Genomic DNA, 55,906 nt, shown 5'->3' with positions numbered 1-55,906 from the left:
GGTCGAGGCGGGCGACATTCTCGATCAGCGAGAGTTCGATGGCGTCGGCATCGTCGCCGCTGTCGAGGATCGCGCAGGGCAGCATGTCGTCCTGGGCCTCGCCCTCCGCGCCCTCTGCGCGGCGTTCGGCGGCGGCGATGCCCGCCGCCGTGAAGCGCCGCGCGCCCGCGACGATCTCATAGCCGCCGTCCGGTTCCTTGGGGGGCACGCAATTGGGGCGCACCACCAGCGGGACGATGACGCCGCGCTTGCGGATGGTCGGCAGGATGTCGGCGACATCGGGCGGGCGCTTGCCGTAGCGCATATTGGTCTTGCTGACGGTGAGCTTGTCGAGCGGGATGAAATCGAGTCTCATGGGTGTGCTCCTTCAAGAGCACCGGTCCCGTCGCTCCTTCCACGATGGACGGGACCGGCTGGGCTGCGGCGGGAACGCGCCGCGCGTCAGCCGTCCAGCGGGTTGCCGGGCGGAAGCGGATCGGGATCGGGTGCACTTGCCGCACCGTCCCCATGGGGCGATGGCCGGGCCGAACGCGCCGCCGCCTCGATGGCGCGGACCACGGCTTGCGCGGCGAGGATCGAGCCGGCACCGCGCGCGGCTTCGGCCCAGACCGACAGCGGCGCGGTGGTCGCAAAGCCGATGTCGCGTTCGATGCCAAGCCCGAAGGGCAGGCGCAGCGCGGCGATCTCGGACAGGCTGAAATAGCCGAGTTCGGGGCAGCCGAATCCGAGATCGGCGAGCCCGAACAGCGTGTCGCCATCAGCGTCGAGTTCGGTCGCGAGCCAAGTCGCTGGCCCCATGGGATTGAAGAATTTGACGACCGGCACGGGATCGTGCGCGCGCTCGTTTCCCTGTCCCGAACGTTCGGCGTGCGCGGCGGCATTGACCTGCAAGGCCGTGCGCAAAGCGGAGGTCAGCAGCTTCATGGCCGCATCCCCGCCCCAGCGGTGCCGGTGATGATGGAATACATGGGTCAGCCTCCAACCCCGCCCAAAAACCCAATGGCCTCCCCCGGAAGCGGGGGTGGGCGGCAGGAGCGACCGGAGAGGCCCGCCTCGAGCGGACCAGGCATCCCGAAGGGACCGGAACATCAGTGGAGGAGCCGGGCGTCAGCCCGGCTTGCCGGGGACGCGAGCGGGCCTAGCAGGGCGCGCCGCCCACTCCCGCGCCACCGGGAGAGGCTACAAGCAACGCCGCCGCGCGAGCGGCGCCCGCTTCACCGTCGGCGCCCGCCGCCGACCCGGACAAAGGATGGGCTCTCGTGCGGCGCGGCCGGATCAGCGGCGCAGGGTCGGGCTTCGCGCCCAAAGGCGGCAATTGTCGCCGGGCGCGAAACCGGGCGCGCCGCCCGGCTGCGGAGCGCGCGTGCCCGCGGGGCCGCGATCAGGCGCCGCACCCTGCGGCTGCGCAGCAGTCCGGCAGTGTGCGTCATCGCCCCGCTCCGCCAGGGTCAGCGGCGCGCTGGCCCATGCCACCGATCGGCACCGCCGGACCCAGACCCGCAGAAGCTCGGCGACGGTAAGGCCACGCCATAGCGCGGGATCACGCGGGCCCACCGCGAAAGGGCGTTCCCTGCATTCCATCTCGACAGATGCTTCCCGTCCTTGCAGCAAGGGCAACAACGATGACCCGCCTGCTCTATCTCGATCAGAATGCCTGGGTGGCACTGGCGCGCGGCGCCTGGGACAAGGCCAGCTTCCCGAAGGAGCATGTAGCGCTGTCGAAGGTGATAGAGGGCATCCGGTCGCAGGCGATCATGGTGCCGCTGTCCTTCGCCAACATCTACGAGACCGCCAAGATCAACGATCCGGCGCGGCGGGCGAACATGGCGCACACCCAGGCCGTGATCAGTGGTGGCCGGGTGTTTCGAAGCCGGCGCCGCATATTCGGGGAGACGCTGGCCGCCTATCTCGCGCGTCGCCACGGCATTTCGCACCCCGAGCCGGAAGCGCACTGGTTCCTGTCCGATCTCTGGTTCGAGTCCGCAGCCGACTATTCTCCGCAAACCTATGGCTTCGAAATCTCACAGCCAGTGCTCGATTTCCTCCGCCAGGACCCTGTCCGCGCGCTGTTCGACTATCTGATGGCCGGCGAGGAGGACGTCCGCCTTGAGGCGGTCCGGCGCTACAGCGCAAGTTCGGCCGAGCTCATCGGCGGCATCGAATCGCGGCGCGCGATCGCCGCCGGCGAGACGCTGGCACTCCGGAAGCGCGCCTATGGCGCAAGGCTGATCATCGACGAGCTCGACTTCATCCTCGCGACCGGCAGGCAGCTGGGACTGGACTGGCGGACCGTCAGCGACATCGGCTCGTCGCTGGTGCGGCGCATCGCCGCCGAGATCCCGATCCTCAATATCGAGCGCGAACTGGCTGTTCGCCTCGAGGACCAGGCGCGCGGGATCAACGAGAATGATCTTCGCGACATGGCGGCGTTCACGACCGTAGTGCCCTTCGCCGACCTGGTCGTCGCCGAGAAGCAGTTCGTCAATCTGGCGCGGCAGGCCAGCCTCGACAAAGACCATAAGACGACGCTGATGACCTCGATATTCGACCTGTGAGCCGCCTTCACCTGAGGGGTGAGGCCGCCCCTTTCGTTCCCTAGAACAGCCACGAATAGGGAAAGGGCTGGACCCGGCGGCAGCGGACGCACCGGTAGGCGTCTGCGAGCACGAGCCGGGCTGCATTGTGCGGCGTCAGCGAGAACGGATGCTCGCACACCGCGCAGCGATATCCGCGCACATTGTCCATCTGGGCAAGGGCATAGCCCTCATTCTCGCCGCCCTCGACGAAGTAGAGGCCGAGTATCGAACGGACCTCGAACGCCCGGTGCGCCCCGGCATCCATGGCCCGCATCCGATCGAAAAGGCCGACAATGACATGCGACAGGTACAGCATCAGCTGCGGAAGCACCGCATAGAGCAGCTCGTACAGGTCGTCGTCGTTATGGTTCTTGAAGATGAAGTTGAAATTCTCCGGCTCGGTCCGCAATTCGGCATGCTTCGCGGTGACGAGATGGACCGCGTGCTGGAACAGTCCGTACAGGCCGTATGGGTTGTTCCGCTTGAACAGGGCTTCGTGCACGAATGACGCGGTCAGCACATTCGCGATCGGGAGCGTCGCGAGCGTCGTTTCCAGGATGGCCAGGCGCTGGCTCGCCATCGCGCGCGATATGACCGCATCGCCGTCCTCCGCCGTAAATGCCGCGTAGAAGGCGTCCTCATCGCCAAGCATCCAGGACAGGTACATCAGATTGTCGGTAAGCGGCTTGCGCAGGAGATTGTGGGCCACGACGACCTTGCGCTTCTCCATGCAGCGCAGCGCCTCGTAGAGGTGGTGCAGGCAGTCCGACACCATCGCCATGGTGACGGTGTTGAGGATCACCCGGCGTGCCTCGTCGGGATAGCCGGTAGCGCGCATGGCCTCGATCGGGCTCGTCCTGGCGATCTTCGTGAAGTTCCGGTTCTCGACCTTGCTGCGGAATTTGACGGTGACGATGTGCGCCCGGGCCGCCTCGTACTCCGCGAGCAACCGCACGCATTCGTCATGGAGGAAGAAGCAATATTCATGCGCGAGCCGCAGATCCCGTGGGATCCAGCGCAAGCGGTTGCGCGGTACTTTGTGGATGCTGGAAGCCATGATGCTCAGCCGGCTGCGCCCGAGGGCTCCACGGGCACCCGGATCGGCGCGGCATAGGCATAGGGAAGATCCCAGCGTTCGAGCATGCGCGCGAAGGCGACGCAGCGTCGGGTCTTCGCTTGCTCCATCGCGTCGTCGGCGAGCAGCACCATCCGGTCGAGCACATCCTCTTCGTGCGCCCTGGGAAAAACATGGAACACCGCGACGGCGTTCCCGCAGGCGCCCCGTGCGACCAGCGCACCCGGACGGTCCGGATCGGGACCGATGTCGCTGACCTGCTCGGCCAGTTCCTCAAGCGCCTCCTCGACGCATTCATCCGAGCCCGGGGGTATCGCGTCGAGCAGCGCAAGACCCATCGTCGTCCAGCTCGGTGTGCCGCGCGAGCGCAGGCGGTCAAGGATGGCAGCGATATAGGGCTCCACCGCCGGGCGCGGCTTCGGGCCGTCCCGGCCAATGCCGCGCCCCACATAGTAGCGATCGATCGCCTGCGACATCCCGCTGAATATGCCCTTGTGCGTCCCGGCCTCGATCTCGGGCAGTTCCAGTCCGCACACCAGATAGGTACCGAGATAGTCCAGCTCATCACCGAAGATCGGCACCTTGCCCTGGAACCGCTCCCGCTTCGCGAGATAGTGGAGGAAGTATAGCGGGTCATCGAGGATATGCGCGCACGTGCAGAGGTCGGCGATCCCCATGGTCGGAGGAAGCTCGACATCGTCCGGAACCAGCCCGGTCCGCTTGAGCTCGGACTGGGCAGACGCCAGTGCCGAGAAATCGTCCAAGGTGGCCGAGACGCGGATAATCGTGTCGATCCGGGCAGGCGGGAGTCCGAGGCCCAGTCCGTCCGCGACCGCGAGCGCTTCCGGCTGCCCGTCCCTGGCCGCCAGGAGGATGTCCCGCAAGCGTGCCGACTGCACCGCCGGATCGACGATCAGCTTCTGCACATGCTTGCGCACGGAATCCGGCGCACCGCGCAAACCGCTAGGCGTCAGTGCGCCGGACTTGGCTTCGGCGATGAGCACCACCCGGTCGATCACGGCGATCAGATCCGTCTCGTAGCGAACACCTTCCCAATACCATTCCGCATTGGGCAACAGCGTCGCCGAAGGAAGAACCTCCTCGATGACCCGCTTCATCTCCTCCTCGAGATACAGGGTTCGCCGCTTCTCCAGCGCCTTGGTGATTCCGGCCTCGGCGATGAGGGTGCGCAAGATCGCCGGCAGAAAGCTGACAAGCGATTGCGGCGCGAAGAAGAGGAAGTCGTCATCGACCCGGACGGCAGGCTTCAGCCACACCGGGTTCGAAAGGAAAAGATGCTCCTTGTCGTGTTCGCGCAACGCGCCGGGACACAGGCCGAGCGCCGCGAACACCCTGGTGACCAGCGTCACCGGTTTGTCGAGCCGCTCCGCGATCACGCCCGGCTCGACACGCATCTCCATGACCAGCCAGCGATCGGCATGGCTCAGCAGCATCGTCCTCAGGTGACGAAGCGGCATCCGCTTCGGGAGCGAGGCAAGGAAGGCGTCCGGATCGCCCCGGACGCCCTCGTAGCGCGCGAAGAAATCATGGACGATCGCCTTGCGGGTGCGCCCGCGGAAGATGTCCTTCAGGAGCACGAACCGCCCACCGAGCCGCTCCTGATGGAGGGCGACGAGCGCTTCGGCGATATCGACGAGATCGCTGGCGCTATATCCATGATGCGCTGCGAAAGCGGCGTCCAACGGCGCGTGCAGCGCCCGGACAATTCGCACCATGTCGTCGTAATAGCCCCAGTTGCGCACCATCTGGGTGTGATCGCGCATCCGCTCCTGCAACCCTATGCTGACCAGGCGGTCGAGATCGTCGCCCAGATCTTCGAGCTGGATCATCCGTCGCCGATGGAAGGCCGTCGCAAGCGCACTGACTGCGTCGATCGCTGCCTGGATTTGCCGATTGCTCGCCGGCTCGCGACCCCATTCCCAGCGTTCAAGGGTGAGCAGCAGCGCCTGGAGCAGTTCGATATGATGCTGTTCGATTCCCTCGATGAGCCCCTTGGTCGAAATCATGTCCGGACCGGCCGGCTGGCTCATCCCCCAGCACGCGATCGTGGCGATGACATGGGGTGGATAGGCTTCGCGGAAGACGGCAAGGATGGCCTCGATGTGCCCGGGGAATGCCGCCGCCGCCTTCCTGGCCTCATCGAGCGAGAGAGCCCGGTGCGCATCGCGATCAATGTCGGAACCCTTGACCTCCCGAACCACCATGCCGGGCCGGTCCGAGTACATCTCGCCCAAATTACCCGCGGCCGATCCCTTCAATTCCGGTCTCCGATTGCTCGGAACGAAGATAGAACATCTCGCGGTGTCAGGCTAGCTCCGTTCCTCACCCCAACGGTCAGGGTTCGATCGCGCGACCACGATCAACGGAATACACCGTCCCAGTCCCACCAGCCGATCGTCACCGCCAGGCCGAGACCCGCAAGGCGGGGCTCGGTGGCCGGCCGCAGGCGGCCATAGAGCGGCGGTCGCACGGCAGGCCGTGCGAGGCGCCACCCCTTAATCGCGCCGCATCAGCGAGCGATAGCCGCCCCCGGCCAGCCGCCGCGCGTCCGCAGCCAGGCGCCGCACTCGGGACCGGATCGAATCGGAGCGCCGATCCCCATCGCCGCGCCCCGCCGCATCGCCGAACAATATGCGGGCAATCTCGCGCTGGTTCGCCCCGGCCTGGACCGCATCATGGACGCGCAGCGCGAGAATCCAGCGCGCCACCCGCCGGTCGGGCGGATAGAGCGAGCGGGAAAAGCGGCGATTGCGGCACAGATCGATCAGCCGCCGCAGCGGCAGGATCCGGGCTCCGGCGGACGCAACGCCCTTCAGCCGATATTCGAGCAGCACGGGGTCACCGCCGGCCAGGCTGCCCTGCTCGATGTCGAGCCGGATGCGATGCCAGCCGTCCGAGAGCACCGCATGCTCGCCGTGCGGGTCGCGCACGAGCGTCAGCCACGGTGCCAGCAACGCCGGATCGATCGCGTCGGGATCGCCGCGCCCGATCGGGCTGGCGATGACGCGCAGCGTGCCCGGATCGAAATCGGCATGCCAGATGATCCGCGCGTCCGGGGCTTCGACCTCCGGGCGCTCGGCGAAAGTGAATCCCCCAGGAGAGGGGATCATCCCCCGACCCGAGGCCCGGCACGTCCGTGCCGCGCGTCGCGCTGCTCGCGCGGGTGTACCAGGCGATATAGCCGGGATCGCGGCGCAGCCATTCCCACATCAGCCCGGCCCGATCGACGCCGCGCAGCCGCGCATAGTCACGCGCATCGCGCCAGTCCCGCGCCACCCGCTCAGCCCGATTTCGTCATGTGGAGAAACAATGAAGCTGGCGCGAAATCCGATCGCTCCGAAATGGAGGATCGAACCGCACCAGACCATGCCGAATATATCGACAATATAAACTTGACTCGCTTGCCCTCCAAGTCTCTGTAGATGCGCTGATTTGTCTGCCTGTTGCCTCGCGACGGTGTGAGAAGCCGCCGCCCGGCCCGAAAGAGCATGAAAGGTCGATCAGAGGATCGACGGCAGCTTGAGATGCCGCCGCTGGTCGATTGGACGCCCGATGGGCATGCACGATATGGGGCCGTTCCTCCGGGAGCTCGAAGCCGCGACGAGCCCGGACGACCTGGCGCTCGCGATGGTCGAGATCTGCGCGATACTCGGGTTCGAGTATTTCGCGCTGACCCATCATGTCGACATCCCGAGCGCGACCGGTACCGACATCCGGCTGCACAACTACCCCGCACGCTGGGCGGACTATTATGACGCGCAGGCGCTCGGCGTGTCCGATCCCGTGCACCGGGCAAGCCATGTGACCAGCCGCGGCTTCCCATGGTCGCGGATGCACGACATGATCACGCTGACGCCGGGCGACCGGCGGGTGCTCATGCTCGGCGCGGAGCAGGGGATCGGCGACGGGTTCACGGTGCCGGCCAATGTACCCGGCGAGACCCTCGGTTCCTGCTCCTTCGCCAATGGCGCCGGCCGGCCCTTGCCCGAGGCGATGCTGCCGCTGGCACAGCTTGCGGGCCTGTTCGCGTTCGAGGGCGCACGGCGACTGTGGTCGACGCGCAAGATCGACGAGGCGGCGGCGCCGGTGCTGACCGACCGGCAACGCGACTGCATCCTGTGGGCGGCGCGCGGCAAGGGCGACTGGGAGATCAGCCGCATCCTTGGAGTCAGCGAGGAGACCGTAGCGCGCCATATCAAGCAGGCGTGCGAACGATACGGCGTACACAAACGGACATTGGTGGCGATCCGGGCGCTGTTCGACGGAACGCTCACCTTCACCGATATCTTCAAACGCTGACTATACCCCTTTTCCGGCATATCCCGCCGGCCGGCTAATCGCGACCCTTGGTCTCCCGACGATCAAGGAGCCACGACCATGTTGCACGCGATGGGAGCTGCAAACCGCCCGGTGTCGGACAAGGTGATGCGCGGGATGTTCGCGGCGCGGAAGCAGGTGTTCGTCGATCTCCTGAAATGGGACGTCCCCGTCCTCGGCGGCGCCTATGAGATCGACCAGTTCGACGACGCGCACGCGCATTATCTGGTGCTCGCCGACCGCGACGGCGGTCATCTCGGATCGGCGCGGCTGCTGCCGACGACGCGGCCGCATATCCTCGACAGCTTCTATCCCGAGCTGTGCGAAGCGGCGCCGCCGAGCGGCCCCGACATCTTCGAAGTGACCCGGTTCTGCCTCGACCGGAGCCTGAGCGCGCGCGAGCGCCGCGGCGTGCGCGACACGCTGGTGACGGCGCTGGCCGATCATGCGCTCGCCCATGGCATCGCCCGCTATAGCGCCATCGCCGAGATGGGGTGGCTGCAGCAGATTCTCGCCTTTGGCTGGCGGTGCTGTCCGCTCGGCCTGCCGGTGACGATCGGCGGCAAGATGCTCGGCGCGCTCGCCATCGAGATCGAGCCCGATACGCCGCGCAAGCTCGCCGCGGCGGGCATTGTCCCGCTCCCGGCGCTGCTGGGCGGCGACACGCTCGCCGCGGCCTGAGACGCGCAAGGAGACCCGCTATGGACCGCAACCCGATGCTGGCGGCCGCGATCGACCAGACCCGCGCCAGGCTCGCGCGCGACGGCTGGTGTGTCCTGCGCGCCGCGCTGCCGCCCGAGACGATCGCGGCGCTCGATGCCGACCTCGCCCCGGCGTTCGCGCAGACACCCTTCTGCCAGGGTAGTTTCTATGGCGAGACGACGAAGCGGTTCGGGCGCCTGCTGGCGCGCTCGGAGCGCATGGCGGCGCTGGTCCAGCACGCGGTGGTGCAGGGTGTGGTCGAAGCGATCCTCGCGCCGTGGTGCGACTGCATCCAGCTCAATGTCGCCCAGGCGATCGCGATCCATCCCGAGGCGCCCGCGCAAATACCGCATCGCGACCAGGATATGTGGCGGGGGCCGGTCGGCGAGATCGAATATCTCGTCAACGTGATCTGGCCGCTGACGCCGTTCCGGGCCGAGAATGGCGCGACGCTGGTCTGGTCGAACACGCACGGCGCCGCCGCGCTCGATCCGCCGCCGACCTCAGCGGGGATCGCTGCCGAGATGGAGCCCGGCGACGCGCTGCTGTTTCTCGGCTCGGCCTTGCATGGGGCCGGCGCCAACCGCACCACCGGGGTCCGGCGCGGGCTGGTGGTCGGCTATTCGCTGGGCTGGCTCAAGCCCTATGAGAGCCAGATGCTCGCCTATCCGCCCGATGTCGCGCGCGCATTCCCGCCCGGGCTGGCCGCTTTAGCCGGCTATCGCCAGCACCGGCCCAATCTCGGCAATTATGAAGGCCAGTGCCCGTCGGTCCTGCTCGCCGGCACGGCGGACACGCCACGCGCCGCCATCGATGCGCTGCGCCCCGACCAGCGCGACCAGGTCGAGGCGTTCCGCCGCAGCCAGACCGAACCATGAATTCGGGCCAGACTTCGGAGCGCGTCTATGAGACGCTCAAGGGCCAGCTGCTGCGCGGCGTGTTCCATCCAGGCGAGCGGCTCGATCCGGCGATGCTGTCGGTTGCGCTCAGCAGCAGCGTCACGCCGGTCCGCGATGCGCTCAACCAGTTGACCGGCGAGGGGCTGGTCGAGACGCGTACCGGCGAAGGCTTCCACCGGCCGCACCTCACGGCACCGGACCTGCAGGATCTCTATCGCTGGGCGGAACAGGTCATGACGCTTGCCGTGCGCGGATGGCCGCGGGATAGCGCGCGCGGGGACGTCGACGCGCCGCCCGGTCTCGACGGCGCGGAGCGGGCGGCGGCACTCTTCCTCGAGATCGGGCGGCGTTCCGGCAATCTCGAACATGGGCGCGCGATCGCCGCGATCAATGATCGCCTGCATGCGGTGCGCATGGTGGAAGCGCTGGCGCTGGGCGACGACGCCACCGAGATGGACGCGATCGCGGCGTGCCTCGAGAGCGATCGACGCATGTTGCTGCGCCTTGTGGGCGGCTATTTCCGCCGGCGTGCCCGGCTGGCGCACGAGATCGTGCGCGCCGCCTATCGCGAGGCCTGAAGGCGCACATCCCGCAAAGGCGCGGGGCATGCCGAAAACAATCGGCATATATTCTCAGTATAAAATTCGGATAGCGAACCCCCGCACCTAGCCTGTCTCGCGCTGCATCATGCGCAGCGCTCAAGGAGACGTGTCATGGAACGCAACCACGAGACCCCGTCCGACCTGATCGATCTCGGCGCCGCCAGCGTCGAGACCAAGGGCCCCAAGGGGGACTTCCCCGATGTCGGCGACGGCCGCATCCTCGCCGGCCTGACCGACGAATGATCGACAGGCGCGCGGCCCCCGGCCGCGCGCCATTCGTCATGGCCTATACGCTCAAGCCCGGCATCAGCTTCTGCCATGTGGCAGGCCGGACGATCTTCCTCGACCTGCGGGCCGACCGCTATTTCTGCCTCGCGAACGATGCCGAGCGCAGCTTTGATCGGCTAGCCGCCGCATCGTCCGGGCCTGAGGATATGCGGATCCTCGAGGGTCTGGCGCACCAGGGCATTTTGCGCGCCAGCGACACCGGATCCATCCTCCAGCCCTGTCCGGCGGTGACCGAGGCGCGCGCCAGTCTGCTCGACGCGGCGCCGACCCCGGTGCGCCCGCTCCAGACCCTGTTGGCCGGGACGGCACTACTTCACGCGCCGCTGCGCTTGCGGCTGTTCGGCCTGCATGCGGCGGTCGCCCGGCTCCAGGCCCGCAAGGCGCGTCTCAAGACCATACGATCGGAACGGGAGACGCTGGCGCGCGGCGCGGCGGCCTTCGCGCAGCTGCGCGCGATCGCGACGACGCATGACCAATGTCTGCCCCGGTCGCTGGCAGTGACCGATCGGCTGCTTGCTGCGGGCGTGCGGGCCGAGCTGGTGCTGGCGGTGAAGCTGCAGCCATTTGCGGCCCATGCCTGGGTGCAGTGGCAAGACCTGGTGGTCAACGACCGGGTGGATGCGGTCCGCGACTTCACGCCGATCCTGGTGGTGTGATGGGTAACCGGTATTTCGCGGCGATCGGTGGCGATGCCGCACGGGCCGATGCGGTCCGGCATGCGGCGCTTGCCGACCCAGGTTGGCGGATCGCGCTCGACCGGCCGGGGTGCCTCGTGGTCGCCGAGCGCGATGCGATGCTCGTGCCGATTGCGGACGATGGTCTTGTGATCGGTCCGCTGTTCGCCCTCGGCCGGTCCCATCGTCTCGACGCATTTTCCGCGTCCTCAGCCGCGACGCTTCGGGCGAATGGCGCGGCCGGGCTCGTCCGTGGCCATTGGGGCGGCTATGTCGCGATTGTCGCGGACACGGACCAAAATTCGGTCGCGCTGGTGCGCGCGCCATTCGGTGAACTGCCCTGTTTCCATGCGCCGTCCGCCCAGGGCTATGCGGTCGCGTCGGACGTGGCGCTGCTCGAGCGCTTCGGCGGCTTCCGTCCGCGCCTCGACTGGCCTGCGCTCGGCGACTTCCTCTGCGCCCCGCGCGTCCGAAGCGCTGCGACCTGCCTGTCCGGGCTCGGCGAATTGCGGGGCGGCGAGCAGATCCGCTTCGGCGAAGCCGGACCCTGCGTGACGACCCTCTGGTCGCCCTGGACCTTCGCCGACCCTGCACGCGCACTCGCGGACGGCAGGGAAGCCGTAAAGCGGCTCCATGGCGAGATCCTCGCGGCGGTCGGTGCGCGCGGATCCACCCTGACGCGCAGCGTGCTGATGCTGTCCGGGGGCCTCGATTCCTCGATCATCGCCGCGAGCGCTGCGGCGCGCGGGCTCGATCTGCGCTGCGCCAATATCAGCACCGATGATCCCGCCGGCGACGAGCGCCGCTATGCCCGCGCGGTCTGCGATCGGCTCGGCGTTCCGCTCGCCGAACGCCTGTTCCAGCTGGACGGCGTCGATCTCGAAACCTCTGCCGCGGCCGGATTGCCCCGGCCGGCATCGCGGGCCTTCGAATATGAAGCCCGGCGCCAGGCGCATCTCGTCGCCGGCAAGGAAGGCGCCGATGCCGTGCTGAGTGGCGGCGGGGGCGACAATATCTTCTGTTCGCTGCAATCGGTGCTGCCGCTGCTCGACTGCCGTGCCGGACTGGCGGACGGCCCTATGTATCGCCGGCTGGCGCGCGAGATCGCCGCGCTTTGCGACACCAGCGTGTGGACCGTCCGGCGCAAGGCATGGCTGCGGTCGTGGCAGCATCGGCCGCCGCCGCTGGACATCGACACCGGCTTTCTGTCGGCCGGAACCGCCGCGCGGGCGCGGGCGGCGTCGCGGCATCCCTGGCTGGAGCCTCCGGCGACGGTGCTGCCGGGCAAGGCCGCGCATGTCGCCTTGCTGCTCGGGCCGCAATATCTGACGGAGGACAGCGATCCCTGTGCGGCGCGCCGTTTCCTCTACCCGCTGCTCGCCCAACCGGTGGTCGAGCTCTGCCTGCGCATCCCGACCTGGCTGTGGTTCGAGCGCGGTTGCAATCGCGCCGTCGCGCGCCGCGCCTTCGAGGCGACGCTGCCCGAACAGGTCGCTTGGCGCAGGTCGAAGGGCTCGCCCGATGCCTTCCTCGTCGCGCTCTTTGAGAGCCGGCGCCAACAGATCCGCAGGCTGCTGCTCGACGGCAATCTCGCCGGACACGGGTTGCTCGACTGCGATGCGCTGGCGGCATATCTCGACGACCCGCGTCCGGTCCGCGGCTCCGGCCATGTCCGCATCCTGCGGCTGGTCGATGCTGAGGCGTGGAGCCGGTGCTGGCCCGGCTAGCGCCGCGCCGGCACTGCGGGCAGGTTCGGACGTGCGTCCCGCAGCGCGCGCCAGCGCGTATATTGCGCGTGCTTGGCGGGATCGGGATCCTCGCGCCCCTGCAGCCAGAAGCCGAACCAGTCGACATCGCGTTGATATTCGGCGAGCCGGTGCAACGGCTGGGTCCGGGTATGATATTCGCCCGGCGCGACATGCATCTCGACCGGCTTGCGCTTCTCGCGCAGCGCGGTGAACGCCTCGAGCGCGAGCAGATACTCGCTGTCGGCGAGCTGCATGAGGAGCGGCGTCTCGATCCGGTCGGCATTGAGCGACAGCGCCATCGGCTTCCAGAAGGCGGTGCCGTCCTCGCTCGCCAGCGGATAGCGGCGGACCGCGCGATTCCAGTCGGCCCAGGCGGTTCCGCCATAGGTCATCACCGTCTTGGGATCCTCGCAGCAGGTGCTGACCACGGCGGCAGCAAAGCGGTCGGAATTGATCAGCGCGTAGTTCACGGTCGAGGCGCCGTCGCTGAGGCCGGTGATCCCGATGCGCGCGGGGTCCGCGACGCCCAGCGCGATCGTGCGATCGACCCCGGCGAGCAGCGAGGCCAGCACGCTTCTGCGTTCCCCCCAGTCTTTGGTCATGGCGGCGATGATCGCGTCGATCGTCTTCAGCCCGGGATAGGCGGTGCTCTCGACCGCCGGCCGTTCGAAGCTCAGCACCGCGAAACCATGGGCGGCGAGCAGGAAGATCGGGTGCGCATCGCCGGTCCCCCCGCGCAGGAAGCCGTCGCTATGATATTGGACGATCACCAACGGCAGTTTCTCGCCCGGTACCGCATCCGGCGGCAGGACGAGATCGCCCCAGGCGGGCATGCCGGGTTCGCTTTGCCAGGTCAGCCGCTGGACCTTGCCGAGCCGCAGCCGCGCGAAACCCGGATTGGGGTCGAACAGCAGGGATTGCCGGCCACTGGCCGGATCGATCGCTACCACCCGGCGCGGCGTCACCGAATCCTCTGCGACACAATAGAGCTGTGCGTCGCGCCAGGTGCAGCCGGTGAGCCAGGCCGGACTGGCGAGAAGGCGCCGGACGGTGTGGCTGCCCGGGCGCCAGCGGTAGAGTGCCATACGCCCCTTGGCCCAGCCCTCGCGGCGCAGGAACAGCAACGACCCGTCCGCCTGCCACCAGAGATTGACGATGCCGTCGCGGCAGGCCACCGCTGCACAGGGTTGCTTGCGGCCGGTGCGATCGGCCACCCAGATGCGCAACGGGCTGAGCGGCCCCGCATCCTCGCGTTCGGTCCAGGCACGTTGGCCGTCGCGCGACATGGCGACGGCTTCGGCTTGGGATCCGCCGGGCGGGTCGGGCGGTAGTGCCGCTGCCTCCCCGGCGGTCGCCGCGCGGGTCTCGCCACGCTCGGGATCAACCAGGAACACGATTTGCGGCACGTCCGCTTCGCGCAGCTGCGGACGGGGGCCGGGGTTCGGCCGGACCCGCGCATCGTAGAGATAGCCCGACATAGCTTCGCGATCGAGCGCACGGCGCGCCTCGGCGATGCCGGGCCGGCTGGCATAGAGCAGATCGCGGCCATTCGGTGCCCAGGCCCAGCGCTCGACATCCACCGCCGACCGGGTGACCGCAGCGGACCCGCCGCCATCGGCGCGCGCGCGCCACAGCTGGGTGACGCCGTCGATCCGCTTGAGATAGGCGATCCATCGACCATCGGGCGACCAGGCAGGTACCACCAGGTCGGGAAAGCCGGTGTTGACGAACAGCCCGCGCTTGACGTCGATGGCAGTGATCATCTCACCACCCCGATCGACGACGCGCGGGGCCGCCGCGCCGCGCGCGGCGATCACCACCAGCGCCCGGCAATAGCCATTTGTGGCCAGATCGCCCCGGCTGAGCACCAGCGCGATCGACCTGCCGTCCGGTGACACGGCGAGCGGGCTCGGCAGGAAGAAATAGGACGGATCGGGCATGCCGATATCGCGCAGCTCGATCAGGTCGCTGGCTTCGAGCAGGCGCTGCGGCGCGCGCGCTTCGGCGGCGTTCGGCAGCATGTCGGCACAATCAGCCCATGCCGGAGGCGTCGTCACCAGCAGCATGCCGGCGAGCAGCTTGTACCTGCTCACCATTTCCTGGTCACCGACAGGCTGACGAAGCGTCCGAGCGGGGAATAGTTGGTCGAGTCATAGGGGGTGTCGTAGAAGAGCGACGTCGCGATCGGGGACGGTTTGGCGTTGAACAGGTTCTGGACCGACGCGATCAGGTCGAAGCCGCGCAGCGGTCCGCTATCCGCCCGGTAGCGCAGGGTGAGATCGATCGGGGTCATCCCGGCGATGCGGGCCGCGGGCGCCGTCCGGTTGTCGACGACCGGGCCGATATGGGTGACATTGCCGGTGATCGTCACCCCGCCGATCGACCAACCAAGATCGCCGCGCAAGCGCAGGTGCGGCGGGTTGAAGATCGTGCCTGCCAGCTGAGTGATCGGGAGCGCCGGCCCGATCTGCTGCTCGCTGTCGAGCCAGGCGGCATTGGCCGAGGCGGAGAGTCTTCCCCCGCCAAGATCGCCGGAATAGCGCAGCAAGGCATCGATACCGTGCACCGACTGCCGGCCGGCATTGACGCTGGTGTTGCGCACCAAGGCCACGACGTTCGCCGGGTCGTACGCGGCGCCCCCGGTCAGGTTGGTGAATGTGCTGGCGCCGGCGATGGTCGCCGCCTGCTCGGCGGTCGAGGGGTTGAGCGTGACGAAGCTGGCATAGCCCGCGTCGCGCAGCGCCGTCGCAAAGGACGGGATCGGCGTGACGATGCGGTCGCGGTACCGCACCGAGAAATAGGTCAGCTCGAGGCGCACGCCGTCGAGGAAGCGCGGGCGCAGTTCCAGCGTTGCCGACCAGTTGGTCGATCGCTCCGGCGCGAGGCCGGGATTGCCGCCGAGCAGCAGCAATGCCGTTGCCGTGGCGGGATAGCCTTGCCCTCCCACGGTTGCGGTGCGCGTCAGGTACAAGGTCTGGGGCTGGTATTGCTGGTAGAGCGTCGGCGCCCGGAAGCTCTTCCCCCAGCTCGCCTTGAGGGTGATATCGGGATGCGGCGCGAAGATCAGGCCGAATTTGGGCGTCGCGACGTCGCCGATCCGGCGATAGGCTTCGTAGCGGACCGCCGCGCTGAGTACGAGGCTGTGAACGAGCGGGATCGCCTGGCCGGGCGACACCAGCGGCAGGCTCAGTTCGCCAAAGCCGTAGGTGTCGGCCTGGGACTGGTCGATATTCTGGGTGCCGTTGATGCCGGTGAAGCGGCGAAAGTCGATCTGCCGATGGCCAGCGCCAAGCGCGATCCTGACCGGGCCGCCGGGCAGCGCAAACAGCCGGCCGTTCGCCGAGAGCTCGATCGAGCGCGCGCGGTTGATATAGTAGCCACCGGTGTTGACCGACAGCACGCCGCCCTGGAAGCTGTAGCCGCCATAATCGACCCGATCCTCGCCATAGGTGGCGGAGAGCATCGTGCTCCAGCCCTCCGGCAGCGACCAGGTCAGCGAGGGCGAGACGCCCCAGGCGCGCGCGGTCGATTGCGTCTTGCCCCGGGCCACGGAGAGATCGCCGCCGGCGGCGAGCGGATAAGTCAGGTTCGTCCAGCGCTTGTTGAACAGGCCGTCCATGGCGAATCGGAGATCCGGCACCAAATCCTGCTCAGCTGAAGCGAGAAGGCTGTGGCGCCGCTGCGCGGGAAAGAGGGTGAGTCCGGGCGAGCGTGTCGCGGCATAGTCGCGCTGGCGCGCGAGGATCGCATCGTTGCTGCCATATTCATAGGCGAGCAGGGCATTGCCCGACCGCCATGTCGTCCCTGCGGTGGCGCCATAGGTCTGGCTGAACCCGCCGCCATCGGTGGGGATGCCGAGCCGCGCGCTGGTCTCCACGCCCTCAAGGTCCCGCCGCAACAGGATGTTGACGACACCGGCGACCGCGTCCGAACCGAACAGCGCCGACGCGCCGTCGGGAACCACGTCGATCCGGCTGACCGCTCCGAGCGGGATGCCGGAAATGTCCACGGATTGCTTCGCCGCATTGTACGACAGGCGATGCCCGTTGAGCAGCGTCAAGGTCGCGTCGCCGCCGAGCCCGCGCAGATTGATCGAGGCACCGCCGCCCACATCCGCGCCGTTGGTCTCGGGCACGTTGAAGCCGACGCCCGGATTCTGGCCGCCGCCAAAATTCTGGGGCAAGCTGCGCGCGATCTCGACGAGCGTCGCCTGCCCGGCATTGCGCGCCTCCTCGCGCGTCACCTGGATTGTCGTCGATGCGGTGGGCGCTCCGCGAATGCGGCTGCCGGTGATCGTGATCGCCTCCTGCGCTTCGGCCGGTGCCGCGAGTGCCTGCGGCGTGGCCGGCGCGATGACGAAGGCCGCACCTGAGCGCCGTGCCTGCAAGCCCGAACCTGCAAGCAGCCGATCGAGCGCCTCGTCGATCGAGAGCATCCCCTTCAAGGCCGGTGCCCTGTGGCCGGCGATCAGGTCGGTCGGCGCGACGATGCTTTGGCCCGTTGCCGCAACGACTGCCTGAATCGAGCGCGCGAGCGGTTGGGCGGGAAGGTCATAGCTTTGCCGTTCGATCGCCTGTGCGCGGGCAACACTCGAACCCGTGGCGACCAGCACCGTACCGCTCAGGCAAAGTGCCAATAGTCCCGTCATACCCCGCATATGTCTTCCTCCCCATCCGGCATCCTTGCTGGTGCCATTCGGTGCGGAAACGACGCGGGCGGGAATTACCCTACGGCTTTTGCGTGTGCCTAGTGCAGCGAGAGCGATGCGTCGGGCTGGCGGCGAAGATCGAGCTGGAACATTGCCGCCGCTGCTTCGGCGAACCCTGCCGGATCGTCGGCAGCGAAGGCGCCGGTGATCCGGAGGGTTCCGATCCGCTCGGAGCCCAGCACCAGCTTGACGGCGTTGCGGCGGTTGAACCCGGCAACCGCCTCGCGCAGCGGCGTTGCCTCGAACGAGAGCATGGCTCCCGGCCAGGCGGTGTCGGCGGGATCGGCGGCGACCGGCGGCGAAGGCGCCTTGCCAGGTGCATAGACCGATGCTTGGCCCGGCACGAGCATCCGGCCCGGCGCGCCGCGTGCGATCACCGGGTCGGGACGGACCTCGACCGAACCGCGCAACAGGACGACGCGGACAAGCCCCGGGCGGAGCGCGACGTCGAAGATCGTCCCATGCGCGATGACCGTCCCGCCGTCCGCGCGCACCGCGAACGGCCGAGCGCTATCATGCGCGACATCGAACCGCGCACGTCCCTTGAGAAGCTCGAGCTGGCGCTGGGACGCACTATAGGCGACCCGCACGGCGCTGCCCCGATCGAGCGTGACCCGCGAGCCGTCCGCCAGCGTCACGGTCCGAACCGCATCGGCGTTGCTGGCATAAGCGACCGGCGCCGCTGCCGGGTCCGGTTGCATGCCGACCCGCAGCAACAGGCCGCTGCCGACGATCAGCACCAGAAGGGCGGCGACCGCCGCGACGCGCACGATCGGCTGCCGGTGCCAGACGCTGGCGCGGGAGAGGTCGCGACCCCGGCCGAGGCTGGTATTGGCAAGGAAGCTGAATTGTTCCCATTGCCGTGCGAGCCGGTCATAGGTCTCGCTGTTCAGGGCGTCGGCGCGCCATGCCGCGAACGCGGCCAGCTCGGCTTCGCTCGCACCCGCGCGCAGCCGCGCGAACCAGTCGGCGGCCTCCTGCCGCGCGCGTGCCGTAGCCTGATCCTCCCCGGCCGGTACGGTCATCGGAGCGACGAATGGCCGTCGATATGGGCGATGGCACGGCTCATATGCTTCTCGACCGCCTTGATCCCGAGCCCGGTCCGGGCTGCGATCTCGGCATAGCTATAGCCGTCGATTCGATGCGCCAAGAAGATCTCCCGTGTCCGCGGCTTCAATCGCAGCATAGCAGCTTCGAGCCGCGCGAGCATATCCCGCGCTTCGAGCGCGGCGATCTGATCTGGCCCCATGATGGCGACGTCGTCCACGCAGACATGCAGATGCGCGGCATGGCGCGCGGCAGCCTTGGCCTCGTCCTTCAGGAGATTCACCGCGGTCCGGTGCAGATAGGCCTCGGGGCTCTCGAGCCGATCGACGACGTTCTGGTCGAGCGCCGCGAGACGGACGAACGCCTGCTGGGTCAGGTCCTCGGCGGTGTCGTTGGTGGTCCGACGCGACAGGAAGCGGAGCAGCCGCGGCCGGTGCTCGCGAAACAGCGTCTCGAGCCGGCCGGTGACCGTCGGAACGACGCGATCCTCGGGCGGCAGCGGCTCGCTCTCGCCGATGCCGCCGGGAAGCTCGCGCGCCAGCCTCATGCGCTCGAGCATGGTGCCTCCGTCTGCCGACGGAACCGGATTGGAAGCTGAAACCTCGCCATATGCCGCTCCGCTTTTTCGAGGCGGAGCCGGCGAAAGCCGGGTGTTGAGAACATGCTTGAGACACGCGCCGACGCCTTTAGCCGCATGCGGCCTGGACATGTGCGACGGCCACCCGGCAATGCGCCGTGCGAGACCATGGCTTCTCAAGCGAGGTTCTCACGCCTCGGCGCCGTCGTGCCGACGACGCGAACGGAAGGATAAGCCCGTTCAGCGATTTAGCAACTCGGCGCTCGAACTGGAGCGGTCAGCCTTCCCTCCAGCCTATCGCAAGGGCTGTCGGCGCTTGGGTCCCAATCACCATTTGCGGTGCAAACGCGCATCTCAGCGACTCGCTCGGTAACGGATATCGCTGAAGACTCCATCTTCAATGCTAATGTACCACAATTACCTATCCCGAATTTGGGTCATCGCGTGTGTTTCGGTCGAGACAGGAGGTCACCGCGCGCCACTCACTGTGTCAAACTGTTGGGAAGTGCCATTCGCGGAACACCTCCATCAACGGTGCTCGGCGAGGCGGCTGACCGCAGTGGTTCGTCGTGGGAACTCTTGCCACCGCTACTAAATAGCCCAAGATCATGTGCCTCGGCCTGCCCCATCGCCACCAGCAGCCCGAACGCAGCGACATAGGCGTCGCGCCGCGCAGTGACGAGCTGCACCCGCGCATTGAGCAATTCCTGCTCGGCGTTGAGCACGTCGAGCACGTTGCGCGTACCCACCGTCAGCTCGGCGCGCACGCCTTCGACCGCGAGCGTGTTCGCCGCGACCGCATCCTCCGCCGACCGGATCAGTTCGAGCGCCGCTCGATGCCGGGCGAACGCCGCGCGCACCTCGGCGACGATGCGGCGCTCGACCAGCGTCACCTGCTCGAGCGACTGACCGTGCAGCGCTTGGGCGCGGCGCACCTGCGCCCCCGGCAACCCGCCCTGATAGAGCGGGATCGTCGCCGACAGGCCGATCGTCGCGCTGGTCTGGGATTGAAGGAAGGTCCGACCCGGCAGCGAGCTGGTCAGCGACCCCAGATAATTATTGTAGCCGCTCGACCCCACCGCCGAGAGCCGCGGCAGCCGCGCCGCCCGGGCGACGCGCACGTCATAGCCCGCCGCCTGTGCGTCGGTGCGCGCCGCGTCCAGCAGCGGGTTGCCGCCGAGCGCGATCGCGGTCGCCTGCTCGGCGGAACCGGGCAACCCCGGCAGCGGCGCCGGATAGGCGAGCTGGCCGGGTACCAGCCCGACGAAGCGGATGTAATTCTCGCGGCTCGCGATCAGCTGGGCCTGCGCCGCCTGGAGCTGCCCACGCGCCAGCGACAGGCGTGCCTCGGACTGCGCGACATCGGTGCGGGTCAGGTCCCCGACCTCGAACCGGTCGCGCGACGCCTGGAGGTTGGTCGCGAGCACCGTGACGTTGCGCGTGTTGAGCTGGACGATCGCCTCGTCGCGCAGCACGTCCATATAAACCGAGACGATCGCGTTGAAGACGTCCGCCTCGGTCGCGCGCAGATTCGAGCGTCCCGATTCGACCCGGGCATCGGCGGCGCGGATCGAATTGGCGACGCGCCCGCCCTGGAACAACGGGAACGACAGATTGCCGTTGGCGGCAAAGGCACGGCTCGGCGCCGACAGGCTGTTGGCCGAGGTCAGCACATATTCCTGATAATCGGCGGTCGCGCTGAGCGTCGGCCGCGCCGCCGCCTTGGCGATCGGGACCCCTTCGTCGATCGCGCGCAGCCCGGCGCGCGCGGCGGTAAGCCCGGGATTGGTGCGATAGGCATGGCGCAGTGCCGCGCGCAGCGTGGTGACCGGGCCGGAATCCGCGGCGGGCGGCGCGTCCTGGGCGTGAGCGACAGACGCGGGAAGGACGGTCGCGACACACGCGGCCAAGGCAACGAAACGGTGCATGGGATCAATCTCCTGAGCGATGGGAAAGCCGCGCGGGAGCGGCGTCGTACATCGTCAGGCGATCGGCGGTCGCAGCGCTCTGGACGGGACCTCGCCGTGCACGCGGAAGTCATAGCGGGCACAGCCCGGGCTGCGCGACTGTATCACCGGCGTCAGCGTGACGTCGGCGAACACCCCGGCATGGTGATGGTGACAGAGATGTAAATGGGCTGGCAGCTCGCGGCGCTGCCCGTCGGCCTCACGCTGGTCCTGCGTCGCCGACACCCCTTCCTCGGCGCAGCGATCAGTCGCGATCGTCGTCGCAACCGGCATCGGCTCAACGCCGTGCAGCGCCGACTCGCCTACCATGGTCATACCGAGAAGAATTGCGATCAGCAGGCGGGGCATCGTTCCTCGTCCCGGGAAACGTCGGTAATGCGTCGCGGCGCCGCGTGCGATGCGCAGTATGACGCGGCTCCCATTGCAACATTCCTTGCGATCAAACAGGTTCTACTTCAAGATCAAATTCGCACGATCATGTTGAGACATGATATCAGTTGGAAAAATGATGTAAAGTAACAACTTCCATTCTACTTGCGATCGTCATGGCACGAATCGTTCTTGGAATAGAATTGATATATTATATCAACAATTGTGCTTGGGCCAACCTTCATCTGCCTGATTTTACTGGGGTGACAAGCACCTCGCACTGCGATATGGGCACTGTTCAATGCATCGTTTCCTCCTCCTGCTCCTGTGTGCGCTCGCAGCCCTGTCGATGGGCACGGGGGCGGTTGCGCATGCGGCGGAGCGCAGCGTCTGCGCCGAGCAGGCCTCGGACAAGGCCGAGGTCCATTCGGGAAATGAGGAGCCGGGCAAGCCCGCCTCCGACCAGGGCTATGGGCATCAGCATGGTTGCCATGGCCACCACCTCATGGCGATCATGCCCGAGAAGTCGGCCGTCAGCCACGCCCTGCCCTCGACTGCGCCGTTCGTGCGAATGGCGCCGGCGCTGTATGCCGCGCGCAGCGATCCCGCGTTGAGACCACCGCAAGCCTGACAACCACTCGGCCGCGCCTGCGCGGCATGGCTTGGTTTGTCAGGAGTATTTACATGCATCGTATCCTCGCGGCCCTTCTGGCCGCGGTGTCCTGCGCGGGAATCGCGCAGGCGCAGACGTCGCCACCGGCCTCGGCCGGCGACGTCCTCACGATCGACGACGCGCTCGCCCAGGCAGGTGCTGTGTCCCCAACCGGCGACGTTGCCGAAGCTGGGATTCGTGCGGCTGAGGCGGGCCGCGTCGTCGCGGGACTGAGGCCCAATCCCACCGTTACCACCGACGTCGAGAACATTCTCGGCACCGGACCCTATCGTGGCCTCGACGAATCCGAGACGACGGTCAATTTCGCGCTACCGATCGAGCTTGGCGGCAAGCGTTCGGCGCGCATCGCCGTCTCCGAGGCCGAAATCACCCGCGCGCGAATACAGACCTTGGTGGCGGGTGCCGACCTGCGGCTGGGCGTAGTCCAAGCCTATGTCCAGGCCATCGCCAGCGAGCGCCGCCGCGCGATCGCCGAAAGCCAGATTACGGTGACCACGGAAAATCTTCGGATCGCACGCGACCGGGTTGAGGCGGGCGCCAACTCGCCGATCGACGAGCAACGCGCCCAGCTCCAGCAGGTGAATGCCGAGACCGAGCTCGCCCAGGCGCAGCGCGCGGCCGAAGCGGCGCGTGCAACGCTTGAGCGCTATCTCGGCCGGCCGTTGAACGAAAGTCTCGACGCCGCCTGGTATGAGCGCGTCGGCGGCTACGGCCCACAAGAGCCGGTCCGCGCCGACGGCACGCTCGCGTTGGCGATCGCCCGCGCCGACGTATCGGCAGCCGAAGCACGGGTGCGGCTGGCGCGCAGCCAGCGTGTGCCCGACCTCACGGTGAGTGCGGGTACGCGGCGGCTGACCGCGACCAAGGATCAGGCTATGGTGTTCAGCGTATCGGTGCCGTTGCCGATCTTCAATAATGGCCGGGCCAGCGTGAACCAGGCGCTGGCCGAGCGCGACCGGGTCGATGCGCAGCGCCGCGTCGCCTTGTTCGAGGCGGAGCAGGCGATCACCGCAGCGCGCGCCGACCGCGATCGCGCGGCGGCCGCAGTGCGCGCATCGGGACCCGCGCTCGCCGCCGCGACCGAATCCGCGCGCATCGCGCGCCTCGGCTATGGCGAGGGCAAGTTCGACCAGATTGTGCTGCTCGATGCCGAGCGGACCCTGCTCGACACGCGCCGCGCCGCGGTCGACGCGCTCGCCCAATATCACGACGCCGAGGCCCGTCTGGCCCGGCTCACCGCGCCGGCGCCCGTGCCGGCGGCAACAGGGAATTGACGATGAACAAGCTCATCATTGGAGGCGCGACTCCGCTCGCGCTGGCGTTGCTGCTCGCCGGATGCGGCGGCGGCGACCCCGCCGCCAACAACAGCACCGAGGCCGGCCATGCCGAGGGCGAGGCGGGGCACAAGGAAGGCGAAGCCGGGCACAGCGAGGCCGAGGGCGCACACAAGAAAGGCGAGAGCGAAGGCGGCGGCGAGGAGGGCACGATCACGCTCACCGCGCAGCAGATCCGCGCCGCAGGCATTGAGATTGTGCGTCCGGTGTCGCGCGGCGGCGGCACGCTGCAGTTGCCCGCAACGATCGAGGGCGACCCGCAGGGAACGCAGGTCGTCTCGGCGGCGATCGGCGGGCGCGTCGTCGCGCTCAACTATAATCTCGGTCAGCCGGTCACGCGCGGTCAGGTCGTCGCGGTGATCGAGAGCCGCGAGGCCGCCACGATCCGCGCCGAGGTCGAGGCGGCGCAGGCGCGCAGCGCGCTCGCCCAGTCCAACCTCGCGCGCGAGGAGCGGCTGTTCAAGCTGCGCGTCTCGCCCGAGCGCGACGTGATCGCCGCGCGCACCGCCGCCACCGAGGCAAGCATCGCGCTGCGGCTCGCCCGACAGCAGGTTTCGGCCGCCGGGGTCAGCGGCGGCGCGCTCAACCGCATCGGCGTGACCGCGCCAATCGCGGGGCGCATCACCGCGCGCCCGGTGGTCCTCGGGCAGACCGTGGCCGCGGACGCCGAGCTGTTCCGCGTCTCCAACCTGTCGCGGGTCGCGGTGACCGTGTCGTTGTCGCCCGCCGATGCCGCACGCGTCGCGGTCGGCGCGCCGGTCGAGATCAGCTCGGGCGGACGCCGTTCGGCGGCGCAGGTGAGCTTCGTCTCGCCGGTACTCGACGAGACCACCCGGCTCGTCACCGTAATCGCGCTGATCGACAACAGCGCCGGCCAGTGGCGCGTCGGCGAGCCGGTCACCGCGGTGGTGCAACTGCCCGGTCAGGGCGGCGGCGCCGTCAGCGTGCCCGCCTCGGCGCTCCAGACCGTCGAGAATCGTCAGGTCGTGTTCGTACGCACATCGAGTGGGTTCCGGGCCGTGCCCGTGACCGTCGGTGCGCACAGCTCCGGCTCGGTCGTCGTGACCTCAGGCCTCACCGGCCGCGAAGAGATCGCCGGTACCGGCAGCTTCACCCTCAAGGCCGAGCTCGGAAAGGGCGAGGCGGAGCACGGACACTAAGCCATGATCGAACGTATTGTCACCTTTGCGGTCGAGCGGCGCTGGTTCGTCCTGCTCATGACCCTCATCGCCACCGTCATCGGCGCCGTCTCGTTGAGCCGGCTACCGATCGATGCGGTTCCCGACATCACCAACAACCAAGTCCAGATCAATATCCGCGCGCCCGCGCTCTCACCCGAGTTGGTCGAGAAGCAGGTCGCCTTCCCGATCGAGACCGCGCTCGCCGGCGTGCCCGGTCTCGAACATACCCGCTCGCTCAGCCGCAACGGCTTCGCGCAGGTGACCGCAGTGTTCACCGATTCCACCAACATCTATTTCGCACGCCAGCAGGTCGCGGAGCGGCTGCGCACCGCGGAGGAAAGCCTGCCTGCGGGTGCGACACCAGAAATGGGTCCGATCGCCACGGGTCTTGGTGAAGTCTATATGTGGACCGTCCACATGGCCCACCGGCCCGAGGACAAGCACAAGCCCGGCGAACCGGGTATCCAGCCCGACGGGAGCTACCTGACGCCTGAGGGTGAACGGCTGGTGAGCGAAGCCGACAAAGCAACCTATCTGCGCACGACGCAGGACTGGATCGTCGCGCCGCTGCTCAAATCCGTTCCGGGCCTTGCCGGCGTCGATTCGATCGGCGGCTATGTCAAGCAGTTCCAGGTCGTCCCTGACGTGCAGCGGCTGACCGCACTGAAGCTCAGCCTCGGAGACCTCGCGACCGCGCTCGAGGAGAACAACAGCGCGGTCGGCGCGGGCACGGTCGACCGCAACGGCGAGGGTCTGGCGGTGCGTTCGGATGCGCGCATCGCCAACGCCGACCAGCTCGGACGCACCGTCATCGCCACCCGCGAAGGTGTGCCGATCCTGCTCAATCAGGTCGCGACTGTGCGCACCGGCCAGGCGATCCGCATGGGTTCGGCCTCGGAAAATGCCCAGGAAGTCGTCGTCGGCACCGCGATCATGCGGATCGGGGAGAACAGCCGTAACGTCGCCTCGGCCGTCGCCACGCGGCTCGACGAGGTCAACGCCTCGCTGCCGACCGACATCGTCATCCAGCCGGTGCTCGACCGCACCGGGCTGGTCAATTCGACGATCAAGACGGTGGCGAAGAACCTCTCCGAAGGCGCGCTGCTGGTCATCGTCGTGCTGTTCCTGCTGCTCGGCAATTTCCGCGCGGCGCTGATCGCGGCGCTGGTGATCCCGGTCACCATGCTGATGACCAGCTTCGGCATGTTGCGCGGCGGCGTTTCGGCCAATCTGATGAGCCTTGGCGCGTTGGACTTCGGCCTGATCGTCGACGGCGCGGTGATCATCGTCGAGAATGCGCTGAGACGCATCGCCGAACGTCAGCACCATATCGGCCGCACGCTCGACAAGGGGGAACGGCTGTCGGTAGTGGCGGGCGCGGCGCGCGAGATGATCCGGCCCTCGGTCTATGGCCAGGCGATCATCATCCTCGTCTATGTGCCGCTGCTCACCCTGACCGGGGTCGAGGGCAAGACCTTCACGCCGATGGCACTGACCGTCATCCTCGCGCTGGCCTTCGCCTTCGTGCTCTCGTTGACCTTCGTGCCGGCGATGCTCGCGATCTGGCTGTCCAAGCCGGTCGAGGAGAAGGAGGGCCGGATCATGTCCTGGCTCAAGCGCCGCTATGAACCCGGTCTCGACCGGGCGATGGCGCGGCCGCGTGTCACGATCCTCGCGGGCGTCGGCGCTTTCCTGCTCGCGATCCTCGCCTTCATGACCCTGGGTCAGGAGTTTCTGCCTCAGCTCGACGAAGGCGACGCGACCGTCCAGGTGTTACGTGTCCCGGGTACCTCGGTCGAGCAGAGCCAGGCGATGCAGTTCCAGGTCGAAAAGGCGATCTCGAGCATTCCCGAGGTCAAATTCGTCTTCTCAAAGACCGGCACCGCCGAGCTCGCCTCGGATCCGATGCCGCCCAACATCTCCGACACTTTCGTCATCATGAAGAAGCACGCGGACTGGCCCGACCCCAGCCTCACCAAGGCCGAGGTCGTCGCCAAGATCGAGAAGGCGCTGGAGGGGCTTCCCGGCAACGCGTTCGAGATCAGCCAGCCGATCCAGATGCGGTTCAACGAGCTCATCGCAGGCGTGCGCGGCGACATCGCGGTCAAGGTGTTCGGCGACGACACCGACGCGATGAACGATACCGCCAACAAAATCGCCGGCATCCTGCGCGGCGTGGACGGCGCTACCGACGTCCGCGTCGAACAGACCGAGGGACTACCGATGCTCGACATCCGCCCCAATCGAGATGCCATGGCGCGGCTCGGAATCACCGCGCGGGTCATGCAGGATACCGTCGCCGCCGCGATCGGCGGGCGCGACGCCGGCATGATCTTCGAAGGTGACCGGCGCTTCGCGGTGACCATCCGGCTGACCGATGCCGCGCGCGCCGACCTCCAGACATTGGGGCAGGTACCGGTGCCGACTCCCGACGGGGCGTTCGTCCCGCTCGAGAGCGTCGCCGATATCGCGGTGACCTCCGGTCCCAACCAGATCAGCCGCGAGAATGGCAAGCGCCGCGTGGTGGTTCAGGCCAATGTCCGCGGCCGCGATGTGGCCGGGGTGGTCGAAGATGCGCGGGCGGCGATCGCGCGCGACGTTCGCCTGCCCGCCGGCCAGTATCTCGAATGGGGCGGCCAGTTCGAGAATCTCCAATCGGCTAGCGCCCGGCTCATGCTCGTGGTCCCGGCCTGCTTCGCGCTCATCATCCTGCTGCTCTACGGGGCATTGGGAAGCGTACGCGACGCAGCGATCGTGTTCACCGGCGTGCCGCTCGCGTTGGTTGGCGGGGTACTCGCCTTGTTCCTGAGGGGTATGCCCTTCTCGATCTCGGCAGCCGTTGGCTTCATCGCCCTGTCTGGCATCGCGGTTTTGAACGGGCTGGTCATGGTCACCTCGATCCAGGACCTGATGGCGCGCGGCGTCAGCCGGGCCGAGGCGGCCTATCAAGGTGCGCTCGCGCGGTTGCGGCCGGTAGTGATGACCGCGTTGGTCGCCTCGCTTGGCTTCGTGCCGATGGCGATCGCCACCGGATCGGGCGCCGAGGTGCAGAAGCCGCTCGCCACCGTGGTGATCGGCGGCCTGATCTCGGCGACGTTGCTCACCCTGTTCGTCCTACCGACGCTATACGCCCGCTACGGACGTCGCGAGACCGATGTTAGTGAAGTCGAGACGCCGTCGTCGCAGGGAGGAACGCCGCTCCCCGCCCACTAAGGTAACCCGGACCCGCCGCCGCGTGCGGCGGCGGGTCTCCGATCCGGAATGCTGGACCATGGCTCAACCGCAAGCCGACGACCGCCGCGAACGCCGCACCTTATGGTGGGTTCTGGCACTCAACGTGATGCTGGCGGGCGGTTTTCTCGGCGCCGGGCTCGTCGGCGATTCGAGCGCACTAATCGCCAACGGCCTCGACAATCTCTCTGATGCGGCGGTCTATGCGTTGAGCCTCGTGGCGCTCAGCCACGGACTGGCGTGGAAGCGCCGCGCAGCCAATGTGTCAGGCGCAATGCTGCTGCTGTTCGCGGTCGGTATCCTCATCGATGTCGGCCGGCGCTATGTCCAGGGCAGCGAGCCGATCGGCGCCACCATGATGATCATGGCCGCGATCGCCGCCGCCGTGAATTATCTGTGCCTGCGCCTGTTACAGCGGCTCGAGGCGCCTGATGTCAATCTTCGCGCCGCGACCACTTTCAGCTTCAACGACTTCATTTCCAATGGCGGGATCCTCGTCGCCGGCCTCCTTGTGCTGTGGCTCGGCAGCAACTGGCCCGACCTCGTCGTCGGCCTGCTCACCGCGCTGATCGCGATCAAGGGCGGCATCGAGATTCTGCGCGATACCCATCGGCAATCCCATCGCGACCGGGAGGAGACATCATGACCGAGATACTGCGCATTGATATCCCTGTAGTGCTGCCCGAGGTCGCCGACGCGGCCGACGCCTGTGTCGCGCGATTGACCGCTGAACTTGCCGGCCGTCGCGGCATCGCAGAAGCGCATGTCGTTCCTGCGGCCGGCGAGGCGCCCGCGCATCTGTGCGTCCATTACGATCCGGACATCGTCTCGCTGGTGCGGATCCGCGAGCTCGCTACCGCCGCCGGCGCGAACATCACCGAGCGCTTCGGCCATCTTCGCTGGGACGTCGAGGGGATCAGCCATCAGCGCCGCGCGCGCAGCATTGCCGAACAGCTTCAGCGCGTGAACGGGGTGATCGAGGCAGAGGCGAGCGCATCGGGCACGCTGCGGATCGAGTTCGACCGCACGCTGACCTCCGAAGCGGCGTTGCGCAGCTTCCTCGACCAGCTCGGGGTGCATGAGCGCAAGACGCCCGCCAACGCACCCGCTGTCACGCCGGACAGAGGCGCCGGCGACGATCACGCCGGGCATGATCATGGCGAGGGCGAACACGGCCATGCCCATGGCGGCCTGCTCGGCCCCAACACCGAGTTGTTCTTCGCGCTGGCCTGCGGCGCACTGCTCGGCATCGGCTTCCTGCTCGAAACTCTGGCCGCCGTTCCCGAATGGCTGCCACTCGCACTCTATATCGGCGCCTATGGCTTTGGCGGCTGGTTCACACTGCGCGAGGCGATCGACAATCTGCGCCTCAAGAAATTCGAAATCGACACGCTGATGCTGGTCGCCGCGGCCGGCGCGGCGGCGCTTGGCGCTTGGGCAGAAGGGGCGCTGCTCCTGTTCCTGTTCAGCCTCGGCCATGCACTCGAACATTATGCCATGGGCCGCGCCAAGCGCGCGATCGAGGCGCTGGCCGAACTCGCGCCGCAGACTGCGCTCGTCCGCCGCGGCGAAGCGCTCGTCGAGCTGCCGGTCGAGGACCTCGTGATCGGTGACACCGTGGTCGTCAAGCCCGATGAGCGCCTCCCCGCCGACGGGTTCCTCGTCAAGGGCACGAGCAGCGTCAACCAGGCGCCGGTCACCGGCGAAAGCATGCCGGTCGACAAGCGTCCCGTGCCTGATGAAGCTGCAGCGCGCGCGCAGCCCGAAGCGCTCGAAGCCGCCTATCGCGTGTTCGCCGGCACGATCAACGGCAGCGGGCTGATTGAGGTCGAGGTCACCCGCAAGTCGACAGAATCCGCGCTCGCTCGCGTCGTCCAGCTGGTCAGCGAGGCCGAGACCCAGAAGTCGCCGACCCAGCGCTTCACCGAACGCTTCGAGCGGGTGTTCGTGCCTGCTGTGCTCGGGCTGACCGTGCTGTTGCTGTTCGCCTGGGTGGTTGTCGACGAGCCGTTCCGCGATAGCTTCTATCGGGCGATGGCGGTGCTGGTCGCGGCCAGCCCCTGCGCGCTCGCTATCGCCACACCGAGCGCGGTGCTCTCGGGTGTCGCGCGCGCGGCGCGCGGCGGTGTGCTGATCAAGGGAGGTGGGCCGCTGGAGGAACTGGGTTCGCTGAAGGCGATCGCGTTCGACAAGACCGGCACGCTCACCGAAGGGCGCCCGCGTATCACCGACATCGTGCCGGCCCAGGGCATCGATCCCAGTGAACTGCTCGCCGCCGCGGTCGCGGTCGAGCGGCTAAGTGACCATCCACTCGCCCGCGCGATCGCGCGCGATGGCCAGGATCGGCTCGGCGAACGCGAGGTGCCGCCCGCACATGACCTGATCAGCATCACTGGCCAGGGCGTTCGCGCGACGCTGGACGGCGAGACGGTGCTGATTGGCAAGGCCGAGATGTTCGGGGTCGGGGCCATCGCGCCGCTGTCCGGCGAAATGGCGGGCGCGATCGCCGCGCTGCGCGAGCAGGGCCGGACCACCATGGTGGTCCGGCGCGGGGTGCAGGATCTGGGCGCGATCGGGCTGATGGACACGCCACGCGCTGCGGCGAAGGAAGCGATCGCCCGTATCCACGCGATGGGTATCACCCGGATGATCATGATCTCGGGCGATCATCAGAAGGTCGCCGAGTCGATCGCCAAGGAGGTGGGGCTCGACGAGGCCTGGGGCGACCTCATGCCCGAGGACAAGGTCGAGGCGATCCGCAAACTGCGCGCCACCGACAAGGTCGCGATGGTCGGCGACGGCGTCAACGACGCACCGGCGATGGCCAATGCCACCGTCGGCATCGCGATGGGCGCGGCCGGCTCCGATGTCGCGCTTGAGACCGCCGATGTCGCACTGATGGCGGACGATCTCGCGCATCTGCCGTTCGCGGTCGGGCTCAGTCGCGCAACCCGCCGGATCATCCGCCAGAATTTGGTGGTGAGCCTTGGCGTGGTCGCGGTGCTCGTGCCGGCGACGATCTTGGGGCTCGGTATCGGTCCCGCCGTGATGGCGCATGAGGGCTCGACGCTCGTCGTCGTGTTCAATGCACTGCGGCTGCTCGGATACCGCAAATGACCGGGAACGACCCCGCCGGCCGCGCCGGGGCTGCCGCAGTTAACCCCGCGTTCCTCTATATGGATGCGTTACGCGCCGTTCTCGCGCTCGTCGTCGCCTTCGGCCATATCTGGGCGCTGCTGATCGCGGACTACCGGCCGACCGACGACCTTCTCGTCAAGTCTCTCTACCTTGCCGCCGGCTTCGGCCACCCCGCGGTGATCCTGTTCTTCGTGCTCAGCGGCTTCTGGATCACGCGCAGCATCCTGCTCACGCCGCCAGCGCGCTGGACCTGGTCGGGCTATCTCAAGGATCGCCTCGTAAGGCTGCTGCTGGTGGTGGTACCGGCGCTACTGCTCGGCGGCCTGTTCGACTTTGCCGGGGTCGCCACGAGCTCGCCGACCCATCTCGGGCAGACCGGCAGCTATGTCTTGCCGCGCAGCGTCGCGACCTACCTCACCCTTCCCGACTTTCTCGGCAATCTCGTCTTCCTCCAGGGGCTGGTGGTGGCGCCATTCGGCTCTAATGGCCCGTTGTGGAGCCTCGCCTATGAGTTCTGGTTCTATATCTGGTTTCCTGCGCTGTGGTTCGCGCTGACGCAGCGGCGTTTCTCCTTCGCGCTGCTCACCCTCGCGCTCGGCATCGTCTATCCCGACCTGTTCTTCCACTTCCTGAGTTGGCTGTTCGGCACACTGCTCTTCCTCGTCTATCGCTGGTGCGAGGCCAATCGCACCCGAGTCGGCGCCATCCGTGACACGCTCTGGCTGCCCGGCGCGCTCCTGTTCGTGGCAACCCTCGCCTGGGGACGCACAGGCGCGTTTGCCGCCGAGGATCCGGTGCTCGCGTTCAGTTTCGCGATGTTGCTGCTAGGGTTGCTTCTGCGACGCACGCCGGCGCTTCCCGGGATTGCCCACCTCGCGCGCTACGGCCGCGAAACGAGCTTCTCGCTCTACGCGATCCATTTCCCGCTGATGGCGCTGGCGACCGCGGCGCTCATCGCCGCCGAGCGCCTGCCGCCCGACCCGCAAGCGATCGCCTGGGCGCTTGCGATCCTCGCCGCCTCGGCGTTTGCTGCTTGGGGGTTCGCGCGCGGCACTGAATCCCATACCGCAAGGGTGCGCGACTGGCTTGGCCGCGCCACAAGTGCCGGCACCCAAAGGCTCGCCGCGACCGAGAGCGGGATGGTTCTAGGGAGGCGCCGCCATGATCGCCGCTGAGAACGAAATCGCTATTCCTGCCCGCCCCGAAGCGGTCTGGGAGGTGCTGCTCGACTTTGAGCGCTATCCGAGTTGGCACCCCTTCATCGAGCTCGTGGGGGACCCCTCACTCGGCGCGAAGATCGAGTATCGCTACACCGGCAAGATGCTCGGGATGGGGCGGTTGCGCAAGATGCACAGCTTCGCGCGGATCACGGCGCTCGCGGCGCCCATCGAATTCGCATGGCGCATGAGCATGGGCTCGTTCCTGTTCCGGATCGACGAAAGCTACCGCCTTGAGCGGCATCCGACCGGGACCCGGCTTGCGCATCGTGTCGAGTATCGCGGCGTGGTCGCCCGGCTTTGGCGAGCAGGCATCACCAGTCGTGCCCATGTCATGATATGCGAGACCGATACAGCGTTGCGTGCCCGCTTCGTGAAGCGCCCGCCGCCACGCAAGCGAGGGCGTCGATGAACGATCGCGATTCATCCGGCCGACAACGCCATCGCCGCCCGTGGAGCGAGGATGACGACCGCGACCTGCGGCAGATGATCGAGGCGCGCGAGTCCGTGGCGCATATCGCCAGCACTTTGCAACGGACCCAGGACGCGATCCGCGGCCGCGCCGCCCAGTTCAAACTGATCCTGCCATCCGCGTTGCGCCCATGGCGCCGGCATTGGCGTCTCAGGGCGGGCAACGCGTCGCCAGCCACCCATCCGCAGAAAACCCAATCCGGGGACCCGGCCTCGGACGATGGCGGCAAATGAGCCGCAAGCGACATCAGAGCCGCCGTCAGAAGTGCGCTCGCTGTTGCATCCGGGACCAACGGCCGTGGGCCTCACCGGTCTGCTCGAGTACCGGTGATCGCTGCACCGCGACGGGGTCGGCACCTGAGGCTCCTCCTCCCGCGTCGGCTCTCCCGTCACCGCTACATGTTGATGAGGACAAACCCATGCGAGCCCGCACCTTCGCCGCCGCCCTCTTGCTCGCCCCCTTGCTTGTCGGCTGCATGAACGGACGCTTGCTGACCCCGATCATCGAGGCGCCACCACCCCAGCGCTTCGATATCTATTGGGTAAAAGCCTATGCCGCGCGCGATGCGGTCATCGTCACTGGCAAGGTCCGGCGCCCACTCGGACGGACGATGCCGGTGTCCGGGCATCTGCACCTCATTGCCTCATTCGGCGATGGCCAGCCCAAGGCGATTGCCGATACCCGCTGGGGCCCGATCGGCAGCCGCCAACGCAGCGGCAGCTTTTCGGCCCGGATGATAACAACCGACGCCACATCGCTTAGGCGCATCCGCATTGAGTATCGGCCGGGCCCGGCATGCGCGGTCAACCCACGGGCATCGGCCGCGCATCGCCTGCCCCGGCCATGATCGCAGCGATCGGGTTTTGGAGATCTATCATCCTGCGGCCCCCGGCTTTCCGGCAAATATGACCGGCGACGCTGCCGGACCCGACAGCTCGCGCATCGCATGCCGGATGATCTGCGCACCCCCAATGAGGCCGAGTCCAGCCATCACCCCCGCGACAATGAGATCGGGCCACGCGGTACCCGTTCCGAACACGCCTGCCGCGGCAAGCACCACCGCGACATTACCGATCGCGTCGTTGCGCGAGCAGATCCATACCGAGCGCATGTTCGCATCCCCCGTGCGGTAGCGAAACAGCATCAGCGCTACCGCACCATTGGCCACGAGCGCCGCAATACCCACCGCGCCCATCATCTCGGCCTCCGGAAGCGTACCATGCCAGACTGCCCAAAGCGTGGCTACGAGAACATACAGGCCCAGCAGGACGAGCGTGGCACCCTTCAGAAGCGCGGCACGGGCACGCCATGCCAGCGCCATGCCAGCCACGCCGAGACTGATGGCATAGTTGGCGCTGTCGCCCAGGAAATCGAGGGCGTCGGCCTGAAGGGATTTCGATCCGCCGGCGATACCGGCAACCATCTCGACGAGGAACATGGCAGCGTTCACCGCCAGCGCAATCCACAAGGCGCGCCGCCAGTGCGGATCGACCGCTGCCTTCTTGTCGTCGCAGGCGCAGCTCGTGCAGACCATTTCAACCCTATCGAACGAATCGGCTCCGCATTCTATATGCGGACTGTAGCAACTAGAGGGTCAAGCGGTTTTCCCATGCAGATCGGCGAACTGGCACGCATCACCTCGACCAAGGTCGAAACCATTCGTTTCTACGAGAAGATCGGATTGCTTCCCGAGCCCGGGCGCACTGCGGGCAATTACCGCGATTATGGCGGCGACCATCTCGCCCGGCTCTCCTTTATCCGCCGCGCGCGCGACCTGGGCTTCACGCTCGATCAGGTGCGCGAGCTCCTCGCCCTTTCCGACGATCGGGATCGCTCTTGCGGTGCCGTCGACACCGTCGCGCGTGCGCATCTCGCGCAGATCGATCAGAAAATTGCAGATCTCCGCGCACTGCGCCGCGAGCTCGACGAGCTGATCGGCCAATGCCGCCAAGGCGCGATTTCCGACTGCCGGATCATCGAAGCATTGGGACCCGAAACAAGCCATTGACCCTATAGTGACTATAGGGTGCAAAACCTGCTCGCGACTCGCGGAGGTGATGATGAGCGACTGTGGATGTGAGGCCGATACCGAACGTGCGGGCACGGACCCTGCCTATCGGCGGGCGCTATGGATCGTGGTGATCCTCAATGTCGGCTTCGGCGTGCTTGAGCTGGCGGGCGGCTTCATCGCCGGCTCGCAGGCGCTGAAGGCGGATTCGCTCGATTTCATCGGCGACGGATCGATCACGCTCTTCGGGCTGATCGCGCTGGGCTGGGCGGCGGTCGCGCGCAGCCGGGTTGCACTGGTGCAGGGCCTCTTCCTCGCAAGTCTCGGGCTCGGCGTGATCGGCTTTGCCGGGTGGCGCGCGTTCAATGCCATCCCGCCCGAAGCCGGATTGATGGGCGGGATCGGGATCGTCGCGCTCCTCGTCAACATTGCGGCCGCGCTGGTCCTCGCGCGGTTCCGCAACCAGGGGGACGCGCAAGCGCGCGCCATCTGGCTGTTCTCGCGCAACGATGCGCTGGCCAATATCGCCGTGATCGGCGCGGCGGTGCTGGTCGGCTGGACGGGACAGGCCTGGCCCGATCTCCTCGTCGCCGGCGTGATCGCGTTGCTGTTCCTCCATTCGGCCTATGACATCATCCGCGACGCCCGCCGCGAGCTGGCGGAGCATGCGACGAGGGCGCAGGCATGACTGACGGCAGCTACACCCCGCCGCTCGGGACCGGCGACACCGCCGATTACGACCGTGCGATCCGGCGCTGGACCCGCGAAATGCGCTGGCGCTATGCGATGATCGGGTTGCTCGCGGCACGTCCGGGCGAGACCGTCATCGATGTCGGGTGCGGCACCGGCAGCTTTGCCGTGATGCTGAAAGCGGCCGCCCCTGGCATACGGGTCATCGGCATCGACCCCGATGAGGAGGCCTTGGCGATCGCGCGCGCCAAGGGACAGGCGGCGGGCGCGGACATCCAGTGGGAGCGCGGATTTGCCCGCGATATCGGTTCGCGCGCCGCCGATGCGGTGACGTCGAGCCTGATGTTCCATCAGGTCCCGATGGCCGAGAAACGGGCGGGTCTCGCCGCGATGCATGCGGCGCTTCGGCCCGGCGGCAGGCTCGTGATCGCCGATTACGGGCGGCAGCAGGGATTGATGCGGCTGTTATTCCGCCTCACCATCCAGCGGCTCGATGGCGTGACCGACACCCAACCCAATGCCGATGGCGTGCTCCCCGAGCTCGTCCGGGCTGCGGGGTTCGACAATGTCCGGGAGGCGGCCCGCATCCACACGATAACCGGCACGATTGCGTTGATCATCGCGGATCGGCCCGGCTGACGAGGAGCAGCGGATGGTCATCAAGGCAGAGCAGAAGGCGATCCGGAAACAGGCCGTGCCCGCCTTTGCGCTTTGTCTTGCGGTGCTCGCCGGCCGGCTATTCGGCAGTTGAGCCCGGCACGCGGGCGGCGGCCGCGCTGCGCCCACTGTACCAGAAGCCGGCAACCAGCACGCCGATCGCCGCGATCTGCGCAAGCACGGTCTGGGTCGTCGGAAACAGCCCGAGAATCTCGATGCGCGGCACGTTGGCGAGGGGCATCACGCCGAGGATCCCGGCCTCCTGCAGCCCGGCGACGCCCTTGCCGGCGAGCACGACCGCGAGGATCGCGATCAGGATCGCGCTCCACGAGAAGAATTGGGTGATCGGAAGCCGGGCGCTGAACCGGAGCATGACCCAGGCGATCACGGCGAGCAGGCCGGCAGCGGTGGCAGCGCCGGCCAGCATCGCCATACCATTCCCCTCCGCCCAGAGCGCGGCGTAGAACAGGATCGTCTCGAACACCTCGCGATAGACGACGAGGAAGGAAAGCAGGAACAGGAACCAGCCCGACTGGCGCGACAGCGCCGCGGTCACTTTGGCCTTCACATAGCGCTGCCACGCCTCGGCATTGCTCTTGCCGTGCATCCAGATGCCGACGCTGAGCAGGATGATCGCCGCGAACAGCGACCCGAACCCTTCGGTGAGCTCGCGCGATGCGCCGCTCACGCTGATGAAATAGGTCGCGACGAACCAGGTGGCGATCCCGGCGGCGAGCGCGGCGATCCAGCCGCCATGGACGAAGCCGAGCACTTCGGTGCGCTCGGTCTTTCTGAGGAACGCGATCATCGCGATGACGATCAGCAGCGCTTCGAGTCCCTCGCGCAGCAGCACGCCGAACGCGCCGAGGAAGCTCGATGCGCCGCTCGCCCGCTCGGGCGCCAGCGCGGCTTCGGCCTCGCTGAACAGATTTGCCAGCGAACGGTTCGCCACTTCGACTTCGCTGACCGGACGCCCTTGTCCGATCGCCGCGCGAAGCGCGCCCATCGCACCTTCGATCCGCGCCATCAGCGCCGCATCCCGTGCAGCGAGCACCGGCTCGACCGGCTCGAAGCCGTCGAGATAGGCGGACAGCGCGAGATCCGCCGCGGCCTTGCGGTCGCCGGCGCGATAGGCAGCCAGGCTCTGGGCGAGCCGTTCGCGCGTCAGCGCGAGCGAACCATCGACGCGCACGGTCACCGCGTCGGGATGGCGGCGCAGATAGGCAGTGAGCGCGGTCGCTTTTTGCGAACCGATGTCGGCCGCCAAAGCGGCCGGGGTGACGCCGACCAGCGCCGCCAGATTGGGATATCGGGCGCGGATCGCCGCGTCCTCGCGCCACAACCGCTCGCCCTCGCGCGCCGCCGCTTCGGGATAGGCGATTTGGCCGGCATGGAAGGCCAGCGCCCAGCGATCGGCCTCGGGCAGCGCCGCGAAGCTCTGCATCGCCGTGCCGTCGAGGCCCTGGCTGATCACCTGATAGAGGCCGAACAGGCTGCGCTGATCGGCACGCGCCTTGTCGGTGAACGCGATCGGCGGGGGATCGAGCCCGGCTGCGTCGCGTCCATGGCCGTCGCCGTTCGCGCCATGGCAGGATGCGCAATTCTGCGCATACAGCGCGGCAGCGCGCGTGAGCTCGGGCGGAGAACTGGGCGCCAGCGGAACCGGATAGGCCGCGAGCAACGCGGCGGCGAGCGCCCGCGATTGCCCGGCCACCGCTTGCGGCGATTCCCTGGCGGCGATTGCGCTGCGCAGGGCGGCCGATCGACGGAGCAGATCGGTCCTGGCCGAGCCGGGTGCCAGCGTCTGGATACGCGTTTCGACCTGGCCCGCGAATTCGGTCATCTCGGCATATTCGGCGGCGCTGATGACCTTGCCGCCAGAGACCGCGCCCGAATAGTCGACGGCGATATAGTCGAGCAGCCGCCAGGTCGTCTGCACCTCGGCATCGCTGGCCCGCGCCGCGAGCGGCAGCGTCAGCATGGTCAGCGCCAACACCAACCACAGCAACAAGGGTCGGCGCGCATCGGCAGGGGTGGGAGCAGCAAGGTGGCCGGGGCGCATCGACGAGTCCCTTGTTAAGAATCGTTCGCGATCTGCACCCTCTAGCAGGTCGAGGGTCAAGGGCTATTTCCAAATTCGGCGATCGGATCGCCAACGGCTGGCCAGGCTTGGGCTCAAAGCCCTGGATCCGCTCAATGGCGCGCGGACAATGTACTGATCAGCGGGCACCCGACCTGATCGCCGGCGCTGCAGGCCCGAACGGTGTCGGCGAGCACCCGCTCCATGCGCTTCAAATCCACGATTCGCGCGCGAACCTGCTTGAGGTGCGAGGCCGCGATCTCGCGGGCATCGTCACAGGAGACAGTGTCGGCGGTGGCTATGCCGAGCAGCGCGCGGATCTCGTCCAGCGTGAAGCCCAGTTCGCGGGCGCGCCGGACGAAATTGAGCCGCGCGACATCGGCCGTGCCGAAACTGCGATAGCGGCCGCGTCGCGCGGCCTTGGGCAGGAGCCCGATACGCTCATAATAGCGGATCGTCTCGATATTGCAGCGGGTGCGCCGCGACAGCTCCCCGATTGCGATGGTCTCCGATGTCGTCATCTGCTGCTCGAAATTGGGGGTTGAGTCTGTAGCGGCTACAGACGGTAGGGTGCGATTCCGTTGATCGCAAGGAGTCGCCCATCGTGTCCGGACCGCCTGATTCCCGTCCGCCTTCGGGCGCGCGCGGCGCCGCCATTTTTACGGCCGGCGGCATCGCGGCAGCCTTTGGCGTCGCGTCGTGCTGCGCGCTGCCGATGTTGCTCGCCACCGCTGGCCTCGGCGCCGGTTGGCTCGGCGGTATCGCCATGGCTGCCAGCCCGTATCGGACGCTGCTGCTGTGCGTGAGCGCGCTTTTCCTGATCGGCGGCGCGGTCCTGCTCTGGCGGCAGCAGCGCATCGCGAGGGCCTGCGGCCCCGATGGTGCCTGTACGCCGCCTGGCGTGCGGGTGGTCCTCCTCATCGGCCTGCTGCTCGGCGCGATCCTCCTCTGGCTCGGCTATTCCTATGTCTGAGGGCTCGTTCATTCCCCAATCGACGCTCACCTGTCCGCTGTGCGGGGTGGCAAAGACCGAGACAATGCCGACGAGCGCCTGCCAGTATTTCTATGACTGCAGCGGGTGCGGGGCGGTGCTGCGGCCAAAGGCCGGCGATTGCTGCGTCTTCTGTTCCTATGGCACCGAGCCCTGTCCCCCGATCCAACTCGCGGGACCGGACGCCGCCTGCTGCCGCTAGCCGGACGAGGCCGGGGCGGGCCACCGCCTTAGCGGCGGCCCGGGAACAGGGTTTGGAACCGTGCCGGCTATTGCTTTGCGATCGCGGTCACCTCACCGGCATTGCCGCGAACGGTCAGGTCGAAGGCAATTTTGTCCCCGACAGCGACGCCGCCCAGCAGTTCGGGCTTTGCGGTGAACGCCATCGTCATCGCCGGCCAGCCGAGCTCTGGAATCGGGCCGTGATCGAGCGTGATCTCGCCGGCCGCCTTGTCGAGCGCGGTCACGGTGCCGACGCCCTTGCTCGACTTCGCCTCGGCGGGCATCGCCATATTGCCCGACATAGCGTCCGTGCCGCCGGGCGCGTCGGCCGTCGCGGTGTTGGCGGGTGCCGCCGTATCGCTCGCGGGCTTCTCGCCGCAGGCGGCGAGCAGCATGGCGAGGCCGAGTGCCGGGGTCAGGTAGAGTGGGTTCATTGGTCGTCTCCTTGCAGGTTGCGGGTTGAAGCGGGCGTCGCGCCGGGCCGGCGCATCAGGAGGTAGGCGGCGGGGATCACGAACATCGACAGGAGCGGCGCCGTGAGCATGCCGCCGATCATCGGCGCGGCGATCCGGCTCATGACCTCGGAGCCCGCGCCCGAGCCGACCAGGATCGGCAACAGGCCGGCGATGATCACCGCGACCGTCATCGCCTTGGGCCGGACGCGCAGCAGCGCGCCTTCGCGAACCGCGTGCTGGACCTCGTCGGCGGCGGGTTCGGGCCCGCGCGCCTCGAGCGCATGCTTGAGATAGATGAGCATCACCACGCCGAACTCGGCGGCGACCCCGGCCAGGGCGATGAACCCGACCCCGGTTGCGACCGACTGGTGATAGCCGAGCAGGTAGAGCAGCCAGAAGCCTCCCGTCATCGCGAACGGCAAGGTGCCCATGATCAGCGCCGCTTCGCCGACGCGCCGGAAGATCAGGAACAGCAGCAGGAAGATGATCGCCAGCGTGGCAGGCACCACCAGCATCAGCCGGTCGAGCGCGCGCTGCAGATATTCGAACTGTCCCGAATAGGCGATCGACACGCCCGGCGAGAGCTTGACCTGCCGCGCCACCGCCGCTTGCAGGTCGGACACCACCGAAGCGAGGTCGCGCCCGCGCACATCGACATAGACCCAGGTCGAGGGCCGCCCATTCTCGGTCTTGAGCATCGGCGGCCCGTCGGCGATCGCGACCTTGGCGACGGTGCCGAGCGTGATCTGCTGGCCCGAAGGGGTCAGCACCGGTAGCGCCCGCAAAGCCTCGGGGCTGTCGCGCAGCTCGCGCGGATAGCGCACGCTGATCGGATAGCGTGCCAGCCCCTCGACCGTCTGGCCGATCGTCTCGCCGCCGATCGCGCCGGCGACGATCGCCTGCACGTCGGCGATGTTGAGCCCGTATCGGGCCGCTGCGGCGCGATCGATGTCGATATCGACGTAACGCCCGCCGGTCAGTCGTTCGGCGAGTGCCGAGCCGACGCCGGGGACGGCCTTGGCCACGCCCTCGACGTCGCGCGCGATGCGGTCGATCTCGGCAAGGTCGCTTCCCGATACCTTGACGCCGATCGGGCTCTTGATGCCGGTCGCGAGCATGTCGATGCGGTTGCGGATCGGGGGCACCCAGATATTGGCGAGTCCCGGCACCTTCACCGCGCGGTCGAGCTCCTCGACCAGCTTCTCCGGCGTCATGCCCGGCCGCCACTGGTCGCGAGGCTTGAAGCGGATCGTCGTCTCGAACATCTCGAGCGGTGCCGGGTCGGTCGCGCTCTCGGCACGCCCGGCCTTGCCGAACACGCTCTGCACCTCGGGGACGGTCTTGATCATCCGGTCGGTCTGCTGGAGCAGCTCGGACGCCTTGGCCGCCGACAGCCCGGGCAGTGCCGAGGGCATGTAGAGCAGGTCGCCCTCGTTCATCGCGGGCAGGAACTCGCCGCCGAGCCGCGACACCGGCCAGGCGGTGGTCGCGAACACGAGCAGCGCGATCACCAGCACCGTCTTCGGCCGCCGGAGCGTCCAGTCGATCGCGGGGCGGTACGCGGCGGTGAGCGCACGGTTGATCGGATTGGCCTGCTCGGACGGGATGCGGCCGCGGATCAGCCAGCCCATCAGCACGGGGACCAGCGTCACCGACAGGATCGCTGCCGCCGCCATGGTATAGGTCTTGGTGAAGGCGAGCGGCGCGAACAGCCGCCCTTCCTGCGCCTGAAGCGTAAACACGGGCACGAACGACAGCGTGATGATGAGCAGGCTGAAGAACAGTGCCGGCCCGACCTCGATCGCGGCCTGGGTGATCACCCGCCAGCGCTCGGTGCCTTCCAGCCGCTCGCCGGGATGATCATGCTCCCAGCGCTCCAGCGCCTTGTGCGCGTTCTCGATCATCACGATCGCCGCGTCGACCATGGCGCCGATCGCGATCGCGATGCCGCCCAGCGACATGATATTGGCGTTGACGCCCTGGAAGCGCATCACGACGAAGGCCGCGAGGATGCCGAGCGGCAGGGTCACGATCGCGACCAGCGCCGAGCGGACGTGCCAGAGGAACAGCGCGCAAACGAGCGCGACGACGATGAACTCCTCGATGAGCTTGTGGGTGAGGTTGTCGATCGACGCGTCGATCAGCTGCGAACGATCATAGGTCGGGACGATCGCCACCCCGGCAGGCAGGCTCTTCTTCAGTTCCTCGAGCTTGGTTTGCACGGCTGCGATGGTGGCGCGCGCATCGGCGCCCGAGCGCAGGATGACGACGCCGCCCGCCACCTCGCCATCGCCATCGAGCTCGGCGATGCCGCGCCGCATTTCGGGACCGACCTGGATAGTAGCGACTTCGCCCAGCGTCACCGGGACCCCGCCCGCGGCGGTCCTGAGCGGGATCGCGCGGAAATCGTCCAGCGACTTCAGATAGCCCGAGGCGCGGACCATATATTCGGCCTCGGCCAGCTCGACGACGGCGCCGCCGGCCTCCTGATTGGCGCGCTGGATCGCTTCGACGGCCTGGCTGTGGGTGACGCCGTAGCCGGCGAGCTTCACCGGATCGAGCACGACCTGGTACTGCCTGACCATGCCGCCGATGCTCGCGACCTCGGCGACGCCGGGCAGGCTCTTCAGCTCATAGCGCAGGAACCAGTCCTGCAGGGATCGTAGCTGCGACAGGTCATGGCCGCCGGTGCGGTCGACCAGCGCATATTCATAGACCCAGCCGACCCCCGTCGCATCCGGCCCGATCGCGCTCTTCGCCGCCTCGGGCATCCGGCCCTGCACCTGGTTGAGATATTCAAGGACACGGCTGCGCGCCCAATAGAGATCGGTGCCGTCGGCGAAGATCACGTAGACGAAGCTGTCGCCGAAGAAGCTGTAGCCGCGCACGGTCTTTGCACCCGGTACCGACAGCATCGTGGTTGCCAGCGGATAGGTGACCTGGTTCTCGACGATCTGCGGCGCCTGGCCCGGATAGCTGGTGCGGATGATCACCTGGGTGTCGGACAGGTCGGGCAGTGCGTCGATCGGCGTCACCCGCACCGCCCAGAGTCCGGCGGCGACCAGTGCCAGCGCACCCAGCACGACGAACAGCTTGTTCGCGACCGACCATAGGATGATGCGCGCGATCATTGCCCTGCCTCGCGCGTCATGCGGCGCAATGTCGGCCCTTCGGGCGGCTGGTCGAAGCCGAACCGCACCCGGTCGCCGACCTTGAACCCGCGCGCGAGCGCGGGCGAGCCGAGCCGGAACGTCATCGTCATCGCCGGCCATCTGAGCGCCGGTACAGGGCCATGATCGAGCGTCACGCCGCTGGCGTCGATCTTTCCGATCCTGCCGACCGCTTCATACAGCGCGGGCTGCGCGGCGGGTGGCCGAGCGGAACCCCCGATCGGCCGCGCGGGCACGCTCGACAGGCTCGCTTCGGAATCGAGCAGGAACTGGCCCGATGCGACAATCTTCTCGCCGTCGGAGAGACCCGCGAGGATCTCGGTCTTGCCGCCAGCTTCGCTGCCGGCCTGGACCTCGGCCGGCTGATAGCGGCCCCCCGCAAGTGCCAGCATGACGAGCGTGCGCTTGCCGGTACGGATCACCGCTTCGGATGGCACGAGCAGCGCGGAGCGGCTCGCGCCTCCAAAGTCCACGCTCGCGAACATACCCGGGCGCAAGCGTCCGCCGCGATTGGGCAACTCGATCCGTACCGTCAGCGTGCGGCTCTCGGCCTGGATGTCAGGCAGGATCGCGGCGACGCGGCCGGTGAACCGCTCGCCCGGCCAGGCGGAGAGCGTCGCCGTCGCGCTTTGGCCGGGGCGGAGCTGCCCCGCCAGCGCTTCGGGAACCGCGGCGTTGAGCCACACCGTTGCGAGTCCATTGACTTCGGCAAGGGTTTGTCCGGCGGTAACGGTCATGCCCTGGCGCACGCCGAGCGTCTTGATCGTGCCGCCGGCCGGTGTCGCGATCGTGATCACATTGTGCGGCCGGCCGCCGCGCTCGACCGCGGCGATCGTGCCGGGCGGCATGCCGAGCAGCGCGAGCCGCTGGCGCGCCGCCTGTGCCAGCGCCGGATTGCCGGTTCGGCGCACCGCAAGATACTCGGCCTGGGCGCCCGCCCATTCGGGAATGAGCAGGTCGGCAAGCGGCGCCCCCGCGCCGATCACATCGCCCGGCGCCCGGGCATAGACGCGTTGCACAAATCCGGCGGCGCGCGCCTGGACGATCGCCACGTCGCGCTGGTTGAAATCGATCGTGCCGGTGGCGGTGAGGCCGCTCGCCAATGCGCCGCGTTCGGCGGTGGCGACACGAAGCCCCAGGCTTTGCACCCGCGCCGGATCGATGGCCATGCCAGGCGCGCCCTGCGCGCCCTCATCGGCGTATTTGGGCACGAGCTGCATATCCATGAACGGCGACTTGCCCGGCTTGTCGAAATGCTGGCTCGGCACCATCGGGTCGTACCAGTAGAGGATCTTGCGGCCGTCCTGGCCGGCCTGTTGCGGCGGCGCATCGGTCCGGCCGAACTGGGCGATGCCGTAGCCGGCGGCGCCCGCGGCAAGCGCAAGAACGGCACCGGCAAGCCCGAGCCGGGCGCGGTGTGAAAGCTGGATGGTCATTGGTCACCCCCATAGGTCAGCACCAGCCGCGCGGCGTCGCGCGCGACGGTGGCTTCGCGGTCGAGCATCTGGAGCGCGGCACCGGCGAACATTGTCTGGGCCTGGATCAGGTCGAGCAGGGTCGCACGGCCGGCGGAATAGCTCACCGTCTCGAGATCGGCCCGCTGGCGGGCAAGCGGGAGCAGCGTGTCCTTCGCGCGCATCCATTGCCCATGGTGCATGACATGGTCGGCAAGGCCCGCTTCGAGCTCGGCGCGCAGGGCGCGCCGGACATCCTCACGCTGCGCCAGGACGGCCCCTTCGCTGGCGACCGCGGCGTCGATCCTGGGATCCTGACGCTTCCGGGTAAACAGCGGAAGGCTCATGGTCGCGCCCAACGAGACCATGTCGCCATAGCCACTGCCGCGCTTCTGATAGGCAAGCTCGAACCCCCAATCGGGACGCTTCTCGGCGCGTGCCAGCGAGACATCGGCCTCGGCGGCACGCACGCGCGCGATCACGGCTGCGAGATCGGGATGCCGGTCGATCGTGGCGCGCAGCGCCTCCGGCTCGATCGCGAAATTCGGGATCGCGCCCTCGATCTCAGGGCTGGGGTCGCCGGTCCAGCGCGACAGGATCGCGCGCGCGCGCGCCACTTCGGCGGCGACCTCGCTGCGCCGGTCCTCGAGCGCGGCGATCGCCTGGCGAATTTCGAGGGTCTGGGCCGGGCGCGCCGAGCCCGACGCGACGCTCGACGCTGCCGGCGCCACATATTGCGCGAGCTCGGCGAGCGCTTGGTCGAGCGCACCGAGCCGCCGTTGCGCATAGGCAAGGTCGATCCAGGCAAGCGCGGTCGCCACCCGCACCCGGCGCAACTCGGCCCCGGCATCGGCTTCGGCGACGCCGATATCCGCATCGGCCTTGCCGCTGCGCGCATGGCGCTTGGCGAGGTTCGGTACGTCCTGGCTGATACCGAGCCGTGCCATCGTCATCTCGTCACGACCAAAGCGAAAGGCGGGCGGCCCCGAGATCGGAACATTGTCGAGCCCGGCGCCGAGGCGGGGATCGGGCAGTTGGCCGGCGGCGGTCGCGGAGGAACGCCGCGCCTCGACGTCGAACGACCGCGCCTTGAGCGACGGCGCCTGCGCGGCCGCGACGGCCAGCGCGTCGTCAAAGGTCAGCGGGTCAGCGACGGCCGCGGTGGGAAGCGTCGCGAGCAGCGACGCCAGCAAGAAGGTGCGCATGGCGATCTCCTGACATGGAAGCCTGCGATGCCGGCGGGGCGCTGCCGCCCCGCCGGCATCGGACTCAGCTAGGCTCGCCGCGCGAGGGCGCCATGCAGCCGGTCGCGTGCGTCGCCATCATCGCGCAGTCGCACGATGCCGCCGGTGTGGCGTCGGCCACCCAGACACGGCGCGGCGGCGCAATCGGCGCGCGCGGCCCGAACTGGGGCTGGGGGCGCCATTCGTAATGACCGGAGGCGGCAGGCGGGTTCGCGGCCTGGGCGGCGGCGGGCAGGATCGTGGCCGCGGCGAGTGTCGCAGCGAGACAGGCAAATCGAGTCATCGGTGTTGTCCTTGAACTGAATTTCGGAGTGGCACGGCGCGGTGCGCGAAGGATCGAAACGATCCATTCAGGCGCGACGCGACGCGGGTCTCGAAGTCAGATCAGGACTGTGGGCGGCTCGGGTTCGGGGCCGTAGGACCGCCCGGCAAGCGGCGCGATATAGGTCGGCAGGAACGGGATCGGCATGGCCGGCGAGAGGGTGGCAGGCGCCGGGCCGTCGCCAAGCAGGACGGGGATGGTGCAGCCCATCTGTGCGATACAGGCGAGCGTCAGCCCCTTGCACGGCTGCGGTCCCTTTTCGGGGGGCTGCGGCTGGGCCGGTGTCATCATCTCGGCGCAGTCCATGCCAGCCATGGCATGGTCGGCCATCGCCATTGGCTGTTCGACCGCGGCCGGTTTTGCCAGCCCCAAACCGTAGGCGAACGCCGCCTGCGCACCGAACATGCCGGTCAGGGCTCCCGCGAGGAGTAGCAAGGCGAGCAAGCGTTTCACGCGATCAGATCCTAGTCGATCTCCGAGGCAGCGACAATCGGTATGACGACGGCCGCCCGGATTGTCCGATCCTCGACCGGTCGGGGAGCGCTTAGGCCCTTCGATCCCGACGCCATTTCGGCAATTGCAAATTCCATATTTCCACAATAGTGGAACTACAGAATCGATTCGCGTAAAGCTTCTTCACGCACGGGAGGATTGGATGACAGGGTTGATCGCGTCGACCGCATTCCTGCTGCTCGTCGCAGCGCCTGCACAATGGGAACCACCCGAGGAAGTGCTGCAAGTACGTATCAACGGCAAAGGCGATTGGGCGGTGCGTTGTGCGTTTCAGGACAGCAGGGGCAAGGCTGTGATCAAGGAAGCACGGCCGGGCACCGACAGGCTGCATCTGAACCGGCCCGCTAGCGGCACCTGCACCTATCGGGCAGCGCCTGACAGACCGATGACGATCCGCCTCAAAAGCGCGTTGTATCGGTGCTCCCTGCCCGGTCCCGAACCCAAGACCTGCCAGCAAACCTTCCCGGCAGGCACGTGGGGTCAATTTCAAATCCAGAGCCGGGACTGATCGCATGGTGGTGGCGGCGAACGGCGCGACGGAGATTTGTCGGATTCGACATTTCCGCTACAGGCGAAACATGGAACTGAAAAATGCCGTCGCCGCCCTGTCCGCGCTCGCCCATGAGGCGCGCCTCGCTGTCTTTCGCATGCTCGTTCAGGCAGGTCCCGAAGGGCTCGCCGCTGGCGAGATCGCGCGGCGGCTCGACGTGCCGCCGAACACGCTTTCGTCCAATCTCAACATCCTGTCGCACGCGGACCTGATCGAGAGCAGGCGCGATGGCCGTTCGATCATCTACACCGCGCGCTACGCCAACATGACCGAGCTGCTCGAGTTCCTGATGCAGGACTGTTGCGATGGTTCGCCTGAGATTTGCGCGCCACTCGCCAGCGTTGCGATCAGCAGCCGCTGCATTCCCGAAGGTCAAGCATGAGCGGGCGCATCTACAATGTCCTGTTCCTGTGCACCGGCAATTCGGCGCGCTCGGTTTTAGCCGAAAGCGCCCTGAATAAGCTCGGGGCTGGACGCTTCCGGGGCTTTTCGGCCGGCAGCCATCCCAAGGGCGAGGTTCATCCTGCCGCTCTCGAATTGCTGCAATCGATCGATTATCCGGTCGAGGGATTACGCTCGAAGAGCTGGGACGAATTCGCCGGGCCCGGCGCGCCCGAGATCGATTTCATCTTCACCGTCTGCGACAATGCCGCAGGTGAAATCTGCCCGGTCTGGCCGGGGCATCCGATCACCGCGCATTGGGGAATCGACGATCCGGCGCTTGTCGAGGGCGATGGCCAGCGCGACGCGTTCAGGCAGGCACTCTATTATCTTTCCAACCGCATCTCGCTGTTCCTCGCGCTGCCGCACGAAAGCCATGACCGCATGGCGCTAACCGGAAAACTCCGCGCGATCGGGCGCGGCGAAGGCGCAACCAAGGCGAGTAGACATGGCGACTGACATCATCATCTATCACAATCCCGAATGCGGGACGTCGCGCAACACGCTGGCGATGATCCGCAATGCCGGCATCGAGCCGCATGTGATCAAATATCTGAAGACCCCGCCCGCGCGCGCCTTGCTCGAGCAGTTGATCGATCGGGCCGGGCTGACGCCGCGCGCGCTGCTGCGCGAGAAAGGCACGCCCTATGCCGAGCTGGGCCTGGGTGACGGGGCGCTGTCGGACGAAATCCTTGTCGATGCGATGATGGCGCATCCGATCCTGATCAACCGCCCGCTCGTGGTGAGCCCGCTCGGGGTCCGGCTGTGCCGCCCCTCCGAGGCAGTGCTCGACATTCTGCCGGCGCCGCAGCAGGGCGCCTTCGCCAAGGAAGATGGTGAGCGGGTCGTCGACGAAGCCGGCAATCGGATCCCGGCATGAGTAGCGGCATTGTGGCGGACGCGCCGGCCGCAGCACCGGCGCGCGCCGGCATCGGCTTCTTCGAGCGCTGGCTGACACTTTGGGTTGCGCTCTGCATCGTTGCAGGAATCGCGCTCGGCGCATGGGTGCCGGGTGTGTTCGCGCGGATCGCGGCGGCCGAGGTCGCACGGGTCAACCTCGTCGTCGCAGTGCTGATCTGGCTGATGATCGTACCGATGCTGCTCAAGATCGACTTCGGTGCGTTGGGTTCGGTGAAACAGCATTGGAAGGGCGTCGGCGTCACCCTGTTCATCAACTGGGCGGTCAAACCCTTCTCCATGGCACTGCTCGGCGCTGTCTTCATCGGCTGGCTGTTCGCGCCGCTGCTGCCGGGTAGCCCGTCCGACTATATCGCAGGCCTGATCCTGCTCGCCGCCGCGCCGTGCACCGCAATGGTGTTTGTCTGGTCGAATCTGTGCGACGGCGAGCCCAATTATACGCTGAGCCAGGTCGCGCTCAACGATCTCATCATGGTGTTCGCCTTCGCGCCGCTGGTCGGACTGCTGCTCGGCGTCGCCTCGATCACGGTACCCTGGGACACATTGTTGCTCTCGGTCGTACTCTACATCGTCCTGCCGGTGATCGCGGCGCAGTTGCTGCGCCGGGCCTTGCTGACAAGCGGCGGCCAGCCTGCGCTCGACAAGCTGCTCAGGGCGCTGGGGCCCATCTCGCTCTCGGCCCTGCTCGCGACGCTGGTGCTGCTGTTCGGCTTTCAGGGCGAGCAGATCCTGTCGAGGCCGCTGGTGATCGTGCTGCTCGCGGTACCGATCATCATCCAGGTCTATTTCAATGCCGGGCTCGCCTATTGGCTGAGCAAGAAGCTCGGAGTCGCCTGGTGCGTCGCTGCGCCAGCGGCATTGATCGGCGCCTCCAACTTCTTCGAGCTGGCGGTGGCTGCGGCGATTTCGCTGTTCGGACTCAACTCGGGCGCGGCGCTCGCGACCGTGGTTGGGGTGCTCGTCGAAGTGCCGGTCATGCTTTCGGTCGTCGGCATCGTGAAGCGCACGCGCGGGTGGTATGAGGCGGGCGCCGCGGCATGACCGACCTGGTGTTCTTCGCGGTACCGCGCGGCGGCTACGACATTTTGCGCAGGGCGCTCGAAGAGGCTGAGCTTCCCACAATCGACCTCGAGCAGCCCGGCCGCCTGTTCTTCGGCCTGTCCGACGCGGCAGGCCCGATCGGCTATGTCGGGCTGGAAGGCGACAGCGCCGACCGGCTACTGCGCTCGCTGGTGGTGCTGCCCAGCCGCCGCGGCGCAGGGCACGGTACAACGCTCGTCCGCGAGCTCGAGACGATCCTGCCTGGGGAGGTGACGCGCCTCCATTTGCTCACCGACTCGGCCGCCCCCTTCTTCCGGCGGCTCGGCTTTGCCGATGCCGACCGAGCCGAGGCGCCGCCCGGCATCGCCGCCACTGAACAACTCGCCTCGCTCTGCCCAGCGAGCGCTTCGTATCTCGTGAAGGACATGCAATGAGCCGGGTTCGCGTACTCTGTGATGCCGATCGTTTCCCCGCCCTCGATCCATCCTATGTGATCGCCCGGCCGGCACTGGGTCTCGGTGCCGACCAGTCGCCGCCGCGCATCCTGTTGCTCTACGGATCGCTGCGCGAGCGCTCCTTCTCGCGCTTCGCAGTCGAGGAAGCCGCGCGCCTGCTCCAGCTGTTCGGCGCTGAGACGCGGATCTTCGACCCCTCCGATCTGCCGCTGCCCGATCAGGTCCAGGGTGACGACCATCCCGCTGTCCATGAGCTGCGCGAACTGTCGATGTGGTCCGAAGGGCAGGTCTGGTGCAGTCCCGAACGCCATGGGCAGGTCTCGGGCATCATGAAGGCGCAGGTCGATCATTTGCCGCTGAACATGGGCGGCATGCGCCCAACCCAGGGCCGCACCCTCGCCGTCATGCAGGTATCGGGCGGCTCGCAGTCGTTCAATGCTGTCAACACGCTGCGCCTGCTCGGCCGCTGGATGCGGATGTTCACCATCCCCAACCAGTCGAGCGTGGCGATGGCGTACAAGGAGTTCGACGAGGCGGGCCGGATGAAGCCGTCGAGCTATTACGACCGGATCGTCGACGTGATGGAGGAGTTGGTCCGCTTCACGGTGCTGCTCCGGCCGCAGGCCGACCAGCTCGTTGACCGCTATTCCGAGCGCAAGCAGGCCGACCGGGTGATCGATCCGGCCACCGACCTCTCGGCGATCGCACTCGGCCAGGGTTGTGGCCGCCTGGGGGATAAGGCGCTCGATCTTTCGTGCGGGGCCGGCAAGCCGGTCGGCTAGCGCTTACGGTGCGGCATGGAGATGGGCCGCGAGATCGATCGGCGTCGGTGGGATCGATCGGCGCGCTTTGGTCGAGCGCGTGCCTGCCGGCTTCCATCTTCGTTGGCATGCCGGTGCCGTGCGAGCATGGCGATGCGGTATGACGCGTCTGGCGGCTGGCCGTCCTATGCCTGTCTCATGCCGCGATCGGCATCAGCGGCACCACCGCTCGCGCGACCAGTTCGTCGAGCCCCTCGGTGATCCAGCGCGAATAATGCCGCTCGATCATCGCGACCGAGGTGTCGTGGAGAGCGGCGACCAGCCGGATCGGCAGCCCGGCGCGCAGGCCGCGCACGATCGAGGAGTGACGCAGGCCATAGGGGATGGTCGCGGCGGGTAGTCCGGCCGCTGTGACGGTGCGCTTCCACATCCGGGTCATCTCGGACGGCGCGCTCCAGGGGCCGCGATCGACGCGCACCCATTCCATCGGGCCGGTCTGCCTGTGGCGCCAATGCTCGAGCAGCGGCGCCGAGAGCGTCCTGCCCTCGGTCACCGGCCGGAGTGCGGCGAGGATGTCCTGCCCGACCTGGACACGGATATATTGGAGCTGGCGCTTTCTGCCCTTGAACGACTGCGGGATCATCAGCCGCGCTTGTTCGGCCTGGACGTCGCCGACGGTCATGCGGGCAAGCTGCGAGAAGCGCGCGCCGGTGGCGGCCAGCAGCGCGACCAGCCGCCCGAAATCCTCCTCGAGGCGAAGCGCCGCGGCGACGATGCGGCGGACTTCGTCGTCGCTGAGGATCTGGTTGTCGCGCGCGACGGTGATCAGCACTTCGGGCGCATCGATCTTGAGCCCGTATTTGATCGTGGTGGGCAGGTCGGCGGGCAGTGCCTTGCGGTGCTCGACGAACGCGGCATTGAGCGCGGCTTTCAGATCGTTGACGACGCGCTGGATGCTCGCGGGTTTCTTGCGGGCAAGGCGCAGCTGCCAGGCGCGCAGGTCGCTTTCGCTGAGGCAGGCAAGGGTGACCGAGGAGAGCTTCTCATCCTCGAGCACGAAGCGGTTGAGCTTGTAATGCGCGTCGGAATTGAGGGTGCGGCCGGCCTGGCTCGAGCGGCGAGCGTCGCGCATGGCGACATAGGTGCGGGTCGCGTCGCCGACGGTCATGGCGGGATCGCTCGCGCTGGAAGCGGGTCCGTTGGTCTCGATCTCGATCCAGTGCAGCGCCGCGTCGAAGGCCTGTTTGTAGCTGAGGATGTCGCGGCCATTGGCGTCGCGCAGGTCGTCGGCTTCGCCAAGCGTGCCGGTGACATAGGCTTGCGTGTCGGCGCAGTGATAGCGGGCGATCCAGGCGCCTTTCAATTTGCCGCGATAATAGCCGAGAAACTGGCCTTGCGAGAGCTGGCGCCAATAGGGGCGCTTGCGGGGCAAGAGCCGCGCGCGGGCGGTGCGGTCCTGTATCCGGACTTCGACGGCGGTACGGGCCATAAGACAAGCGGGACTCGATTATTTCTCTCTTATCCTAGCCGGATTTGCCGGGATCGGCAAGGACGACTTATCTCTAACTATCTGTAATCATTGACGTCCAGGAACGTCCGAACACGTTTTGTTCTATGGCTTTCACGGCTGAAACACGGGTTCGATTCCCGTAGGGGTCACCAGCGATTCCAATGACTTAGTGTCGTTGCGCCGCGATCATAACGAGAACATCGTCAATCAGTCGCACATGGACTGGCGCGGTCGCGCTCGGACGCTTGTGAACGATTCTGTCGACAACTACGAGCTCACCACAGAGAGCCAGCCTGGATCCGTAGAGATTACAACGCGAAGAACCCGCGTTCCGGTCGAGATACTCAGACGACGGCTTTTAGTCCGCAGCCTGTGCCGGCGTCTCGCAGCTGACCCGCAGGGGCTCGATGGAGCGCACGGAATAGAGGGTGGTCGCGCCGCAGGCGCGAAACGCACTCCATGTCCGGCTTCAGCACCATCTCATTGTTGAAACGCCAGACCTAAGGGCACGCGATCCTAGATCGCAGCGAAATGACCACGCCCAACACCGAAGTAGCCGAATTGACCCGGACGGGAAAGCATGGGCATGACATAACTTACTGATTTAATTAACATCAGTATCCGTCCACGCGGCCGCAGGCACCATTTTCACGACCGGTCTCGGCCGCCACCGGTGCCATGTTCCTCGCTTGCACGCCCGCCACCGTCACGCCAATGAGCGGCAATGCTCATCAGCCAGCTTCAGGATCTGATCGTTTCCACGCTGGTCCGGCAGGCGGGTGGCTCGCAGCGCGGCTGGCGGATCGCGCTGGGCCCGGTGCGGTTGCGCGATCCGCGCCACTATTCGCACTGCAACTGGGAGGTCGTTCCCAGCGGCACGCCGCGCGAGAATGCCGCGATCGAACGTCTGCTCGATACCATCCGCCTCGAGTATCCCGAGGTTACACCCGGTTGAGCTTTCAGCTGCGCTTCGGTGGACGCTGCCAGCGCATCGCTTGACCGGGCAGCGGGCACTCGAACCCTTGCGGGCCGGCCCACGTCGACCGGCCCGGATGCGATCCTGTCAGAAGTTCGCGCGGACGCCAAAGGTGAAGTGCCGGCCGATGATGTCGAGATAGGGCGAACTGACTGCGCCGAGCGTCGGCTGGCGGTCGAACAGGTTCTGAACGCTGCCATAGACCGTCAGGCGGTTCCTGTCGCTCGTCCGGATATAGGCGCGCAGACCCAGATCGACATAGATGTGGCTGTCGATCCGAGCATCCTGATTGGCGAGTACCGCGGCCGGCGCAAAGCCCCCACTTCCGACATAGCGCGTCCGCAGATCGGCGCCCATGCCCTGGCTCTCATAGTTGAAGGCCAGCGATCCGCGCCATTTGGGCACGAGGTAGCCGGCCTGGGAGCCGAGATAGCCCGCACCGTCGATCGCGACGACACCGTTGTTGACGACCATTTGATCGACATAGTTGGCGATCGCGCGAACCTTCAGCTGGCCGTCAAGGCCGATGCCATCCAGCTTGGTGCGATAGGAGGCTTCGATATCGATGCCCGTATTCTTGAAGCTCGCGACGTTGATATAGGCCGCGTTGATCGACGTCATCACGCCGCTGCCGTCGCGCACGATCTGGCTGCACGCACCCTGATTGTTCTGCGAGTAGCAGCCATTGACGATCTGCTGGGCGGTAAGCGTGGTGATCACGTCGTCGATCTTGATGTTGTAGTAATCGACCGACAGGTCGAATCCTCGGAAGAAGGCAGGACGGATCACGCCGCCGACCGTGAACGTGTCGGCGATCTCCGGGCGAAGGTCGGGGTTGCCGCCAGTGAACAGCGTGATGTTCGTCAGCGGGCTGTTGGGACGGCCCGAATCCGCGATATTGGTGAACAGGGTCGAGCGCTGGCTGAACAATTCGGTCAGCGAAGGCGCACGGATGTCGCGCGAGCGGGTCGTGCGGATCTTCAGCCCGTCGATGATCTCCCAGATTCCACCCAGCTTCCACGACCAGATCGCGCCGCTGGTGCTGTAGTCCGATACCCGGACCGCACCGTTGAAGCTCAGTTTCTGCACGATCGGCAGGTTGGCGAGCAGCGGGATATCGACCTCGGCAAAGCCCTCCTTCACACTGTTGCCGGTCTTCCTGATATCGACGCCGTTGATCGTGTTGAAGTTGTTCGCCAGCGAGGTCGCATCGTAGAGCGTGCGGAAGGATTCCTCGCGATATTCGACGCCCGCGGCGACCGAGACCGGCAGGTCCCACAGCATGAAGGGCTCGCCGCTGATACTGGCGCCGGCATGGTCGAGCCAGGTCGTCGTCACCGAGTTCCACGTCCCGGTCGCATAGGCGATCGCCGCCGGATCGGCGCGGCCCGAGCCGAAGAGGTTGAGTGGCCGGCAGGCAGCGTCGTTGTTCGCGGTGTCCGCATCGGCATTCACCGCACAGACGATCGATCCGCCGCTCGACACCGCGTTGATCGCCCTGGCGAACTCGGCCTTCTTGGTCAGGCCGATAAGGCTCTGATCCTGTTCCTGTTCGCCATGGGTGAAGAACGCGCCATAGCGCCACTTGCCGCCGCCGAAGGTGCCGTCGAAGCCGATCGAGCCCTGCTTGGTCACGCGCATATAGTCGTAGTCCACCATCGACATGTCGGTCAGCACGCGGCCCATGGTGAAGCTGGTCTCGCCCGCTGCAGCAAAGGCCGAACGCTGCGCCGCGGTCAGATAGGGGTTGGTGGTCGAGAAGGTGAGCTGAGTAACGCCAAGGTCGGGGAAGAACAGGCGCCTGTCGGAGACCCGGTTGTAATTCCCGTCGACCCAGACCTTCAGATTGTCGGTCACGTCATAGCTCAGGCGCGCGAACAGGCTGGTCCGTTCGATCGGTGCCGACAGCGAACGATATTGATCGATGTTGTAGCCCTCGCCCCCGATCATCGTCGATGCGGAGCCGGGGCGGACGATGCCGAACTGGAAGGGACGCAGGCTGCCGTCGGGATTGAAGGTCTGCCCAGCGAGAACGCCGGTACGGATCAGGCCACCCTCGCTGCGCGTCAGTTCGCGCAGATTGCCGGTCGGGACCAGCTTGCCGGTGGTATCCGGGAAGAAGCCCGCCGAACCGATGCGCGGGCGCGCATTGCCGGGGGTGACGCCCTTGTCCTTCAGATAGTCGGCGCCGATCATGAAATGGCCGCGGCCATCGGCGAACTTGATGCCGGCCGATCCTTCAAGCAGGTATTTCTGGGCGTCGCCGCGCGAGGAAATACCGGTCTGCGCGCCGAGCTCGAAGCCCTCCTTGTTATCGTCCAGCAGGATGTTGACGACGCCGGCGACTGCCCCCGATCCATAGGCCGCCGATGCACCGCCGGTGACGACGTCGATCTGCTTGACCAGCGAATAGGGGACGGTCTGGAGGTCGCCCGAACTGACGCTGCGGCGGTTGTTTACCAGAACCAGCGTGCGCGCCGCACCCAGGCCGCGAAGATCGGCGGGCGCCTGACCGGAAGAGGTGAGTGTGTTGGTCGACGTGGCGCTTTGCGTCTGGCGGAATTGCGGGAGGTCGGCGAGCGAGGCGGCGATGTCGGTGCGGCCGGCCTGCTGCAGTTCGGCGGCACCGATC

General features: G+C 67.3%; 53 protein-coding genes and 1 pseudogene (2 of these 54 cut by a window edge). 31 read left to right on the top strand and 23 right to left on the bottom strand.

What is annotated here, in order from left to right; all coding sequences use genetic code 11:
* Positions 1-355, bottom strand: partial view of a ParB/RepB/Spo0J family partition protein gene (locus tag BDW16_RS15105; protein WP_075152902.1) — the beginning only. It extends 1,535 nt beyond the left edge of the window; 355 of the gene's 1,890 nt are visible here — the first part of the coding sequence; it begins with the start codon at positions 353-355; its stop codon lies beyond the left edge, outside the window.
* Between the two features lie 86 nt (positions 356-441).
* On the bottom strand, positions 442-924 hold the full coding sequence (locus tag BDW16_RS15100) for a DUF2958 domain-containing protein (protein WP_066573247.1): 483 nt from the start codon (positions 922-924) through the stop codon (positions 442-444).
* A gap of 698 nt (positions 925-1,622) precedes the next feature.
* Between BDW16_RS15100 and BDW16_RS15090 the strand changes: the two genes are divergently transcribed.
* Positions 1,623-2,555: a hypothetical protein gene (locus BDW16_RS15090; protein ID WP_066573243.1), complete on the top strand. Its 933-nt coding sequence runs from the start codon at positions 1,623-1,625 to the stop codon at positions 2,553-2,555.
* Positions 2,556-2,595: 40 nt separating this feature from the next.
* Here the strand turns inward: BDW16_RS15090 and BDW16_RS15085 are convergent, their stop codons facing one another.
* From BDW16_RS15085 to BDW16_RS21975, 4 genes and pseudogenes are all read right to left on the bottom strand, one after another.
* On the bottom strand, positions 2,596-3,597 hold the full coding sequence (locus tag BDW16_RS15085; protein WP_066657194.1) for a SprT family zinc-dependent metalloprotease: 1,002 nt from the start codon (positions 3,595-3,597) through the stop codon (positions 2,596-2,598).
* Positions 3,598-3,638: 41 nt separating this feature from the next.
* Positions 3,639-5,930, bottom strand: coding sequence for a hypothetical protein (locus BDW16_RS15080; RefSeq protein ID WP_125458951.1), 2,292 nt, complete (start codon positions 5,928-5,930; stop codon positions 3,639-3,641).
* Between the two features lie 237 nt (positions 5,931-6,167).
* Entirely contained in the window at positions 6,168-6,782 is a 615-nt protein-coding gene (locus BDW16_RS15075; RefSeq protein WP_066573236.1) for a DUF2285 domain-containing protein, read from the bottom strand.
* 28 nt (positions 6,783-6,810) lie between these two features.
* Positions 6,811-6,882: pseudogene (locus BDW16_RS21975) on the bottom strand (transcriptional regulator domain-containing protein); the annotation flags it as partial.
* A 342-nt stretch (positions 6,883-7,224) separates the two neighbouring features.
* Between BDW16_RS21975 and BDW16_RS15070 the strand changes: the two are divergent.
* The 7 genes from BDW16_RS15070 to BDW16_RS15045 all read left to right on the top strand — a co-directional run bounded on the left by BDW16_RS15070 (position 7,225) and on the right by BDW16_RS15045 (position 12,881).
* Positions 7,225-7,971: a LuxR family transcriptional regulator gene (locus BDW16_RS15070; RefSeq protein ID WP_231733664.1), complete on the top strand. Its 747-nt coding sequence runs from the start codon at positions 7,225-7,227 to the stop codon at positions 7,969-7,971.
* Between the two features lie 78 nt (positions 7,972-8,049).
* Positions 8,050-8,670, top strand: coding sequence for an acyl-homoserine-lactone synthase (locus tag BDW16_RS15065; protein ID WP_066573234.1), 621 nt, complete (start codon positions 8,050-8,052; stop codon positions 8,668-8,670).
* 20 nt (positions 8,671-8,690) lie between these two features.
* Positions 8,691-9,569, top strand: coding sequence for a phytanoyl-CoA dioxygenase family protein (locus BDW16_RS15060; RefSeq protein WP_066573231.1), 879 nt, complete (start codon positions 8,691-8,693; stop codon positions 9,567-9,569).
* A complete protein-coding gene (locus BDW16_RS15055; protein WP_066573229.1) occupies positions 9,566-10,168 on the top strand; it encodes a GntR family transcriptional regulator in 603 nt (200 codons plus the stop codon). The genes BDW16_RS15060 and BDW16_RS15055 overlap by 4 nt, the downstream gene beginning before the upstream one ends.
* Positions 10,169-10,303: 135 nt before the next feature.
* Complete coding sequence (locus tag BDW16_RS20995; RefSeq protein ID WP_107525062.1) at positions 10,304-10,435, top strand: benenodin family lasso peptide; 132 nt, start codon at positions 10,304-10,306, stop codon at positions 10,433-10,435.
* On the top strand, positions 10,432-11,136 hold the full coding sequence (locus tag BDW16_RS15050) for a lasso peptide biosynthesis B2 protein (protein ID WP_066573227.1): 705 nt from the start codon (positions 10,432-10,434) through the stop codon (positions 11,134-11,136). The genes BDW16_RS20995 and BDW16_RS15050 overlap by 4 nt, the downstream gene beginning before the upstream one ends.
* Positions 11,136-12,881 (top strand): asparagine synthase-related protein, encoded by a 1,746-nt coding sequence (locus BDW16_RS15045; protein ID WP_066573225.1) that lies wholly within the window; start codon positions 11,136-11,138, stop codon positions 12,879-12,881. Before BDW16_RS15050 ends, BDW16_RS15045 begins: the two co-directional genes overlap by 1 nt.
* Here the strand turns inward: BDW16_RS15045 and BDW16_RS15040 are convergent.
* The 6 genes from BDW16_RS15040 to BDW16_RS15015 form a co-directional block, all read right to left on the bottom strand.
* On the bottom strand, positions 12,878-14,995 hold the full coding sequence (locus BDW16_RS15040) for an Atxe2 family lasso peptide isopeptidase (RefSeq protein WP_157926354.1): 2,118 nt from the start codon (positions 14,993-14,995) through the stop codon (positions 12,878-12,880). The genes BDW16_RS15045 and BDW16_RS15040 overlap by 4 nt on opposite strands.
* Positions 14,992-17,559 carry a TonB-dependent receptor gene (locus tag BDW16_RS15035; protein WP_075152903.1) on the bottom strand — a complete coding sequence of 856 codons (2,568 nt, stop codon included), beginning with the start codon at positions 17,557-17,559 and terminating at the stop codon, positions 14,992-14,994. Before BDW16_RS15035 ends, BDW16_RS15040 begins: the two co-directional genes overlap by 4 nt.
* An 89-nt stretch (positions 17,560-17,648) precedes the next feature.
* The gene (locus BDW16_RS15030; RefSeq protein WP_066573215.1) at positions 17,649-18,635 is read right to left on the bottom strand and encodes a FecR family protein; all 987 of its coding nucleotides are present in this window, start codon (positions 18,633-18,635) and stop codon (positions 17,649-17,651) included.
* On the bottom strand, positions 18,632-19,216 hold the full coding sequence (locus BDW16_RS15025; protein WP_231733682.1) for an RNA polymerase sigma factor: 585 nt from the start codon (positions 19,214-19,216) through the stop codon (positions 18,632-18,634). The genes BDW16_RS15030 and BDW16_RS15025 overlap by 4 nt, the downstream gene beginning before the upstream one ends.
* Before the next feature lie 500 nt (positions 19,217-19,716).
* Positions 19,717-21,162 carry a TolC family outer membrane protein gene (locus BDW16_RS15020; RefSeq protein WP_083629803.1) on the bottom strand — a complete coding sequence of 482 codons (1,446 nt, stop codon included), beginning with the start codon at positions 21,160-21,162 and terminating at the stop codon, positions 19,717-19,719.
* A gap of 54 nt (positions 21,163-21,216) precedes the next feature.
* Positions 21,217-21,549 carry a hypothetical protein gene (locus BDW16_RS15015; RefSeq protein WP_066573213.1) on the bottom strand — a complete coding sequence of 111 codons (333 nt, stop codon included), beginning with the start codon at positions 21,547-21,549 and terminating at the stop codon, positions 21,217-21,219.
* Positions 21,550-21,871: 322 nt separating this feature from the next.
* Here BDW16_RS15015 and BDW16_RS15010 point away from each other — a divergent pair, with 322 nt between their 5' ends.
* The 10 genes from BDW16_RS15010 to BDW16_RS14965 all read left to right on the top strand — a co-directional run bounded on the left by BDW16_RS15010 (position 21,872) and on the right by BDW16_RS14965 (position 33,663).
* A complete protein-coding gene (locus BDW16_RS15010) occupies positions 21,872-22,201 on the top strand; it encodes a hypothetical protein (protein WP_066573210.1) in 330 nt (109 codons plus the stop codon).
* A 53-nt stretch (positions 22,202-22,254) separates the two neighbouring features.
* Complete coding sequence (locus BDW16_RS15005) at positions 22,255-23,517, top strand: TolC family protein (protein ID WP_066573207.1); 1,263 nt, start codon at positions 22,255-22,257, stop codon at positions 23,515-23,517.
* A gap of 2 nt (positions 23,518-23,519) precedes the next feature.
* Entirely contained in the window at positions 23,520-24,737 is a 1,218-nt protein-coding gene (locus tag BDW16_RS15000; RefSeq protein ID WP_066573205.1) for an efflux RND transporter periplasmic adaptor subunit, read from the top strand.
* A 3-nt stretch (positions 24,738-24,740) separates the two neighbouring features.
* The gene (locus BDW16_RS14995) at positions 24,741-27,971 is read left to right on the top strand and encodes an efflux RND transporter permease subunit (RefSeq protein ID WP_066573203.1); all 3,231 of its coding nucleotides are present in this window, start codon (positions 24,741-24,743) and stop codon (positions 27,969-27,971) included.
* 58 nt (positions 27,972-28,029) lie between these two features.
* On the top strand, positions 28,030-28,635 hold the full coding sequence (locus tag BDW16_RS14990) for a cation efflux transmembrane domain-containing protein (RefSeq protein WP_066573201.1): 606 nt from the start codon (positions 28,030-28,032) through the stop codon (positions 28,633-28,635).
* A complete protein-coding gene (locus BDW16_RS14985) occupies positions 28,632-31,106 on the top strand; it encodes a heavy metal translocating P-type ATPase (RefSeq protein ID WP_066573199.1) in 2,475 nt (824 codons plus the stop codon). The genes BDW16_RS14990 and BDW16_RS14985 overlap by 4 nt, the downstream gene beginning before the upstream one ends.
* On the top strand, positions 31,103-32,302 hold the full coding sequence (locus BDW16_RS14980) for an acyltransferase family protein (protein WP_066573196.1): 1,200 nt from the start codon (positions 31,103-31,105) through the stop codon (positions 32,300-32,302). Before BDW16_RS14985 ends, BDW16_RS14980 begins: the two co-directional genes overlap by 4 nt.
* The gene (locus BDW16_RS14975) at positions 32,289-32,756 is read left to right on the top strand and encodes an SRPBCC domain-containing protein (protein ID WP_066573194.1); all 468 of its coding nucleotides are present in this window, start codon (positions 32,289-32,291) and stop codon (positions 32,754-32,756) included. Before BDW16_RS14980 ends, BDW16_RS14975 begins: the two co-directional genes overlap by 14 nt.
* Positions 32,753-33,049 (top strand): hypothetical protein, encoded by a 297-nt coding sequence (locus BDW16_RS14970; protein ID WP_066661165.1) that lies wholly within the window; start codon positions 32,753-32,755, stop codon positions 33,047-33,049. Before BDW16_RS14975 ends, BDW16_RS14970 begins: the two co-directional genes overlap by 4 nt.
* A 185-nt stretch (positions 33,050-33,234) precedes the next feature.
* Complete coding sequence (locus BDW16_RS14965) at positions 33,235-33,663, top strand: hypothetical protein (RefSeq protein WP_066573188.1); 429 nt, start codon at positions 33,235-33,237, stop codon at positions 33,661-33,663.
* 27 nt (positions 33,664-33,690) lie between these two features.
* Here BDW16_RS14965 and BDW16_RS14960 read toward each other — a convergent pair whose 3' ends face one another.
* A complete protein-coding gene (locus tag BDW16_RS14960; RefSeq protein ID WP_066573185.1) occupies positions 33,691-34,350 on the bottom strand; it encodes a cation efflux transmembrane domain-containing protein in 660 nt (219 codons plus the stop codon).
* 75 nt (positions 34,351-34,425) lie between these two features.
* On the opposite strand from BDW16_RS14960, the gene BDW16_RS14955 reads away from it, so the two are divergent.
* Genes BDW16_RS14955 through BDW16_RS14945 form a run of 3 tightly spaced genes read left to right on the top strand, consistent with a single transcriptional unit; the run spans position 34,426 to position 36,153 of the window.
* Complete coding sequence (locus BDW16_RS14955) at positions 34,426-34,824, top strand: MerR family transcriptional regulator (RefSeq protein ID WP_066573181.1); 399 nt, start codon at positions 34,426-34,428, stop codon at positions 34,822-34,824.
* A 52-nt stretch (positions 34,825-34,876) separates the two neighbouring features.
* A complete protein-coding gene (locus BDW16_RS14950; protein WP_082738000.1) occupies positions 34,877-35,512 on the top strand; it encodes a cation efflux transmembrane domain-containing protein in 636 nt (211 codons plus the stop codon).
* Positions 35,509-36,153 carry a class I SAM-dependent methyltransferase gene (locus tag BDW16_RS14945; RefSeq protein ID WP_066573177.1) on the top strand — a complete coding sequence of 215 codons (645 nt, stop codon included), beginning with the start codon at positions 35,509-35,511 and terminating at the stop codon, positions 36,151-36,153. Before BDW16_RS14950 ends, BDW16_RS14945 begins: the two co-directional genes overlap by 4 nt.
* A gap of 97 nt (positions 36,154-36,250) precedes the next feature.
* Here the strand turns inward: BDW16_RS14945 and BDW16_RS14940 are convergent, their stop codons facing one another.
* Together BDW16_RS14940 and BDW16_RS14935 are read right to left on the bottom strand one after the other, a co-directional pair.
* Positions 36,251-38,152: an FTR1 family protein gene (locus BDW16_RS14940; RefSeq protein WP_237241389.1), complete on the bottom strand. Its 1,902-nt coding sequence runs from the start codon at positions 38,150-38,152 to the stop codon at positions 36,251-36,253.
* 212 nt (positions 38,153-38,364) lie between these two features.
* The gene (locus BDW16_RS14935; RefSeq protein ID WP_066573173.1) at positions 38,365-38,772 is read right to left on the bottom strand and encodes a MerR family transcriptional regulator; all 408 of its coding nucleotides are present in this window, start codon (positions 38,770-38,772) and stop codon (positions 38,365-38,367) included.
* Positions 38,773-38,855: 83 nt separating this feature from the next.
* On the opposite strand from BDW16_RS14935, the gene BDW16_RS14930 reads away from it, so the two are divergent.
* Positions 38,856-39,224, top strand: a complete 369-nt coding sequence (locus BDW16_RS14930; protein ID WP_066573170.1) for a mercuric transporter MerT family protein — start codon at positions 38,856-38,858, stop codon at positions 39,222-39,224.
* The gene (locus tag BDW16_RS21815) at positions 39,130-39,444 is read left to right on the top strand and encodes a GDCCVxC domain-containing (seleno)protein (RefSeq protein WP_428842856.1); all 315 of its coding nucleotides are present in this window, start codon (positions 39,130-39,132) and stop codon (positions 39,442-39,444) included. The genes BDW16_RS14930 and BDW16_RS21815 overlap by 95 nt, the downstream gene beginning before the upstream one ends.
* Before the next feature lie 67 nt (positions 39,445-39,511).
* On the opposite strand, the gene BDW16_RS14920 is transcribed toward BDW16_RS21815, so the two are convergent.
* The 6 genes from BDW16_RS14920 to BDW16_RS14895 all read right to left on the bottom strand — a co-directional run bounded on the left by BDW16_RS14920 (position 39,512) and on the right by BDW16_RS14895 (position 46,562).
* Positions 39,512-39,898 carry a copper-binding protein gene (locus BDW16_RS14920; protein WP_066573168.1) on the bottom strand — a complete coding sequence of 129 codons (387 nt, stop codon included), beginning with the start codon at positions 39,896-39,898 and terminating at the stop codon, positions 39,512-39,514.
* A complete protein-coding gene (locus tag BDW16_RS14915) occupies positions 39,895-43,050 on the bottom strand; it encodes an efflux RND transporter permease subunit (RefSeq protein WP_066573166.1) in 3,156 nt (1,051 codons plus the stop codon). Before BDW16_RS14915 ends, BDW16_RS14920 begins: the two co-directional genes overlap by 4 nt.
* Positions 43,047-44,525 carry an efflux RND transporter periplasmic adaptor subunit gene (locus BDW16_RS14910; RefSeq protein WP_066573165.1) on the bottom strand — a complete coding sequence of 493 codons (1,479 nt, stop codon included), beginning with the start codon at positions 44,523-44,525 and terminating at the stop codon, positions 43,047-43,049. Before BDW16_RS14910 ends, BDW16_RS14915 begins: the two co-directional genes overlap by 4 nt.
* Positions 44,522-45,748 carry a TolC family protein gene (locus tag BDW16_RS14905; RefSeq protein WP_066573163.1) on the bottom strand — a complete coding sequence of 409 codons (1,227 nt, stop codon included), beginning with the start codon at positions 45,746-45,748 and terminating at the stop codon, positions 44,522-44,524. The genes BDW16_RS14910 and BDW16_RS14905 overlap by 4 nt, the downstream gene beginning before the upstream one ends.
* A 64-nt stretch (positions 45,749-45,812) precedes the next feature.
* Complete coding sequence (locus BDW16_RS21120; protein WP_075152905.1) at positions 45,813-46,070, bottom strand: hypothetical protein; 258 nt, start codon at positions 46,068-46,070, stop codon at positions 45,813-45,815.
* A 96-nt stretch (positions 46,071-46,166) separates the two neighbouring features.
* The gene (locus BDW16_RS14895) at positions 46,167-46,562 is read right to left on the bottom strand and encodes a hypothetical protein (protein ID WP_075152906.1); all 396 of its coding nucleotides are present in this window, start codon (positions 46,560-46,562) and stop codon (positions 46,167-46,169) included.
* A gap of 202 nt (positions 46,563-46,764) precedes the next feature.
* On the opposite strand from BDW16_RS14895, the gene BDW16_RS14890 reads away from it, so the two are divergent.
* From BDW16_RS14890 to arsH, 7 genes are read left to right on the top strand one after another with little or no spacing between them, the layout of a single operon-like run.
* The gene (locus tag BDW16_RS14890) at positions 46,765-47,130 is read left to right on the top strand and encodes a hypothetical protein (protein WP_066573158.1); all 366 of its coding nucleotides are present in this window, start codon (positions 46,765-46,767) and stop codon (positions 47,128-47,130) included.
* A gap of 4 nt (positions 47,131-47,134) precedes the next feature.
* On the top strand, positions 47,135-47,554 hold the full coding sequence (locus BDW16_RS14885; protein ID WP_422125008.1) for an ArsR/SmtB family transcription factor: 420 nt from the start codon (positions 47,135-47,137) through the stop codon (positions 47,552-47,554).
* Positions 47,551-48,072, top strand: coding sequence for an arsenate reductase ArsC (locus tag BDW16_RS14880; protein ID WP_066573155.1), 522 nt, complete (start codon positions 47,551-47,553; stop codon positions 48,070-48,072). The genes BDW16_RS14885 and BDW16_RS14880 overlap by 4 nt, the downstream gene beginning before the upstream one ends.
* Entirely contained in the window at positions 48,062-48,493 is a 432-nt protein-coding gene (gene arsC, locus BDW16_RS14875) for an arsenate reductase (glutaredoxin) (protein ID WP_066573153.1), read from the top strand. The genes BDW16_RS14880 and arsC overlap by 11 nt, the downstream gene beginning before the upstream one ends.
* Positions 48,490-49,572, top strand: coding sequence for an ACR3 family arsenite efflux transporter (arsB, locus tag BDW16_RS14870; RefSeq protein ID WP_066573151.1), 1,083 nt, complete (start codon positions 48,490-48,492; stop codon positions 49,570-49,572). Before arsC ends, arsB begins: the two co-directional genes overlap by 4 nt.
* Positions 49,569-50,006, top strand: coding sequence for a GNAT family N-acetyltransferase (locus BDW16_RS14865; RefSeq protein WP_066573149.1), 438 nt, complete (start codon positions 49,569-49,571; stop codon positions 50,004-50,006). Before arsB ends, BDW16_RS14865 begins: the two co-directional genes overlap by 4 nt.
* On the top strand, positions 50,003-50,809 hold the full coding sequence (gene arsH, locus BDW16_RS14860) for an arsenical resistance protein ArsH (protein ID WP_082737996.1): 807 nt from the start codon (positions 50,003-50,005) through the stop codon (positions 50,807-50,809). The genes BDW16_RS14865 and arsH overlap by 4 nt, the downstream gene beginning before the upstream one ends.
* A gap of 175 nt (positions 50,810-50,984) precedes the next feature.
* On the opposite strand, the gene BDW16_RS14855 is transcribed toward arsH, so the two are convergent.
* Complete coding sequence (locus BDW16_RS14855; RefSeq protein ID WP_066573147.1) at positions 50,985-52,277, bottom strand: tyrosine-type recombinase/integrase; 1,293 nt, start codon at positions 52,275-52,277, stop codon at positions 50,985-50,987.
* A gap of 745 nt (positions 52,278-53,022) precedes the next feature.
* Between BDW16_RS14855 and BDW16_RS14850 the strand changes: the two genes are divergently transcribed.
* A complete protein-coding gene (locus BDW16_RS14850) occupies positions 53,023-53,253 on the top strand; it encodes a hypothetical protein (protein ID WP_066573145.1) in 231 nt (76 codons plus the stop codon).
* A 108-nt stretch (positions 53,254-53,361) separates the two neighbouring features.
* On the opposite strand, the gene BDW16_RS14845 is transcribed toward BDW16_RS14850, so the two are convergent.
* On the bottom strand, positions 53,362-55,906 hold the 3' portion of the coding sequence (locus BDW16_RS14845) for a TonB-dependent receptor plug domain-containing protein (protein ID WP_066573143.1). Its footprint extends 194 nt past the window's final position; only the last 2,545 of its 2,739 coding nucleotides appear in the window; the start codon falls outside the window, past its right edge — the gene reads right to left on this strand; it ends in the stop codon at positions 53,362-53,364.

It is taken from the genome of Sphingomonas koreensis (genome assembly GCF_002797435.1).
Taxonomy (GTDB): Bacteria; Pseudomonadota; Alphaproteobacteria; order Sphingomonadales; family Sphingomonadaceae; genus Sphingomonas; species Sphingomonas koreensis.
Note: the sequence above shows the minus strand (reverse complement) of the source record. Positions and strands in the feature narration are given on the sequence as shown.

Excerpts from the sequence above, each read along its gene's own strand:
- BDW16_RS15100 (WP_066573247.1), bottom strand. The coding sequence starts at position 924 with ATGAAGCTGCTGACCTCCGCTTTGCGCACGGCCTTGCAGGTCAATGCC.
- BDW16_RS15090 (WP_066573243.1), top strand. The coding sequence starts at position 1,623 with ATGACCCGCCTGCTCTATCTCGATCAGAATGCCTGGGTGGCACTGGCG.
- BDW16_RS15075 (WP_066573236.1), bottom strand. The coding sequence starts at position 6,782 with ATGATCCCCTCTCCTGGGGGATTCACTTTCGCCGAGCGCCCGGAGGTC.
- BDW16_RS15070 (WP_231733664.1), top strand. The coding sequence starts at position 7,225 with ATGGGCATGCACGATATGGGGCCGTTCCTCCGGGAGCTCGAAGCCGCG.
- BDW16_RS15065 (WP_066573234.1), top strand. The coding sequence starts at position 8,050 with ATGTTGCACGCGATGGGAGCTGCAAACCGCCCGGTGTCGGACAAGGTG.
- BDW16_RS15060 (WP_066573231.1), top strand. The coding sequence starts at position 8,691 with ATGGACCGCAACCCGATGCTGGCGGCCGCGATCGACCAGACCCGCGCC.
- BDW16_RS15055 (WP_066573229.1), top strand. The coding sequence starts at position 9,566 with ATGAATTCGGGCCAGACTTCGGAGCGCGTCTATGAGACGCTCAAGGGC.
- BDW16_RS20995 (WP_107525062.1), top strand. The coding sequence starts at position 10,304 with ATGGAACGCAACCACGAGACCCCGTCCGACCTGATCGATCTCGGCGCC.
- BDW16_RS15050 (WP_066573227.1), top strand. The coding sequence starts at position 10,432 with ATGATCGACAGGCGCGCGGCCCCCGGCCGCGCGCCATTCGTCATGGCC.
- BDW16_RS15045 (WP_066573225.1), top strand. The coding sequence starts at position 11,136 with ATGGGTAACCGGTATTTCGCGGCGATCGGTGGCGATGCCGCACGGGCC.
- BDW16_RS15035 (WP_075152903.1), bottom strand. The coding sequence starts at position 17,559 with ATGCGGGGTATGACGGGACTATTGGCACTTTGCCTGAGCGGTACGGTG.
- BDW16_RS15030 (WP_066573215.1), bottom strand. The coding sequence starts at position 18,635 with ATGACCGTACCGGCCGGGGAGGATCAGGCTACGGCACGCGCGCGGCAG.
- BDW16_RS15025 (WP_231733682.1), bottom strand. The coding sequence starts at position 19,216 with ATGCTCGAGCGCATGAGGCTGGCGCGCGAGCTTCCCGGCGGCATCGGC.
- BDW16_RS15020 (WP_083629803.1), bottom strand. The coding sequence starts at position 21,162 with ATGCACCGTTTCGTTGCCTTGGCCGCGTGTGTCGCGACCGTCCTTCCC.
- BDW16_RS15015 (WP_066573213.1), bottom strand. The coding sequence starts at position 21,549 with ATGCCCCGCCTGCTGATCGCAATTCTTCTCGGTATGACCATGGTAGGC.
- BDW16_RS15010 (WP_066573210.1), top strand. The coding sequence starts at position 21,872 with ATGCATCGTTTCCTCCTCCTGCTCCTGTGTGCGCTCGCAGCCCTGTCG.
- BDW16_RS15005 (WP_066573207.1), top strand. The coding sequence starts at position 22,255 with ATGCATCGTATCCTCGCGGCCCTTCTGGCCGCGGTGTCCTGCGCGGGA.
- BDW16_RS15000 (WP_066573205.1), top strand. The coding sequence starts at position 23,520 with ATGAACAAGCTCATCATTGGAGGCGCGACTCCGCTCGCGCTGGCGTTG.
- BDW16_RS14995 (WP_066573203.1), top strand. The coding sequence starts at position 24,741 with ATGATCGAACGTATTGTCACCTTTGCGGTCGAGCGGCGCTGGTTCGTC.
- BDW16_RS14990 (WP_066573201.1), top strand. The coding sequence starts at position 28,030 with ATGGCTCAACCGCAAGCCGACGACCGCCGCGAACGCCGCACCTTATGG.
- BDW16_RS14985 (WP_066573199.1), top strand. The coding sequence starts at position 28,632 with ATGACCGAGATACTGCGCATTGATATCCCTGTAGTGCTGCCCGAGGTC.
- BDW16_RS14980 (WP_066573196.1), top strand. The coding sequence starts at position 31,103 with ATGACCGGGAACGACCCCGCCGGCCGCGCCGGGGCTGCCGCAGTTAAC.
- BDW16_RS14975 (WP_066573194.1), top strand. The coding sequence starts at position 32,289 with ATGATCGCCGCTGAGAACGAAATCGCTATTCCTGCCCGCCCCGAAGCG.
- BDW16_RS14970 (WP_066661165.1), top strand. The coding sequence starts at position 32,753 with ATGAACGATCGCGATTCATCCGGCCGACAACGCCATCGCCGCCCGTGG.
- BDW16_RS14965 (WP_066573188.1), top strand. The coding sequence starts at position 33,235 with ATGCGAGCCCGCACCTTCGCCGCCGCCCTCTTGCTCGCCCCCTTGCTT.
- BDW16_RS14960 (WP_066573185.1), bottom strand. The coding sequence starts at position 34,350 with ATGGTCTGCACGAGCTGCGCCTGCGACGACAAGAAGGCAGCGGTCGAT.
- BDW16_RS14955 (WP_066573181.1), top strand. The coding sequence starts at position 34,426 with ATGCAGATCGGCGAACTGGCACGCATCACCTCGACCAAGGTCGAAACC.
- BDW16_RS14950 (WP_082738000.1), top strand. The coding sequence starts at position 34,877 with ATGAGCGACTGTGGATGTGAGGCCGATACCGAACGTGCGGGCACGGAC.
- BDW16_RS14945 (WP_066573177.1), top strand. The coding sequence starts at position 35,509 with ATGACTGACGGCAGCTACACCCCGCCGCTCGGGACCGGCGACACCGCC.
- BDW16_RS14940 (WP_237241389.1), bottom strand. The coding sequence starts at position 38,152 with ATGCTGACGCTGCCGCTCGCGGCGCGGGCCAGCGATGCCGAGGTGCAG.
- BDW16_RS14935 (WP_066573173.1), bottom strand. The coding sequence starts at position 38,772 with ATGACGACATCGGAGACCATCGCAATCGGGGAGCTGTCGCGGCGCACC.
- BDW16_RS21815 (WP_428842856.1), top strand. The coding sequence starts at position 39,130 with ATGGTGCCTGTACGCCGCCTGGCGTGCGGGTGGTCCTCCTCATCGGCC.
- BDW16_RS14920 (WP_066573168.1), bottom strand. The coding sequence starts at position 39,898 with ATGAACCCACTCTACCTGACCCCGGCACTCGGCCTCGCCATGCTGCTC.
- BDW16_RS14915 (WP_066573166.1), bottom strand. The coding sequence starts at position 43,050 with ATGATCGCGCGCATCATCCTATGGTCGGTCGCGAACAAGCTGTTCGTC.
- BDW16_RS14910 (WP_066573165.1), bottom strand. The coding sequence starts at position 44,525 with ATGACCATCCAGCTTTCACACCGCGCCCGGCTCGGGCTTGCCGGTGCC.
- BDW16_RS14905 (WP_066573163.1), bottom strand. The coding sequence starts at position 45,748 with ATGCGCACCTTCTTGCTGGCGTCGCTGCTCGCGACGCTTCCCACCGCG.
- BDW16_RS21120 (WP_075152905.1), bottom strand. The coding sequence starts at position 46,070 with ATGACTCGATTTGCCTGTCTCGCTGCGACACTCGCCGCGGCCACGATC.
- BDW16_RS14890 (WP_066573158.1), top strand. The coding sequence starts at position 46,765 with ATGACAGGGTTGATCGCGTCGACCGCATTCCTGCTGCTCGTCGCAGCG.
- BDW16_RS14885 (WP_422125008.1), top strand. The coding sequence starts at position 47,135 with ATGGTGGTGGCGGCGAACGGCGCGACGGAGATTTGTCGGATTCGACAT.
- BDW16_RS14880 (WP_066573155.1), top strand. The coding sequence starts at position 47,551 with ATGAGCGGGCGCATCTACAATGTCCTGTTCCTGTGCACCGGCAATTCG.
- arsC (WP_066573153.1), top strand. The coding sequence starts at position 48,062 with ATGGCGACTGACATCATCATCTATCACAATCCCGAATGCGGGACGTCG.
- arsB (WP_066573151.1), top strand. The coding sequence starts at position 48,490 with ATGAGTAGCGGCATTGTGGCGGACGCGCCGGCCGCAGCACCGGCGCGC.
- BDW16_RS14865 (WP_066573149.1), top strand. The coding sequence starts at position 49,569 with ATGACCGACCTGGTGTTCTTCGCGGTACCGCGCGGCGGCTACGACATT.
- arsH (WP_082737996.1), top strand. The coding sequence starts at position 50,003 with ATGAGCCGGGTTCGCGTACTCTGTGATGCCGATCGTTTCCCCGCCCTC.
- BDW16_RS14855 (WP_066573147.1), bottom strand. The coding sequence starts at position 52,277 with ATGGCCCGTACCGCCGTCGAAGTCCGGATACAGGACCGCACCGCCCGC.
- BDW16_RS14850 (WP_066573145.1), top strand. The coding sequence starts at position 53,023 with ATGCTCATCAGCCAGCTTCAGGATCTGATCGTTTCCACGCTGGTCCGG.